Below are 52,961 nucleotides of genomic sequence, written 5' to 3' on the forward strand. Positions count from 1 at the left end.
TATCCATGCCTCACTCCGGCCCAAGGAAGAGGGGCGTATCGCGATCGTCACGAACGCGGGCCGGACGGCGGTGGACGCTGATAACATCGGCGCGAACGGCTTTCGCAGGGCGGGCAACCGTGAGCGAAAGCATCGCGCACACGACCGGTGTGATCGGCGTACGGCAAAATCGTGTGGTCCTGACGCCCGGGGTCTGTGCGTCAAGCGTTGCGGTGATACGGCGGCCCGACCGGGCACACGCATCAGCCATCCGCAAGGCGACGGGGGCAATAGTGCATCGCTCCCCGGGGAGATCACGACATAAGCCGTAAAGCCACTGCGCAGGGAAGGCCGGATGTTTTGGCTTCACCTGTATGCCGCTGTGCAATCTTGTTACGACAATCTCGCACAGTGGACCGCGGGTGCCAGCCGGCACCCGGTCTTCCCTGCGCCCTCTTTCATTCGAGGGTGAGGCGACGAAGCAAAGCTCGGGCGAAATGCGCCGCGAGGATGCGATCCCACGTCAGTTATTCAACAACGGTCTCGTGCCCCGGACGCAGCGCAGCGCCTCTTGGCGGTGCGCTGCAGAGCCGGGGCCCATATTGCAGCGATTGCTGTGGCTTCATGGGTCCCGGCTCTGCGCAGCAGCGTAAGAACGCTGCAGCGCGTCCGGGACACGAGAGCAGCGGACCCTGTTGCGACACGTCCGCTCGCAATGACTATGCCGGACGCGCTCGGCGCCTTCGCACAACTGTCACAGTCTCTAACGCGCACTAACCAACGCCCGACTTTAAACTGTCATAATCGCCGAACGGAACCCGCGCTCGCGCTCTCTTTACACGCCGTTAAGTGCGGCTGCATTGGATGCGGCGGGAAAGTGCGTTGGGGACTGCCATGAGTGCCGTGAAGAAAGTGTCGGGAAAACCGGCCGCCGAAATGTTCGACGACATCCCGGTGCTTCAGCGCAAATGGCGTGCCGCGTTGAAGCCGGGCGAACGGCTGCCGCGCTACGAGGACGTGATGCTCGGCAGCCTGGGACGGCTCGCCGACCACATCGCGCTGCTCAAGGGCGACGGCGCGCTCGAACTGTCGCGCAGCGGACGTTACGTGCAGAAATGGCTCGGCGAAGAGCGTTGGGACATCCCGGTCGCCGCGCTCTCGCCCGATTGCGCCACCGCGCTATCGGAAGCCGCGGCGAGTGCGCTCGCCAACGGGCGGCCGCACCTGGCCAGCGCCCATTGCGTGCGCGACGGCATGGTCAGGACATTTGATGTGCTGGCGCTGCCGACCGCATCGCGCTGGGGCGCGACGCTGGTCGGCGCCTACATCAACGAACGCGGCGCGCAATACAATCTCCTGGACGCGATCTTCGCTTCGACCGACGACGCGGTGGTCTCGCTGGCGACGCTGCGCGACGCGGGTGGCAAGCCGGTCGATCTCCAGATCGTCCACCACAACAAGAGTGCGGGCCTGCTGCTGAAGGCCGAAGGCGCTGACCTGTTGTGGCGCCGGATCGGCGAGGGAGACACGCTGCTGGCCTCGCTTGAGGTGATGGAATTCCTGCTCAGGGCCGTCTCCGGCGGTCGCGGCGAGCAACTCGAGATCGAGAGCGACGGACGGCATCTCCGGCTGAGCGCCACCGCGTTCGCCGACGTGGTCTCGCTGACGATCTCGGATGTCACTGTGTTGAAGCGGCGCGACGCCTCGTTCCGCCTGCTGTTCGGCAACAACCCGATGCCGATGTGGGTGTTCGACGCCGCGAGCAAGAAGTTTCTCAGCGTCAACGACGCCGCGGTCCAGCATTACGGCTACAGCCGCGCCACCTTCCTGCGCATGAAGTTGCATGAGATCTGGCCGCAGGACGAATGGGGCAGCCACGCCGAGGCGCTCGAACGCATCGGCGACGCCTATCACTCCTCGCGCAACTGGCGGCATCTGCGCGCCGACGGTAGCGAGATCGAGGTGCTCACCTTCGGCCGCCGCGTCGCCTTCGACGATCGCGACGGCTATCTGGTCGCGGTGGTCGACATCACCGAACGGCGCAAGGCCGAGGCGCGGATCGCCCATATGGCGCACCATGACGGGCTCACCGATCTGCCGAACCGCGAATATTTCCAGGAGCGCCTGAAGCAGGCGCTCGACCAGGCCGGCGGAAAACGGGTCGGGGTGCTCTACCTCGATCTCGACCTGTTCAAGAACATCAACGATTCCTTCGGCCATCCGGTGGGCGACCGCCTGTTGAAGGAGGTTGCCGCACGTCTGAGCGCCGCGGTCCGCGGCGCCAATCTCGCGGCCCGGCTCGGCGGTGACGAGTTCGTGGTGATCCTGGCGGCCGACGTCTCGCCCAACGAGGCCAGCGCCTGCGCGGGCTTGCTGATCGACATGCTGAAGGCGCCCTATGAGATCGACGGGCAGGAGATGGTGATCGGTGCCAGCATCGGCATCGCGCTGTCGCCCGGCGACGGTACGACGTCGGAAGAGTTGATGCGCAACGCCGACATGGCGCTGTACCGGGCGAAATCGGACGGCGGCGGCGTGCATCATTTCTTCGAGCGCGAGATGGATCTGCAGGCGCAGAAGCGCCGTAACATGGAGCTCGATCTGCGCCGCGCGTTTGCCAATGGCGAGTTCGAGCTGCACTACCAGCCGCTGGTCTCGATCGCCTCCGACCGCATCTCCGGCTTCGAGTCGCTGCTGCGCTGGCATCACCCCGACAAGGGCATGATCTCGCCGGCGGAGTTCATTCCGGTCGCCGAGGACATCGGCCTGATCACCCAGCTCGGTGAGTGGGTGCTGCGCGAAGCCTGCTCCGAGGCGGTGAAATGGCCCGTCGACGTCAAGGTCGCGGTCAATCTGTCGCCGGCGCAGTTCCGCAGCCGCAATCTGGTTCAGGTCGTGATCTCGGCACTGGCGCAGTCCGGCCTGTCGCCGACGCGGCTCGAGCTGGAGATCACGGAGTCGATCTTTCTGGCCGAGACGGACGCCAACCTCGCCATTCTGCATCAGTTGCGCGAGCTCGGCGTCAGCATCTCCATGGATGATTTCGGCACCGGCTATTCCAGCCTCAGCTATCTCCGCAGCTTCCCCTTCGACAAGATCAAGATCGACCGCTCCTTCGTCAAGGATCTGGCAGGGCGGCCCGATTGCGTCGCGATCGTTCGCGCGATCTCGGGGCTTGGCCGCAGCCTCAACATCACCACGACCGCGGAAGGCGTCGAGACTGAGGATCAGCTCGATTGGTTGCGCGCCGAAGGCTGCAACGAAGTGCAGGGATTCTTGTTCAGCGCGGCGCGGCCCGCCGCCGAGATCGCAAAGCTGCTCGCCGATTTCGGCCAGCGTGCTTCACGGGCGGCGTAACTCGGACGGATAACAATCATAGACCAGCGCCTTGAAGGCGGGCGTGATGCGGCCGCGCTCGTTCTGGGTCTGCTGCATCAGCAGGTAGACCATGTCGAGCTTGGGATCGACGCCGAAATAGGTGCCGCTGCCACTGTCCCATTTCAACTCGCCGAGCGAGCCCGGCGGCGGCGGCTTGGCGTTGCCGGGATCGGTCCGCACCGCAAGGCCATAGCCATAGCCGAAGCCGTCGCCCGGAAAATAGAAGTAGTCGCGTCCGACGCCCGAACCCGGCCCGATATGATCGGTCGTCATGGCCTTGAACGCAGCGGGGCTCAGATAGCGCTTGCCCTCGAATTCGCCGCCATTGAGCAGCATCTGCGCGAAGCGCTGATAGTCGGTGATGGTCGAGAGCAGCCCGCCGCCGCCGGACTGCCATTCGGGATGGTCGAGGCGCTCGCGCTCGGCGGCGAGCAGGATGTTGTCGCTCGGCAGCGGCCGAGCCATCCGCGCGAGCTCGTCCTCGGTCGCCAGCGTGAACTTGGTGCTGCTCATGCCGAGCGGATCGAAGATGCGCTGCTTGAGGAATGCGTACAGCGTCTGGCCCGAGATGATCTCGATGACGCTGCCGAGCACGTCGGTGGAATGACCGTAGCGCCACAGCGTTCCCGGTTGCCGCGCGAGCGGCAGCCTTGCGATGCGTTCGGCGAATTCCCTGTTGTTGAACTGACCTTCGAAGATGTTGGCGGCCTTGTAGGCCTGCTCGACCCATTTGCCGCCGATGTAGTCGTAGCTGATGCCGGAGGTGTGCCGCAGCAGATCCTCGATGTTGACGGGACGGACCGGGGCCACGAGATCCAGATGCAACGTGCCGTCGGGATTGGTGACCTCGAGTCCCACCTTGGTGTCGGCAAAGAGGGGAATGTATTTCGACACCGGGTCGGTGAGCGCGAGCTTGCCCTCGTCGATCAGCATCATCGCGCCAAGGCACGTGACCGGCTTGGTCATGGAGTGGATGGCGAAGATCGTATCGGGCGTCATCGCGAGGCCCGTCCTGGTGTCGCGCACGCCGAAAGTCTTCAGATAGACCGGCTTGCCGTGCTGCTGGACCAGCACCACTGCGCCCGGCAGCCGGCCGCTCGTTACCTCGTTGTCGAAATACGCTGTGATGCGGTCGAGTCCGTCGGACGACGGAGCAGGGGTGTCGGCGGCGCGTGCCCGCGCCATCGTGCCGGCCAGCAGCGCGGCTCCGACCAGAAATTCACGACGCTTCATCCGGGCTTCCTCCCTTGCCGGGATCAAAGCCGCAAGACGTCGAAGGCGTCAACACGCCTTCGATTAAAATCGCGTCACGATTTCGGAAAGGACCGGTCGCGGACGATCCTCGCTCGGCTTGGTCGGCTTGCCGATATGGACGAAGCCGGCGAGCTTCTCGTCCGGTTTGAGGCCGAGGCCATCCAGCACGTCGCGATCGAACGAGAACCAGCCGGTCAGCCAGCAGGCGCCGTAGCCGAGCGCGGTCGCGGCCGTGACGATGTTCATGACGCTGGCGCCGGCCGACAATTCCTGCTCGAAGGCCGGCACCTTCGGGTGCGGCTTGGTGAAGCTGACGATGCCGATCACCAGCGGCGCATCCATGAGGCGTTTGCGCTCGGTCTCGACATCGGCCGCCGGCGCGCCGGGATTCTTCCGGGCAAACACCTTCGCGATCACCTCGCCGGCGCGCTGGCGCGCATCGCCCTCGAAGATGATGAAGCGCCAGGGCGCGAGCTTGCCATGGTCGGGCACGCGCGCGCCGATGGTGAGGATGGTCTCGAGCTCGGCCGGGGAGGGGCCGGGTCCGGACATCTCGCGCGGCTTGACCGAGCGGCGGGTCTTCAGGAGTTCAATGGCGTCGGGCACGGGGAATTCCTTGTGAGACTTCTGTCCCTGTCGGAGATAGGCCCGGCCGAAGACGATTGGAAGGCATTTTAGAGGGATTATGAGGACCGGGTCCTGCGCCAGTCGGAGAGTTTTGGTCCCAGCTTGGGACTATGCTAAGATGGCTTGGATGAGGATCATAGCGCTGAGCACGGTCAAGGCGCTTCTCAGCCGGAGCGGCGACGTTTCCGATGCCCGCGAGCCCTTGATGGCGTGGTTCCGGCAGGTAAAGCAGACTGACTGGGCAAGGCCCGCAGATGTCAAAAGGGACGTTCGCAGTGCCAGCATCCTCCGGGATGGCCGCGTCGTCTTTAACGTCGCCGGCAACAAATATCGCGTGGTGGTCTGGATCAACTATCCATACCGTGTGGTCTATATCCGCTTTGTCGGGACGGATCGGCAATACGACGTGATCGATGCGCAAACCGTTTAGAAGGTCGATGATGGAAATTGCGCCAATCAAATCCAACCGGGACTATCGCCGCGTTCTCAAGGAGATCGAGACGTTGATGAGCGCACGGCGCAACACGCCCGAGGGCGATCGACTTGATGTACTCGTGACGCTGGTGGAGGCGTGGGAGCGGAAGCACTATCGCCTGGACCTTCCGGACCCCGTGGAGGCGATCAAGTATCATATGGAGCAGAGTGGCTTGCAGCCGAAGGACTTGATCCCGTTTATCGGCAGCCGGAACCGGGTTCACGAAGTGCTCAACGGCCGGCGCGAATTGACGCTCAGCATGATCAGACGGCTGCATGAGGGCCTCGGCATTCCCGCCGAGTCCCTCATCAAAATCCGTCAAGACCGAGCCGCCTGAACGCCGTCAGACCGCGTCGCGCGCCCGCTTCACATCCGGCGGGGTCGCTTCGTCGACGAGGGCGGCGATGGCCTCCATTGTCGTCGTCACCTGCTGACCGTCACTGCCGAGCCGGCGGATCGAGACCGACTGCGTCTCGGCCTCTTTCTTGCCGACCACGAGCAGAGCCGGAATCTTGGCCAGCGAATGTTCGCGGACCTTGTAGTTGATCTTTTCGTTGCGCAGGTCGATCTCGGCCCGAAGTCCCGCGCGCCGGACCTGCTCCAGCACCTGCTTGGCATACTCGTCGGCTTCCGACGTGATGGTGGTGACCACCACCTGCACCGGCGACAGCCAGAGCGGGAAGTTGCCGGCATAGTGCTCGATCAGGATGCCGATGAAGCGCTCCATCGAACCGCAGATCGCGCGGTGCACCATCACCGGCGGCTTCTTGCTGCTGTCGTGGTCGATGTAGAACGCACCGAACCGTTCCGGCAGGTTGAAGTCGACCTGCGTGGTGCCGCACTGCCAGTCGCGGCCGATGGCGTCGCGCAGCACATATTCGAACTTCGGCCCGTAGAAGGCGCCTTCGCCCGGATTGATCTCGGTCTTGATGTGATTGTTCTGCGACTGGATCTCGCGCAGCACCGTCGCCATCACCCGCTCGGCGTGATCCCACATCGCGTCGGTGCCGACGCGTTTCTCCGGCCGGGTCGACAGCTTCACGGTGAGATCGCCGGTGAAGCCGAAATCGGCGTAGGTCGACAGGATCAGCTCGTTGATCTTCAGGCACTCGTCGGCGAGCTGATCCTCCATGCAGAAGATGTGCGCGTCGTCCTGGGTGAAGCCGCGCACGCGCATCAATCCATGCATCGCGCCGGACGGCTCGTAGCGATGCACCACGCCGAACTCGGCGAGCCGCAGCGGCAGGTCGCGGTAGCTCTTCAGGCCATGCTTGAAGATCTGCACGTGGCCCGGGCAGTTCATCGGCTTGAGCGCGAACCAGCGCTTGTCCTCGGCCTCCTCGCCGGCCGACTGCGCCGCGAACATGTTCTCGCGGTACCAGCCCCAATGGCCGGAGGTCTCCCACAGCGACTTGTCGAGGATCTGCGGGGCGTTGACCTCGCTGTAGTCGCCGGCCAGGCGCCGGCGCATATAGGCGATCAGCTGCTGGAAGATGGTCCAGCCCTTGGCGTGCCAGAACACGACGCCCGGACCTTCCTCCTGGAAGTGGAAGAGGTCGAGCTCGCGCCCGAGCTTGCGATGGTCGCGCTTTTCCGCTTCCTCGATCTGCTTCAGATAAGCGTCGAGGTCCTCCTGCTTGGCGAAGGCCGTGCCGTAGATGCGGGTCAGCATCGGGTTGTTGCTGTCGCCGCGCCAATAGGCGCCCGCCACCTTCATCAGCTTGAAGGCGTTGCCGACCTTGCCGGTCGAGGTCATGTGCGGGCCGCGGCAGAGATCGAACCAGTCGCCCTGGTAATAGATCTTGATCGGCTCGTTGCCGGGAATGGCGTCGACCAGCTCGACCTTGAACGCCTCGCCCTTGTCGCGGAACACCTGTTTGGTCTTTTCGCGATCCCAAACCTCCTTCGTGAAAGGCTTGTCGCGCGCGATGAGCTCGCGCATCTTTTTCTCGATCGCGGCAAAGTCTTCCGGCGTGAACGGCTCGTTGCGGAAGAAATCGTAATAGAAGCCGTTCTCGATCACGGGGCCGATGGTGACCTGCGTGCCCGGCCACAGCGTCTGCACGGCTTCGGCGAGCACGTGGGCGCAGTCATGGCGGATCAGCTCGAGCGCGCGCGGATCGTCGCGGTTGATCAGCTCGATCCTGGCATCGGCTTCGATGGGATCGTCGAGGTCGGAGACCACGCCGTCGAGCGCCATCGCGACCGTGCGCTTGGCCAGCGACGGCGAAATGCCTTTGGCGAGTTCGAGGCCGGTGATGCTCTTGGCGTATTCGCGCCGGGCGCCGTCCGGGAAGGTGAGGGTGATTTTTTCCGGTGGGGTCACGGGTCTCAAATTGCTGAGGCTGTACTGGAAGCCGGATTCGGATTTGGGCTGTTCGGACTTGGATTGGTCCTTGGACTGGTCCTTGGACGGGTCCTTGGGCTGGTCGGTCATGGCATGTCTCCTGAGGCTCACTCCTGCGAACGAGCGCAGGTAAGCGGGAACGAGCGATATATCAGGCGATTCGGCCTGCGCAATCCGGCATTTCCAAGAAACCGGCGCGCAAAAGCGGGGGCGCTGCACGAACTATTCCGGGCAACGCCCTTTAACTGGACGCAGGGCGGTTCTACATGCGTTTGCATGGAAAATGCACGCGCCGGCCGTTTCGCGCCAACCGCCCTGATGCTCGGCAATCTCGTCACCGGCTGCTCGGTCTTGGCACCGGCGGGCATGCTGCCGGAATTGGCGAGCGGGCTCGACGTCAGCATCCATGCGGCCGCACTCCTGATCACCTTCGGGGCTGTTATCCTGTGCATAGGTTCGCCGCTGACGGCCTGGCTCACCAGCCGGATCGAGCGCCGGACGCTGCTCACCACGACGCTGGCGGTGCTCGCCTTTGGCAACCTCGCTTCGGCCTTTGCGCCCGACTATGCAAGCCTCCTCGTTATCCGCCTGGTGATGCTCGCGGTCGGCGCGCTCTACACGCCGCAGGCCGCCGGCACGGCGGCGTTGATCGTGCCGGTGGAGCGTCGCGGCAGCACGATTGCCTACATTTTTCTCGGCTGGTCGCTCGCTGCCGCCGTCGGCCTGCCGCTGATCACCTTCATCGCCAGCCGCTATGGCTGGCGCGCGGCCTATGGCGGGATCGGCGCGCTCGGTTGCGTCAGCTTGCTGCTGTTGCTGATGCGGCTGCCGGGGGGCTTGAAGGGGACGCCGGTGGATCTCAAGACCTGGGGCGCGGTCGGTCGCAACAAGACCATCCTGCTGCTGCTTGCGATCACGATGTTGCAGATGTCCGGGCAGTTCGTGGTGTTCACCTTCATGGGGCCGCTGCTCAACAAGCTGACCGGCGCAGGGCCCGATGCGATCGGCCTGGTGTTCGCACTCTATGGCGTCTGTGGCTTCCTCGGCGTTGTCATCGCGACCCGCATCGTCGACACCTCTGGACCCTATCGCACCTCGCTGGTCTTCACCTGCCTGCTGCTTGCTGGAATCACGGGCTGGGCGCTCGGCGCCGGCACGCTCGTGTTGATGGCGGGTGCGGTCGCGATCTGGGGCCTCGGCTTTGCTTCGACCAATTCGATACAGCAGGTGCGGCTGGTCTCGGCCGCACCGTCGTTGGCATCGGCGACCGTCGCACTCAACACCTCCGTCCTCTATATCGGGCAGGCGGTCGGCTCTGCCGTCGGGGGACTGCTGTTCGCCCGCGAGCTCCTGCATACGCTCGGCTTCGTCGCGGTCGGTTTCGTCGTGCTGGCGCTGATCCTGGTGGTCCTGACCCGGCCCCGGCCGGCAACTGCCGCCCCGGCCTGAACGTAAGCGTGTCCGTATGCGCAAGGTGCTTGGCAAACCGCGCGCCGGAAGGCTAGAAGGCCGGTCATGGGGACCAAAGAGGGTTGACTGAAATGAGGATGATTCTGGCGGTTGCCGCGGTGCTCTATTCAGCCTCCGCGTTTGCGCAAGCCGACAAGCCACCACCGATGGTCGGGGACAAGCCGTTGGTGCAGGTCAAGCCCAAAGGCACCAAGGCGGGGACCAAGGAAGCTGCGGCCAAGCCGGCTGCGGCGCCGAAGGGCAAGCCACAATCGATCGCGGCGCGGCTCCAGGCTTGCCTCGACCTCGATGACGGCACCAAGGACCGGCTCAATTGCTACGACGCCGTGATCCCCCCGGCGCCAAAGCCGAAGCCGGCGAAGGCCAAGGGCTACGCGGATTGCCGTTTCTTCAAGGAAGAGGACGAGCGGCTGGCCTGCTTCAATGGGTTTGCCGAGAGCATTCCGAAGCTGCCAAAAACCTGAGGCCAATGGCTAAGGTCTGGAAGCCGGACGGTTAGTCGCTGATCCGGCTCAGCACGGCCCTGAAGGCAACGCCCGGCAGTTGCAGTGCGGTGCCTTCGAATTCCGCCGTGTCGCCATCCTCCCGTCCCGCGAGCGTCAGCGTGATCCGGTCGAGACCGAACAGTGCCTTGAAGCACGGGTCGTCATTGTGGCGCTCGGTCGAGATCTTGACCCTGATGCTGTCGCCTTCGCCCGTGCAGGTGCCGATGAATGCGAAAGCGGAATTGCCGCCGCGCATCTTGCCCTCGGTCACATAGACGACGCCACAACCCGTCCCGTGAACCGTGTGGAAGTCGACCTTGTAGAGTCCCTGACGCACTGCCTGTCCCCGCAGAATTCCAAATTCAACTTGGCCGGCAAAGTATGATTGTTGCCAGCGGAAGCAATCCGGTCAGCCTCGGGACCGTCGGCCATCAACATCACATTTTGATCAAGGCTCGAGAGAATTGCGGGCCGTGCAGCCAGATGCCGACGGGCGCAATATCGCTACCGGCTCGACGCGGATGGATTGGTGGAGGCTACGCGCGTGAGCGCGAGTGATGGAGTCGCCGACATCTTCACCAGTACGTCCTTGAGCGGGTCCCGCGTCCACGCTCGGGTCACATAGTCACGATGGGTGATGCCGTCCCCGGTTTCGACGAACACCACGCTGCCCGGACGCAAGGGGCCGTCCATGTCTTCGGAGACGGTGATGCCCTTCTGCCGCAGGGTGCTCATCAGCTCGCGGTCGCGCCGCGCGGTGTAGCGGGTGTAGGAGCTGACGAAGAAGCCGGAGCGGTGGCTCTCGATCCATGAGGAGAACTTGTCCATTTCGCCGTAGACGGCGTCGAGCAGCACGACGCCGCGGACACGGTCGCTGATGCCGCCGACCTCGAGGCTCCAGGCCGTCGGCAGGAAGCCGCCGCTGTAGCCGACGATCACGATCGGCATATTGGCGAAGGCGCGGGCGCTGTTGGGATCGCCGGTGAGCCGGGCCAGATGGTTCGCAGATTCGTCCAGGAAGCGCTTGAGGCCGCCGGCCTGCCAGAATTTTCCTGCGCTGGAATCGGCAGCGTCAACCGCCATCTGCGGCGCAAGCAGGATGGCGTTGGCGCCGGAATCGGTGATCTGTTGCGGCACCAGCTGGCGGTCGCGCACGTCGCGCTCGAGTGTTGCGCCATTGCCGTGGAAGAACACCACGATCACGCCGGGCTTCCGCACGTCGAAATGTTCGGGCACGTGCATCAGGACGCGGTTATCGTTGTAAGTCTCGTCCTGCCAGAACACGCGCCCGGAATAGCTGCGGTGGCCGCGGCGGTCGCCTTTGGAGATGTTGAGGAACGGCGCGTCGGAGGCGGGGTTGTTGCCGAAATAGGGGAAGGCTGACGACTTCATGCTGACGAGCGTCGTCAGGTCCTCGCGTGGCGGACGCTGGTAGGGGGCCTGCGGCGCGAGCGAAGCGACCTTGTAAGGCGCCTGCTCCGGCTGCTGCTGCACGGCGCGTTTGGGTGAGAAGTCCGACATCTGCCGTTGCAGAAAACCCTCGCTCGCGGATGGGAAGCGCTCCCTGAACTGGGGGGCCGGGAAGCGATCCTCGAACGTGTCGCTGGTTGCTAGCTGGTTTTTCTTCGCAACGACCTGAACGTTGGCTTGGGCGTTGTTGCCTTGGGCGTTGGCCTGCGAGTTTGCCGCGAGCGCTGCCGGATTGGGCGCCTTGCCGCATTGAACCAGGGTCAGCGACAACGGCACCAAGGCTGAGATCAGAGCGACCCGAAGCGCACGACCGCGTGCGCCGGACGTGGTCCGGTCGGCGCGGATGTCAGCTCTCGGTTTCGGAACGGCCCCGACCATTCACCCATGACCCCAAGTCATGACCACAAGTCCATCGGCAATCATTAAGGCAATTGAGCCGATGGGCGTTTAGGCGACGTTAAGTGTCCGGAGAAACTTCCCCACATCCGGAACGCTCAAAAGGACCACGCAATCGTGTCGTGATTGTGGGGAAGGGAAACGTGATGTGCCGGTGTTTGGGAAGGTTTATTGGTCCAGACCTCGCACTAATGGTGCTGCAGTACCGATTTGGCCCGCCTCATTTAACCCTTGTTAACCCTGCTTGAATTGACTGGACCGAACTGCACGATGCTTCCCACGAGGCGTGACGCCTGAGGTTGAGGACGGCGATGACGGCATCAGATGCGGGTACTGCACCCTGGACCAGCCGGCTGACCGGAAGCGGGTCGGGGGTCTCCGTTCTGGTCGCAACCGCCATCGTCGTGGCCGACATGATTGGGGTCGGCGTCTTCACCAGCCTCGGCTTCCAGGTCAAGGACATTCCCTCGGGCTTCTCGATCCTCTTGCTGTGGTCCGTCGGCGGCATCGTCGCGCTGTGCGGCGTGTTCTCCTACAGCGAGCTCGGCGCCATGTTTCCGCGCTCGAGCGGCGAATACAATTTCCTTGGCCGCGCCTATCATCCCGCCTTCGGCTTTCTCGCCGGCTGGGTGTCGGCGACGGTTGGTTTTGCAGCACCCGTCGCGCTCGCCGCGATGGCCTTCGGCGAATACGCCAAATCGGTCGTGCCCGGTGCGCCGCCGATCCCGCTTGCCATCGCCGTGGTGTGGCTGGTCTCGCTCGTGCAATTGACCGGCGTCAGGCACTCCTCGACCTTCCAATTGATCTCGACCATTCTGAAGGTCGTGCTGATCGTCGCCTTTCTGGTCGCCGGCTTCGTCGTCGGCGTGCCGCAGCCGATCGCCTTCACGCCGCAGGCGGGCGATCTCGCGCATATCGTCAGCGCGCCTTTCGCGATCGGGCTCGTATTCGTGATGTATTCGTTCTCGGGCTGGAATGCCGCAACCTACATCATCGGCGAGATGAACATGCCGCAGCGGGACCTGCCGCGTGCGCTGCTCGCGGGCACGCTGATCGTGCTCGTGCTGTACGTCGCGCTGAATGCGGTGTTTCTCCATTCGACGCCGGTCGGCGCGCTCGCGGGTCAGCTCGACGTCGCCAGCGTCGCCGGCAGCGCGATTTTCGGCAATCTCGGCGGCCGGATCGTCGGCGCGATGATCTGTTTCGGCCTGATCTCCTCGATCAGCGCGATGATGTGGATCGGCCCGCGCGTGATGATGACGATGGGGGAGGATATTCCGGCGCTGCGCGTGTTCTCGCAGAGATCGGTGCGCGGCGCGCCGGCCTATGCCATCCTGTTTCAGCTCGCTGTCGCCAATCTGCTGCTGTTCACCCGCAGTTTCGAGGCCGTGCTCGACTTCATCCAGTTCGCGCTGCTGTTCTGCTCGTTCTTCACGGTCGCCGGCGTGATCAAGCTGCGCATCACGGATCCCGATTTGCCGCGGCCCTATCGTGCCTGGGGATACCCGTTCACGCCGCTCGTTTTCCTGCTCGTGACCGCCTTCATGATGTACTATTTGTTGACCGAGCGGCTCGTGCAATCGCTGTCGGGGATGCTCGTCATGTTCTCGGGCCTTTTGATTTATGCTGTTTTCCGCAGGCGGCCGGTCGCCGCTGGCACTTCATCACATCGCGAATAGACATGTTTCGACCCATGAGAATTGCGGCCGTCGCTCTCGCCTTGCTGGCTGCGGCCGTCTCGTCCGCACGTGCCGCCGAGGCAACCTTCGATGACACCGCGCGCTTCCTCGCGGGCATGCAGCCTTCTGCGAATTCGCCGCTGGTGCCGCTGACAAGGGACGCGGGATGGCAGCGCCATGCGCGATTCTTCGACGGCGCGTTCGCTCAGCTCGAGGAGCGCCAGCTCTCGAAGATCCGCAACTGGGCCGACGTCAATCTGGCCGCGCCCAGGCCGACCATGTTTTATTTGTTCAGCGGCCCCGATTTCCTCTACGCCAACGCCTTCTATCCCAAGGCCAGCACTTACGTGCTCGGCGCGCTGGAGCCGGTCGGTGCGGTGGCGGACCTGACGCGACTGCCGCGCGGTTCGGTCGGCGCCGCGCTCTACAATGTCGAGCGCTCGCTCGGCTCGATCCTGAGTTTTTCCTTCTTCATCACCAAGCAAATGAAGGTCGACCTGCACACCAACCAGGTCAACGGCACCTTGCCGATCCTCTATGTCTTCCTCGTCCGCTCCGGCAAGACCATCCGCAATGTCGAGATGGTCGCACTCGACGACAAAGGCGGCGTGCATGTCGGCAACGACAATCCCGGACCGAACGCGACGCGCGGCGCCCGCATCACCTTCGCCGGCCCCGACGGCGAGGCGCGCACGCTGTATTATTTCTCGACCGATCTTTCCAATTCAGGTGCACGCGCAGCCGGCTTCCTGAAGTTCTGCGAGACGGTCGGCCCCGGCAACAGCCTGATCAAGAGTGCGTCTTATCTGCTGCACTCCGGCAATTTCACCGTGGCGCGCGACTGGTTGCTCGCCAACAGCGCGACCATCGTCCAGGACGATTCCGGCATTCCGCTTTCGAACTACAATTCGCGGCAATGGCGCTTCTTCCCGTTCGGCCGCTATCTCGGACCCATCAGCGAATTTCCCGGCCGCTACCAGGAACGTTACGCGGCGCTGTTCACGCGCGCCCAGCCGATCGATTTCGGCGTCGGCTACCGCTGGCGTACGCACGAATCGAACCTGCTGCTGGCGGTGAAGGTGCCGGGAAGCGAGACGGCGCCCGGCGCGGAGACCACCTCGTCCGCCGAGCCGTCGCCGAAACCGCCGCGTCCGAAGCGGCCACGTCCGCCCGAGCCGGTCCCGCCGCCACCCGGGCGCTTTTTCTGGTCCCGTTGATTACCAGTGCACGCTCTGGCTCGGCACGATGAACGCCGTCGTACTGGGCGGCGTGGCCGTGCTCGCCGCCAGATACCAGCCGGAGCCGACGACGAGCATCAGCAGAGCGATAATGGCGATCATGTCGAGGGTTCGGGGATCGTGGCCTCGCGAACCACCCCGCGAATCCGGTCCAGACCTGACGTGAAAATGAGGGCTGATTTTCCAGCGCATTGTTGTTTCCTCCCGCGGGAGCATCGACTCAACGCGAGGGAAGAATTTCGGTTCCAGTCAAGGGTGCGACGCGTGAGGCGCCGCGTGGTGCTTAGGACGCGTTGACACCGCGCCAGCGGGCGTATCGCCAAGGCAGATACCATCGCGCTCCTTCGGGCGCCGTGAGGGGCACGTTGTCGATGCCCGAGGTGCCGAAGGGGTTGCAACGGAGCAGGCGCGCGAGCGTCATCCAGCCGCCGGCCCACAGCCCGAACCGTTCGATCGCCTCATCGCCATAGGCGGAGCAGGTCGGCAGGTGCCGGCAATTGTAGCCAACCAGCGGCGAGAGCGTGTGGCGGTAGAGCCAGATGAGCGCGCGGCCGAATCTGCGTGGAAGCCGGAGCACGCCCGCGACGGAATTGGAACAGTGCTCGCAGGCTGATTGCTTCATGGGCGCTTTGCCTAGATCGTGCGCGACGTTTTGCGCGGTTCCGGCGCAGGGAACTATAAGCTGTTGTTTGTACGTCATATTTTGCATGCTTTTTGGGAGCAGTGCAGCAAGTGCGTATGGACGAGCTGTATTCCCCCGGATACCATTTTTGTGACGTTCATGTGAGACTCATTGGAACGTCAGAAACGGGCTTGGCTGAGTCGGCTCGCCGTGGGGCTTGGGCTAAGGCTTGGGACTTGGGGAAGGGACCAGTTTGAAACTTCTGAAGGCGCTCAAACTTCGCGGCTGGTTGCTGGTGGGAACCGCTGCTTGTGGAGTCGTGCTGGCTGGCGCCGTCGCGACGCTCGGGTCGTCAGCCCGGGCCGGTGCTGCCCTCGAAGAGCGCAAGCTGCCGATGAAGTTCGGCTGGGTCGCCTGCGAGCCGAATTGCCGCGGCTGGGTCAGTGCGGTCGGCATCATCACCGCCGATACGCCTAGAGACTTCGAAGAGTTTTCCCGCGGACGCCAGCTCGGCGGCGCCACCGTGGTGCTCGATTCCAGTGGCGGTTCCGTCAACGACGCGATCACGCTCGGCCGGCGCTTTCGCAATCTCGGACTTTTGACCACGGTCGGTATCAGCGTTCAGAGCCGCGGCGGGCAGACGGTTCGTCCGGCGGTCGCGCCTGAGGCTTATTGCGAATCCATGTGCGTGTTCCTGCTGCTGGCGGGCAAGAAGCGCTACGTGCCGGAAGATGCCCATGTGCGGGTCCACCAGATCTGGATGGGCGATCGCGCCGACGATGCCAAGGCCGCGAGCTACAGCGCACAGGACCTGATGATCGTGGAGCGCGATATCGGCCGGCTCGCCAAATACACGTTCGACATGGGCGGTGCCGGCGATCTGCTGTCGCTCGCGCTCAGCGTCCCGCCGTGGGAAGATCTGCACGAGCTCGATGCAGGCGAGCTCAAGCTCACCAATCTCGTGACGACGAATCTCGCGGCCGACGTGCTGCCGCATGTCGACATCTCCGCGCCGGCAATGGCGGAGCTTGCACCGAAGAGCCAGGCCAGGTTCGGTGCGGAACCGGAGCAGTCTGCAAAGTCGACCAAGACGGCGGAAGCCCTGGTTCCGACGGGCGGCGTGGCCACGCCGGTTGCGGCGTCGCAGAAGTAAGCCTCGAAATCTGATCCCATTTGCGGGCCGAGCGACGAGCCCGGATCAGCCTCCGTAATCAGCCTTGCGCCGCAGCCGGCTGCTTCGCCTTCGCCTCGATCTGGCCGATTGCATCGACCACGGCATCGAAGGTCAGGAGCGTCGAGGCGTGGCGTGCCTTGTAGTCGCGGACCGGCTCGAGGAACTTGATCTCTGCCCATTTGCCTTCAGGAGGCGCGCCGTTCTCCTTCAGCATCTTGCGAACAGTTTCGCGTAACTCACGGAGTTCGCTCGCAGTCGATCCGACGATCTGACTTGCCATGATGGATGAAGAAGCCTGTCCCAGCGCGCAGGCCTTCACGTCGTGGGCGAAGTCGGTGACCTTGTCACCCTCCATCTTGAGGTCGATCTTGACGGTCGAGCCGCACAGCTTGGAGTGGGCGGTGGCGGTGGCATCGGGATCCGGCAACCGTCCGAGCCGCGGAATATTCCCGGCCAGTTCGATGATCCGCTTGTTATAAATGTCGTTCAGCATGTGATGGAGTCCAGCAGGATCGGCCTTGGCGTGCGCCGTCCACGGCCTTATATAGGGTCGGAACTGGCGGAAAAACAGCCCGGCGCTGCAGCACTGGTGTGATCCAGACCCGTACTGCCGGCGTTATAATTTGCAGACCTTTTCGCCAAAACTGTTCTCTCAGGCGTCCGGCGGTTCGCCGCCCCGTCTGCCGGTGACACTCCGGCCGCAAGGCCGTCGAACGGAGTCGACATGGACGCTACCATCAAATCCATCCGCCCCAGCAAGCCCTCCGATCGGCAGCCCGAGAGCCGTCCGGCGGAGCTTGATCCTTCCGAATTCCTTGCGGCTGCCGTCCGCGCCGACCAGCCGCGCCCGGCGCGCGCCGAGGCCGAGCAGGCGGTGAAGACACTGCTCGCCTATATCGGCGAGAACACCAACCGCGAGGGCTTGCTCGACACGCCGCGCCGCGTGGTCGAGGCTTTCGACGAACTCTATCAGGGCTACCATCAGTGCCCGGCCGAGGTGCTCGATCGCACCTTCGGCGAGACCGCCGGCTATGATGATTTCGTCCTTGTGCGCGACATCGAGTTCACCTCGCAATGCGAGCATCACATGATGCCGTTCTACGGCAAGGCGCACATCGCCTATACGCCGGTGGAACGCGTGGTCGGCCTGTCGAAGCTTGCGCGCCTCACCGACATATTCGCCCGCCGGCTCCAGACCCAGGAGCACATGACCGCGCAGATCGCGGCGGCGATCGACGAGATCCTCAAGCCGCGCGGCGTTGCCGTGCTGATCGAGGCCGAGCATACCTGCATGTCGGTGCGCGGCGTCGCCAAGCATGGCGCCTCCACCTTCACCAGCCGCTTCACCGGCATGTTCCGCGATAATCCGGCGGAACAGGCTCGTTTTCTGTCCCTGGTGCGAGGCCTGCAGCGCTGACCTCGCGAACAGACCGGCGAGGGCGTTGTGTCCGCTCACTCCCATGAAACCGAGGAAGGTCTCGCCTTCCTTCCCAGGTTCGACGCGGCCGGCCTCGTGACGGTCGTCGCGACGGACGTTGCCACCGGCGACGTGCTGATGGTCGCGCACATGAATGACGAGGCGCTGCGCAAGACCATCGCGACCGGCGAGGCCTGGTACTTCAGCCGCTCGCGCAATGCCTTGTGGCGAAAAGGTGAGACCTCAGGTCAGACTCAGCGCGTGGTCGAGATCCGCACCGATTGCGATCAGGATGCGGTCTGGATCCGCGTCGAGCAGATCGGCGCGGCGTGTCACACCGGCCGCCGCTCCTGCTTCTACCGCAAGGTCGAGGCCGACGACGGCGGCGCCAGGCTCGTCTTTGTCGATGCGGACAGGCTGTTCGATCCGGACGCGGTGTACAAGAAATAGTCCTTCCGTCCTGCGGAGGTGCCGGCCCGAATTAACCCCGCATTAACCATGCCTGTCCCACGGTGAGACGACAGGGCGCCGAATTGCCGGCGCCGCTCAACGCCGCACGGGCCGGGCACTTCATCATGTCGGTCGACAATTCCAGTGTCTCACAGCCGGCGGTTCTCGATCCGTCGCGGGCACGCGTCGCCGGCGCGATCAATCAGGTCTCCAACCGGACCGGCGTCAGCTTCCAATACATGCTGACCACCGCCAAGATGGAATCGGATTTCGATCCCACGGCGGGGGCGACTACGTCATCCGCACACGGGCTCTACCAGTTCATCGACCAGACTTGGCTCGGCACCGTGAAGGAAGCCGGCACCCAGCTCGGCTATGGCAACTATTCCGATGCCATCACCAGGACCTCGTCGGGCACCTACACCGTCGATGATCCCGCAATGAAGCGGTCGATCATGAAGCTGCGCGACGATCCGGAGGCCGCCTCCAGCATGGCGGCTGCGCTGACGCAGTCGAACAGCTTCAAGCTCACTGGCCTGCTCGGCCGCAGGCCGTCCGACAGCGAACTCTACATGGCGCATTTCATGGGCGTCGGCGGCGCCGCGAAACTGATCGCCAATGCCGAGGACAATCCGCAAGCGGTCGGCGCGCGGTTGTTTCCTAACGCTGCGTCCGCCAATCGCTCGATCTTCTACGCCAGGGACGGCCGCGCGCGCAGCGTTTCCGAGGTCTATTCGGTGCTGGATGCACGCTACGCCAGCGCGGCAAATTCGAAAACCACCCGCAGCGCGATGGCGATGTATGGCGGCACGCCGTCGACCACGCAGGTCGCGAGCGCCAACGGCGTACAGCCTGCCGCGCCGCTGATCGACAATGCCGCGTATCTCCAGACCTTTCCGAACACACGCGCGGTGACGCCGGTCAGCGCGACGGCGCCAACGACGGTCGCGGACAATGCACCGATCAGGCCGGTGTTTCGCTCGATCTATCAGCCCGGCGACACTACTCAGCCGGTCTCGACGACCGTGCAGAAATTGTGGGGCAACAATGCCTCGCTCACCTCGGTCGCACCCGCGACCTCGGTCGCACCCGCGACCTCGGTCGCACCAGCGACCTCGGCCGCATCGGCGACGCCCGACGTCCGGCCGCCCCAGCCTCTTGATCTCTTCAGCGATCGCAGCGGCACGTTCTCAAGCTAATTCGCGTGCCCGTGTCTCGGATACGTCGCAGCGTGAACGCTGCGCGCAGGTCCCGGCGCGTGCAACAGGCCGCCTTTGTTCCCTTAACAAAACGTCAATAAAACCAGCCAGTTATGGTGAACGCTTTGTTAAGCGTCGTGGTTTATTTTGTGTTGCAGGTGACAAGCCGTCACCGCTTCGTCTTCGTTGCGTAAGCCGGAAGCACCATGATCGTTCGGCAGTTCATCAATTGGATCAGGACGGCGCCCGCTGGCGAGCGGGCCGAGGCAACGCGGGCGCTGGCCCGGGCCTGGCTGATCTCAGACCTTTCCCATGACGACCGTATTGCCGCCGAAGGCGCGCTTCTGATGCTGCTCGACGATCCCTCGCCGCTGGTGCGGCAGGCGATGGCCGAGGCGTTTGCGCGCAGTACCGAGGCGCCGGCGTCGATCGTGCGGGCGCTGTCGGCGGACCAGCCGACCGTCGCGTTGCCCGTGCTCGAACATTCTCCGCTGCTGATCGACGCCGATCTGGTCGACATCGTCGCGACCGGCAACGACGAGGTGCAGTGCGCGGTCGCCCGCCGCATCGCGCTGCCGGTATCGGTCTGCGCCGCCATTGCCGAAGTCGGCTGCGCGGCTGCAGCGCTCGAGCTGATCGAAAATCCTCATGCCGAGCTTGCGCCGTTCTCCTGGGATCGCATCGTCGAACGTCACGGCCATCTCGCCGCGATCCGCGAGGCGATGCTGGTGCTGGAGGATCTGCCGTCCGCAACGCGCGCCGCGCTGGTGGCAAAACTCTCGGAGACGCTGGCTCAATTCGTCGTGGCCCGGAACTGGCTGACTGCCGACCGCGCCGAGCGCATCGCGACCGAGGCGCGCGACCGCTCCACCATGAACATCGCGGCGCGCTCCCGCGGCGAAGACATGGAAGGTCTTGTTCGGCACCTGCGCATGACCGGCCAGCTCACCGCGAGTCTCATTCTGCGCGCGCTGCTGTCGAGCAATCTCGACCTGTTCGATGCGGCGCTGGCTGAGCTTGCCGAACTGCCGCAGGCGCGCGTGTCCGCGCTGCTGCACGATCGCGGCGGCAACAGCCTGCACGCGCTGCTTCTCCGCGCCGGGCTTCCCGAGGCGACGTTTGCAGCCTTCCAGGTCGCGCTCGATGCCTGCCACGAGCAGGGCTTCGTCGACAGCGACGACAATGCGGCGCGGCTGCGCCGCCGCATGGTCGAGCGCGTGCTCACCCATTGCGAGACCGACCGCGGCGCGACCGAGCCGCTGATGGTCCTGCTGCGCCGTTTCGCCACCGAATCCGCGCGCGAAGAGGCAAGGCTGTTCTGCGACGAGTTGGTCGCGGAGGAGGCGGTTGATCCGGTCTACGACGATCTGATTGCGGCGTAGTTCAAGGCCGACCCCACACTCCGTCATTGCGAGCGCAGCGAAGCAATCCAGAATCCCACCGCGGGGACAGTCTGGATTGCTTCGCTGCGCTCGCAATGACGAAAGGAAAGAGCTACCCGGCCGGCGCGATGCTCGGCGCCAGGATCACCTCGAGATGCTCAGGTCGATCGCGGTTGGCGTCGGCGAGATAATCGTCGGCGACCTTGCGCAGGCGCCGGCTGAGCTCGGCGGAGACGCTGATGCTGTCGAGTTTGGTGTTCTCGTGCACGATGGCGAGGATGGCGTTGATGTGGTGCGTGAACAGCTCGGCCGGCACCTTTTCGAGATCGGGCGCGTGCTCGATGACGCGGCACAGGCTCTCGGCTACGCCCGCCGCCGCCGGATAGCCGAAAGTCGCGGCATCGCCCTTGATGTCGTGCGCGGCGCGAAACAACTCGTCGCGCCTGTCCTTGGTGAAGCCATCGTGCCGGATGGCGACGTAGGCCGCTGACAGCCGGTTGATCTCGGTCGCCATCCAGTCCTTGAACTCGCCGGCGAGGCCGGCGAGCGCCTGTTCGGCGCGGCCGACCGGATCGTCCATGTCCTTCTCTTCGACGCGGCGCAGGACCGCCCGCAGCGGGTTGGGCTGCGTGATGATTTGATGCGTGGCGAAGGCCGTGATCTCGATGTCTCTTGCGCTGTTCTTCGCCATGGTATCGGCCTCGATCGTGAGAGACGTTGCGCTAGATGGAGGAGCGGGCCTTGTCGAGCAGCGAGGGCTGCTGCAGCACCTCGTGCTTTTCGCCGACGCGGCGCTCGGGGCCCATATAGGCGGAGTTGATGTTGCGGCGCCGGTCCGGGCCGAAATAGGTCTTGGTCTTGATGAAGGGGCGGGGACTGGCGACCACGTTGAGGATGCGCTGGTAGAGCCCCTTGGCCGAGATAGGCTTGGCCAGGAATTCGGTGACGCCGGCATCGCGCGCCACCGTGACGCGGCGCTTCTCGGAATGGCCGGTCAGCATGATGATCGGCGCGTAAGGATTGCCCTTGGATTCCGGCTGCCGGATCATCTGCGCCAGCTCGAGCCCGTCGAAGATCGGCATGGCCCAGTCTGTGATGACGATGTCGGGCACGTAATGGCTGTACATTTCCAGCGCCGTGGCGCCGTCCTCGGCCTCGTAGACTTCGCGCGCGCCAAAGGAATGCAGCAGCGTCCGCAGGATGCGGCGCATGTGCGGATTGTCGTCGCAGACGAGGAAACGCAGCTTGTTGAAATCGATGCGGAACATGGAGCCCGGGCCGGAGCGGTCAACTTTCGTTAACCATATCTCGCCGGGGGTTAATGAAGGGTTGCGATCGGCAGTCCGGCGAGGCGGCTCAGGAGCCGAACTGCTCGCGCAGAATGCGCTCTTCCAGGCTGTGACCGGGGTCGAACAGCATGCGCATCGAGATGGTCTTGTCGGACAGCACCTCGACGCGGCGAACATCGCGCACCTCGTCGTGGTCGGCGACCGCCGCCACGGGGCGTTTGTCGCCCTCCAGCACCTCAATCACGACATAAGCCGTGTTCGGCAGCAGCGCGCCGCGCCAGCGTCGTGGACGGAAGGCGCTGATCGGCGTTAGCGCGAGGAGCGCGGCGTTGATCGGCAGGATCGGTCCCTGGGCGGACAGATTGTAGGCGGTCGAGCCGGCCGGCGTTGCCACCATGATGCCGTCGGCGATCAGCTCGGACATGCGCTCGCGCTCGTCGATCAGGATCCGCAGGCGCGCGGCCTGGTAGGTCTGCCGGAACAGGGCGACCTCGTTGATGGCGTGATGCAGGTGGACGCGGTCGTTGGCGTCGGTCGCGCGCATCAGGAGGGGGTGGATTTCGGATTCCTGCGCTGCCTCGAGACGGGCTCGAAGATCGACGGTCGAGTACTCGTTCATCAGGAAGCCGACGGTGCCGCGGTGCATGCCGTAGATCGGCTTGCCCGTATGCATGTGCTGATGCAGCGTCTGGAGCATGAGACCGTCGCCGCCGAGTGCGACCACGATGTCGGCCTCCTTCGGATCGCAATTGCCGAATTCGCTGGTGAGCTGGCCGAAGGCGGCTTGCGCCTCGCTGCTCGGGCTGGCGACGAAGGCGATCCGGTCGTATCGCGCTGGCTTGGTCATGGCTTCCGGGCAGGGCCGCTGGCTGGAGAAAGTTCCGCCGGGCTCGTCTAACGATGTCGACCTCGATTGTCGAGGATGACCGCCCTTCAAACGAGACCGGCAACTGCCCATTCCGATTTGAGGACGAAACCGGCTCGATTTGTGCCCAACCGGGCTCTTCGGGCACCACCGGAGCCATGATCCCCCAAACCGTCGCAATTCCGCGCTAGCCTTACAGTCCGCGCCGGTGGTCGTCGCCGGGCAGGGAGAACGATCATGGCCACGAATATGCCGGCGCTCCGCCGTGCGACCCTAGTGCTGGCGGTGTCGGCATTCGCGCTCGCCGGATTTGCGCGTGCCGACGATCCGCCGCAGCCGCGCGCCGAGGCGGCGGCGCCAGCCGGACAGAAGGGCGGACGCGGCGGCGCACAAAGCGCTTCGCAGAGTTCATCGTCATCCGCCGAGCCGCACCGTCTTCCGTCGGATTCGACCACCAAGCAGACGCTCGATCTTCCCGGCCGCACCCTCAATTTCGCAGCGACCGCTGGATCGATCCGCGTGTTCGACGGCAAGGGCGAGCCGCTGGCCGACATCGCCTATACATCCTATGAACTCGACGGCGCCGACCGTGCGACGCGCCCCGTCACGTTCCTGTTCAACGGCGGGCCCGGCGCGTCCTCGGCATGGCTCCAGTTTGGCGCGGCGGGGCCGTGGCGGCTGCCGCTCGATGGCGAAGCTCTGTCTCCGTCCGCCTCGCCCGAGGTGAAGCCGAACGCGGAGACCTGGCTCGATTTCACCGATCTCGTCTTCATCGACCCCGTCAGCACCGGCTACAGCCGGTTCGTCGCGACCGGCGATGACGCGCGCAAATCGTTCTACTCCGTCGACGGCGACGTCAATTCGATCGCGTTGGTGATCCGCCGCTGGCTCGAGAAACACGACCGGCTGACCTCGCCCAAATACGTTGCCGGAGAAAGCTATGGCGGCATTCGCGGGCCGAAGGTGGTGCGCCAGTTGCAGCTCCAGCACGGCGTCGGCGTCAGGGGATTGATCCTGGTGTCGCCGCTCCTGGACTTCCGCGAGTTCACCGGCACCAGCCTCCTGCAATATGTCGCGACGCTGCCGAGCTATGTGGCGGTCGCGCGTGAGGCGAAAGGCCCGGTCAAGCGCGCCGATCTCGCCGAGGTCGAGGCTTACGCGCGCGGTGAATTCCTGGCCGACCTCGTCAAGGGCGAGGCGGACAAGGAGGCGACCAATCGTCTTGCCGACAAGGTCGCCGAGCTCACCGGCATCGAGCAGGCGGTGAGCCGCCGGCTTGCCGGCCGCTTCGACGTCGGCGAATTCCGGCGCGAATTCGACCGCAAGAGCGGCAAGGTGACGGGGCGCTACGATGCCTCGGTGCGCGGCTTCGATCCCTATCCGGATTCGAGCAGCTCGCGGTTCGGTGATCCCTCCGGCGATGCGCTGCAGGCGCCGCTGACGAGTGCTGCGGTTGACCTGTTGACACACAAGCTCAACTGGCGGCCCGATGGCTCCTACGAGGTGTTGAACGGCGCCGTCGAGGGGCACTGGGATTTCGGCCGCGGCATCAACCCGCCGCAGTCGGTCTCCGAGCTGCGCCAGATCCTCGCCACGGATGCGAAGCTGAACGTGCTGGTCGCGCACGGCCTGTTCGATCTCGCCACGCCCTATTTCGGGTCGAAGCGGGTGCTCGACCAGTTGCCGGCCTTCGCAACACAGCGGGTCAAGTTCGTGGTCTATCCCGGCGGCCACATGTTCTATTCGCGCGACGGCTCGCGGCAGGCGCTTCGGAGCGAGGTCGAGACACTCATTCGGGAGTAGGCCGGCGCTTGCGCGGCTTGTATCGCCGCGCGATCTCGCGGGCTATGACGGCCGCAGGCTTGATGTTGGCGCCCGCGATCCAGACGCCGCTGACCTTGCCGCGCTTGTCGCGGACGCGGCGGACCGGCTCGCCGTGGCTGGAGTAACCGGCGGCCCAGGCGAGCTTGCCGGTGTCGCGGCCGGTGACCTCGATCTCGGCGGCATCCATGAACGGGTTGTTGAACTGGGGATTGGCGACCAGCACGCGGTTGCCCGCGGGTACCAGATCGGTCGCGCCCCAGATCGTCCACCAGCGGCCAGTCCAGTCCCGCACGCGGCGGTCGGGTGCGCCACGGGTCTGGAAGACGCGCAGGATCTGCATCGCGCCATCCATCCAGAACGGCGCCGCGCCGTCGATGGAGTTGCTGATGATGCTGATCGCGAGCTCGCAAGCGGGGATGGAGCAGGTCCGGGAGATGTAACCTTGAAAGCCGCCGCCATGGCCGAACCAATCCCAGCCGTCGGTTTTGCCGGCGTTGACGCCGAGGCCGTAATAGGCCTCGAAGCTTTGCGGCACGCGCCAATGGTTTCGCGTCATCTCGCGTCGGCTCGCGACCGATAGCACGCTCTTCTTCGCATTGGGCGCGAGCTGCGCGTAGAAGCGGGCGGTATCGGCGGCGGTCGCGATGAAGCCGGCGGCGGAGGCCATCGCGTGCGCGGGATTGTCGCCGGGGATCACGCATCGCTCCCCGTATGGCAGCTTGCGGGTGTGGCCGCGCGCGAACGGCGCACCCTTGGGAAGCGGCGCGTCCGGCTCGGTCTCGCGCAGGCCCGCGGGTTCGATGATCTCGCGCTTCATCCAGGCGCGGTAAGGCTCCTTCGTCACGGCCTCGATGACGAGACCGATCAGCCCAAAGCCGTGATTGGAATATTTGAAGCGTGTGCCCGGCTCGATTACGGTCGGCAGCTTCAATTCCGCGAGCAGCTCGCTCGCGTCGAGATAGGGACGGCTGTCGATGAACTGGCCGGAATCGGCGCCGTCGCGCGTCAGTCCCGCGCTGTGCGAGAGCACTTGCGCAATCGTCGTTTCCGCGACGCGCGGATGCAGGCCGGCGACATATTGACCAATGGGATCGTCGAGCCGGAGCTTGCGCTGCTCGCGCAGCTTCATGATGCCGGCCGAGGTAAAGCTCTTCGAGTGCGAGGCGATGCGGAAGCGGTGGCGCGGGGTGAGCTTCTCGCCGGTGTCGAGATTGGCGAGGCCGAATGCGTGCTCGGCGACGATTTCGCCGCGATGGGCGAATGCGATGACGACGCCAGGCTGCTGGATTGTGGTGTGCTGGAATTCGATCCAGGAGCCGATGTAGTCGATCGCGGATCGCAGCCACTTGTCCATTGCGCACCGATTAGCGAGGAGAGGATTTGATCGAGAGGCTAGCCGAGAAAGCAGAACGGGCACAACCCTGAGGTTGTGCCCGTTCGTCTCATTCGGAGATGCGATGTTCTTAATAAACGAGGGTTGCCCCGGTCGGCTTGTCGAGCGCGGCGGCGAGCGAGCGATATTCGGAGCTGTCGGTGCCGGCGAGCGAGGCGAGCTTGTTGAGGTGATACTGCGCCTGCTCGCGGTTGCCCTGCTCGAGCTGCCAGAGGCCATAATACTGCCAGGTGCGGACGTGGTTCGGATCGTCCTTCAGCGCCAGCTCGTAATAGACCTTCGACGACCGATAGTCGCCGAGCTTGCGATAGGAGTAGCCGATCAGATTGGCGACATCGGCGACGTCGTCGCGCTTGAGCGACTTCAGCTGGCCGATCGCGCCGGTGTAGTCGTGATTGTCGTAGATCGTGGTGTAGGCGGTGCGATAGGCAGCAAGGAATTTCGGATCGCTGACGGAGGAGCTCTTCTTCTTGCCCTTTTTGGTCGAGGTGTCCGACGCCGGCGGCGGCGAGGGGGAGTCGCCACCTGCGGCATAGGCGCTGGTCAGAGCCGGCCCGGCCGCCAATGTCATGGCGACAAGTCCCGGCACAAGAAGCGTTGAGAGTTTGCGCATCGAAGTTCTCCGGTATGGAACGTGGCGATCCTACACGATTGCCCAAAGACCGGAACACCCGTCAGGCAAAAACATTCCCGGCATCCTGGCCTATTCGCCCTGCGGGCGGATGACAAACTTGTCATCCAGATGAACGGGAGCCTGCGGCGGGCTTCAGATTGGGTTCAGTGCGTGCCCCCTAGGCTCCAACCTACGATCAAAGGGTTGGCGAGAGGGCGCCCGCCTCAAGATCCTTCCAAGAGGAGACCAACCATGTTGAAGACTATTTCCGCAGCCTTGCTCGCAGCGTCCGTGATCGCAGCCCCGGCCTTCGCGGCCGAGGCCGGCAAGACCACCACGACCACGCCGGTGATCAAGGCGGACCAGAGCCAGACCAAGGTGTCGACCACCGCCGCGAAACCCGACGCCGGCCTCAAGGCCGATGCCAAGACTTCGGACGTCAAGGCTTCGGACGTCAAGGCCGACGCCAAGGTGGACGCGAAGTCGAAGGCGATGAACGCCAACGCCGCAGTCACACCGGACGCGCACAAGACCGTGCGCACGCATCGCCACCACCACAAGCATTTGTCGGCGAAGAAGTCGCTGACGACGCAGCCGGACGTGACCAAGCCGGCGACGATGGACAAGCGCAGCTAACCACTGATCCTGCGCGGCGGCGTCCTAGCATTGCCCCAGCCGCCGCGTGAGGAATTCAGACCCGGCCCGTTCGTCACGCCTTGCGCGAAAGCTCGAGGTGCTGGCGGCGGGCCGGTACGACCATGCTGAAGCCCGCGAGCAACCTCCCAGGTTTGGCGGCCGCAAACAAAACCTCGAAAACAACCCCATGCACAGTAGCGGGTCGTAGATAAATCAATGGTTTGACGGGTGGCTCATCTGCGGATTTTACGAAGTCGTTTGACTCGTCGGGCAAAACACCTGTAGACATGCATCATTGCAACCTTGGGGCTGGAACGTCTCCGAGACTGATCGAGCGGAGCGTAAGTGGTGCGGCGACGAGCGGAACGCGCAGTGAGCTTGGCGTTGATGCTGGCACTGCCGCTGGCGCTCACCGGATGTTTCGGCAGCGATGGTGACCGTCCAACCCTGATGGACGGGACTCAGGCCGGAGGTCCACAACCGTTCCCGGATAATTTCCGTGGCGACACACTGGCCTTGATGCGCAGCTATCTGAATAACCCCGTCGGCGTGCGTGACGCCAGCATGGCCGAGCCGGTGCAACGCGAGGTCGGCGGCCGGCAGTTCTACGTTAGCTGCCTGCACTTCACCCCACGCGAGACCGACGGCAGCTACAAGGCCATGAGGGAGCGCGCCGTGATCTTCGTCAACGGCCGGGCGGACCGCGTCGCCGATCGCGCCAGCGAGCTGTGCGCGGGCGCGGTTTACGTACCCTTTCCGGAACTTGAAAAGATGACGCGGTAGCGCAAAGCCCACCTTCATCGCTTGGTGATAGGACAAAGCCCGCCGGAGCTGCCGGATCACATTTCGGGGAGCTTTGAACGGAGTGGTTTTGCGTTGCGACTAATCGTTACGGCAGGTTTTGTCCCCGACGAAAAAAAACCGTCGGCACGAGCCTGCGGGACGGAACAAAATCGCGTTGTTGCCGCTCCGTCACAGTCACGAACGATCAACGTTCCGGCATCGCCGCGAAGCAACCCAATTCACGCCACGTTGTTTCCTGAGTGTCGCAATTGAAAGAACGGGGATGATCATGAAGAGGATTTTGCTGGGTGCAGTTGCCCTGCTTGCGCTGGCCGCGCCGGCTGCCGCAGCCGACATGCAGGCGCGCACCTACACCAAGGCTCCGGCCTACACGCCGCCGCAGGTGATCTACAACTGGACCGGCTTCTACATCGGCGGCCATGTCGGCGGCGCCTTTGCCGGCGACAGCAGCTTCCAGTCGAGCGACGCGCGCTTCCTCGGCGGTGTCCAGGGCGGCTTCGATTACCAGTTCGCGCCCAATTGGGTCATGGGTGTCGAGGCCCAGTATTCCTGGCTGCCGACCAACAATGGCGGTGCCACGTTCCCGCTGGGCACGCAGGTGACCTCCAATACCGACCAGCTCGGCTCGGTGACCGGTCGCATCGGCTACACCTGGGGACCGGCGCTGCTTTACGCCAAGGGCGGTTATGCCTGGCGCAATGGCGGCCTTGGCGTCAATGTCGCCGGCGTCCCGCAGCCCTTCACGGCCACCGGCAACAGCAAGGACGGCTATACCGTTGGCGCTGGCCTCGAATACATGTTCGCGCCGAATTGGTCGGCCAAGGCCGAGTACCAGTATTACAACTTCGGCAGCACGACGATCACCTCCGGTCCGGTCGACGTTGTCGGCGTTCGCGGCCGGGAGGATGAGCATACCGTCAAGGTCGGTGTGAACTACCGCTTCGGCTGGGGCGGTCCGGCAGCCTCGCGCTACTGACGCGCCACCAGCGACCACGATCTGACAAAGGCCGGCACCCGCCGGCCTTTCGTTTGCCGGGCTCCGGTTGCCAGCCTTCTGTTGTTTGCATTGCGTCAACCATCTGGCGCGTCATTTGCAAGCAAACGTTTTGGCGCCCGCTTTCTCACGCGCGTCATGGAGCTCGGGTAAAGCAAAAATAATTTTTGCAGCTTAGGGAACTCGCGCGCCGGAACGCGTTATATGACAATACCGGGCTGGTGGGACGACGGACATGCGTATCTTGGTGTCGGCAGTGCTGCTCTCGTGCTTCGTCAGTTTGCCGTGCGCTGCCCAAACAATCCTCAAATCCGAGCCTCTGATGCTGGCACCCTATGAGGTGGCCTTCGTCAAGGACGCCTCGTGCTCCTCCGGCAAGGTGCTCAAGGTCACCGGGGCGATCCGTGGGCTGCATCGCCGGAAGGCCTGTGTGGCTCTGGCGGGCGAGCAGGCCTCGCTCGCGACCGCGACGCCCTGAGCTTTTCCTGAGCTCTTGTTCCCAGCTTCGATCCGTCTTTAGGAATTCAGCTCGAGCTCCATCCTCGCTTGGCGATCGGCCTCCGCCTTGTTCCGGGCCGGGTCCTCGCCCTGTGCGGCCCGGCACGGCTTGATCTCGTAATCGTTGTCGAGCACCCGGCGCGGTCCGGGGCGGTTGTCATCCGCGGATACGTCCACGACGAGGCCGCTTCGCTGCGCGAGCCTCCAGACGTCGGACTCGTCAGGATAGGCCTTGCTGATCTGGGCATCGTTGCAGAACAGGGCGTAGGGCATTCTTCCCGCTCCCGGAAAGCGCATTAACGATTTTGCGGGGGAGGGGTTCCGGTCGCAGGTCGATCACGCGGCCGTGATCGGGGGGCGCCGGGCCCTGAGTCCTTAACGAGTCCTGAATCCCGAAAAAAAGAATCCCCGGGACTCATTTGGCGGAATCAGCGGATGTTTTCGGCCATGACGACGGACCTGAAAACCTCTTGCGGGCACATGCTGCTGCCCCTCACGCTGGCCCTGTTCGGCGCCTGCGCGGCCAATCTCTGGCTGGTGTGGTCCTGGCTTTAGGCAAGCGACGGGAGATCCGGCTTTACTTGTCGGCCGGTGGACGGGAGGAGGGGTCGCGGATGGCGGCGCGCAGTTTGGTCAAAGTGGCCGCGCAATATTCCTCGCGCTCGCGCTCGAACCGCTCCTGATGCTTGCGGAAATTGGCGATGCGGGCCTGCATCTCGGTGCGGACGTCGTGGCTCGCCACCCGCGGCGGCGGGAGAGGTAAGGGTTGCGGCGGAGCGGCCTGAAGTGGCTCGGTCTCGACAACGGTGTTGGCGGGGACGATCTGCACCGACGCGGCCACTGTCGCCATCGGGATCTCCGGTGGATGCAAGTCATCCCTTTTGCCGGTTACCGATTGGACGAAAGCCATTGTCTGCGCGATCAGCGCGTCGCGTTCCGTGATCCACTTCATGGTGCACCCTTGTTGGGGGTATTCCAGCAAAGCTGGCCGGCCGAATCAAGAAGGTGTTGGGTGGGGATTGCATATTTTTCCCGACCGCCCGACAGTGGGGGAATGGATGCCAAAGCAGACCATTCAGCCGAAGCCGAGGGCTTGAGGCTCGTCCGCGCGTTCCTGTCGCTGCCGCCCGACAAACGGGCGGAGGTGATCGCGTTCGTTGAGGAGTTGGCCCGCGCCAAACGCCGTCCCGAGGAGGGCGCCGACGTCTCGCCGGGGTGAGCGCTAACGCTCCCGCGGATTGAGGTTGGGCTCGAACGGGGCCCCGACCACCCGAACCGGCGTCGGAGCGGTCACGTCGATCACTGCCCGCTGGGCCTGCTGCTTTGCCGGAGCCGGTTCGAACAGCGCCATTGCTCCAGCCAAGGCGCTACAGCACAGCGTCACCGTCGCCAGCAGAAACATGTTTCGGTTTTCTTCCCTGATCCGCATGGGCCGACAACGGACGACGCTGGCGACTGGTTCCGGTGCGCACTCATCGCGCCAGCAGAAATCCCATGGCGAATGCGAACAGCACGGCCGTCATGACGACGGCCGCCGCCGCGCCGGCGGCGATCCTGGCCTTCTCTTTGATGGTGGGGCGCATCGGTGCTGCAATCTACCTCATGTTGAACTCTGATCCAATCCATGATCAGTAGCCGCGCCCGCGACAAGCGCGGCCAACATGCATTCCCGAAGGTCGACCCATGAACGAGGATGTCAGCGACGGCTGGGCCGCGTCCGCGGCCGCTTGGATCGTCGAGCAGGGCGAGGACGGCGACTATGGCCGCCGCTTCGTGCTGGACGCGCCGATGCGGGCGCGGATCGAAGGGCGAGGCTTCCGCAATGCCCTCGACGTCGGCTGCGGGGAGGGACGCTTCTGTCGGATCATGCAGCGCGCCGGCATCCGTACCACTGGCGTCGATCCGACCGAAGCGCTGCTCGCGCGTGCCATGGAGTTGGACCCGCACGGCGACTACCGGCTCGGCCGAGCCGAGACAATGGAGGTGGATGCCTCCTATGACCTCGTCGTGAGCTATCTCAGCCTGATCGACATGCCCGATCTGGCTGGAGCTATCGTGAAGATGGTGGCAGCGCTGCGGCCGGGTGGTACGCTGCTGATCGCGAACCTCACCAGCTTCAACACGGCCGGTCCGCCCGACGGCTGGACGCGTGACGCTGATGGCGCCCTGCGCTTCACCATCGATCATTACATGGACGAGCGGACGACCTGGGTGACTTGGCGCGGCATCCGAGTTCAGAACTGGCATCGTCCGCTCAGCACCTACGTGACGCTGCTGCTCGATCACGGACTCCAATTGCGCCTGTTCGCTGAGCCGCAGCCTACGGGCGGTGATCCCGACAGAATTGCCCGTCATCGCCGGGTGCCATTTTTCCACATCATGGAGTGGCAGAAGCCGGCTTGAGGGACGAGGCCGGCGATTTCGAACGCGCAGCTGAACTGCTAGTGTGTTCGCGACGGATTCTTGATTTGAGGTCCACCCGATGACCGCCCATCGTCCACCCGTGCTCGCCCATGAGCGGTTCGCCGCCGACCGCAACAATTTCGCGGGCCTCGACCTCGCCGCGCGGTTCGCGCGGATCGAGCGGACAAACCTGTGGGGCGCGGCCAGTTCGGTGTCGGGCCTCGGCTCGGAGGATCCCGCGACCGCTGCGGTCCGCGAGATGCTTCCTCCACTGCTGCAACGGCTTGGCGCGCACTCGCTGCTCGATGCGCCCTGCGGCGATGCGGGCTGGATCGGCCGCATCAAGCTGGATCTCGACTACACCGGCATCGACATCGTGCCGTCGCTGATCGCGGCCAATCGCCAGCGCGTGGCTGGCGGCGAGTTGTCAGGCCGGTTTCTCGTTGCCGACATCACGCGCGATGCACTGCCGCGCGCGGATGTCGTTCTGTGCCGGGACTGCCTGGTGCATTTGAGTTTCCGTAATATCGTCCGCGCCGTCGCGAACTTTCGCGCCAGCGGCGCGCATTTCCTGCTGGTCACGACATTTCCCGAATGGGACGGCAATCGCGATTGCGAGGACGGCGACTGGCGGGCGTTGAACATGGAGAAGGCGCCGTTCGACTGGCCGGCACCGCGCGCGCTGATCAACGAGCGTTGCGAGGAGGGCGGTGGCGGCTGGCGCGACAAGAGCCTCGGGCTGTGGGCGCTGGATGAACTGCCCGATCGTGTCCTCACTGCCCCTGGGATATGACGGACGCGAGCGGAACGTCCGTTGCGTCAGTGATTGCCGTCGCGCTATACTTTTGGTTGCACGATGCCGTCTCGCATTGCGGTGACGATGCCGGAGCACGCCATGAGACCGAGTGTCGTGGTCGTCGCCTTCCTGGTCTGGTGCTGCGCGCCCGCGCTGGCGCAGCAGGACGGCGCTGCGCTCTACGCAAGCCACTGCGCGCAATGTCACGATGGCGGCGATGGCCGGAGCCGTGTGCCGAGCCGCGGAGCCATGCTGGGGATGTCGTTAGATCATGTGCTGGGAACGCTGACTTCCGGCAGCATGGCGGTGATTGCGAAGGACCGCAGCGAATCGGAACGGCGCGCGATTGCTGCCTTCGTCACCGGCAAGGCCGCGGTGGGGGACCATGCAGTCGATGCGGAGGGACGCTGCACGCAGCAGCTCAACTTCTTCCCGCAGCCGCTCGATGGTCCGCGCTGGAATGGGTGGGGTGTCGACGCTGGCAACAGCCGCTTCCAGCCGGCCGACATGGCCGGCCTGACCGCGGAAGAGGTGCCGCGCCTGCGGCTGAAATGGGCTTATGCCTTTCCCGGCGCCTCGGTGTCGTTTGCGCCACCGACGATCGTGGGCGGTCTGCTGTTTATCGGCGGCACTGACCGCAAGGTGCACGCGCTCGATGCGCGAAGCGGCTGCACGATGTGGACGCTGCCGACCGATGCCGCGGTGCGCGCGGCGATCAGCTTCGGGCCGCTTCCCGGCACCGATCAGTTCGCAATCTTTTTCGGTGACCTGCGCGCCAATGCCTATGCGGTGAACGCACTGACCGGGGCGCTGATCTGGAAGACGAAGATCGAGGAGCATCCGGCAGCGCGCATCACCGGAGCGCCGACGCTGTATTCCGGTGTACTCTACGTCCCGGTCTCCTCGCTCGAGGAGGCCGCCGGTTCGCAGGCCAGTTACGAATGCTGTACGTTCCGCGGCAGCGTGGTCGCGCTCGAGGCTGTGACCGGCAAGCCGGTGTGGCAGGCCTACACGATCCCCGAGGTGCCGCATCCGACCGGCAAGAATGCAAGAGGCACGCAGCTGTTCGGCCCGTCCGGCGCGGCGGTGTGGTCGGCACCCACGATCGATGCGAAACGCAACGCCGTCTACGTCGCGACCAGCAATTCCTATTCGAATCCGCCGGCCGCAACCGCCGATGCGGTCCTCGCTTTCGAGCTTGCGACCGGTAAGCTGCTCTGGAAGCAGCAGGCGACCCCGAGCGACGCCTTCATTGTCGCGTGCTTCGGCGCGGACAAGACCAATTGTCCTGAAGATCACGGACCCGACCACGATTTTGGCCAGTCGCCGATTCTCGTGACCTTGCGCGATGGCAGGCGCGTTCTCGCCATCGCGCAGAAGTCCGGCGTCGTGCACGCGCTTGATCCTGATGACGGCGGCAAGATTCTGTGGCAGACGCGGATCGGAAAGGGCGGTGCGCTCGGCGGCAGCGAGTGGGGCTCGGCCGCCGATCAGGATCGCATCTATGTCGCTAACTCCGACGTGCGGTTCCTGCGCGATGGTACGCGGCGGCTCGATTCCACCCAAGGCGGAGGTCTGTTCGGCCTCGACCTCGCCAGTGGAAAAATTGCAATGGAAGTATCTCCCGTCGCCTGTGGCGATCGCCTCCAATGCAGCCCTGCGCTGTCGGCTGCCGTGAGCCTGATCCCCGGCGTCGTGTTTTCCGGCGGCGTCAGCGGCTTCCTGCGCGCCTACGCGACAGCCGACGGAAAGCTGTTGTGGGAATACGACACGGCGCGAGACTATACGACGGTGAACGGCGCGGCTGCTCATGGCGGCGCGATCGACGGCCCCGGGCCGATCATCGCTGGCGGAATGCTGTACACCAATTCCGGCTACGGGCAGTGGGGCGGCGTCGCCGGCAACGCACTGCTGGCGTTCGAGGTTGCGAAGGAGTGAGGGTCCGTCCTGGATCGCCCGCGCTCCAGCCGAGCGACAGAACCCGTCAGCCAACTGAGGAGGAAGGAGTTTCGATGATCGGCGCGAGATGTCGTTGCGGCGCTCTGGCGCTGTCGCTTCCCGGACCTTCCAGCCTCGTCGTTGCCTGTCATTGCGTCGACTGCCAGCGTCGAACCGGCGCGCCGTTCGGGGTCGGTGCGTTCTATCCGGCGGAGGCGGTCACGATTTCGGGGACGCCGAAGGAGTACGTCCGGACAGCCGCAAGCGGCGGCAAGGTTCGCAGCTATTTTTGCGCCGAGTGCGGTTCGACGGTCTATTGGAAGGCGGACAATCTGCCTGCGATGATCGGCGTTGCCGTGGGCGCGATCGCGGTTCCGAACTACCCGGCGCCCATCCGCTCGGTTTTCGAACAGTCGAAACATGCCTGGGTGGAAATATCAGAGGCTGAGCACTTCCAGCAAAGCAGCGCACCGAAGCATTCGAAGTGAGCGTTGCGCGTCAAATTTCGCGCCAAGGCTTCGCGGCGAGACGAATGACGCCGTTCCCGTGTGGTTCCGCCGAGGGTTGGAATTTGCGGCAGTCCCTTCGCTTCGCGTGAGACAATAGCTAGCGGTCCCGGTTGGAACGAACGTGACAAAAACTCGTTTGCCGACCGGAGCTAACGATGAATAACGCGGAAATTTTCGAACCTTTCTTGAAGCGGTTGCGGGTCAGCACCGAAATTGACGAAGAGGATGAGGTCGCCATCCGCAATCTGCCAATCACGGTGAAGCGGATGGCTGGCGGTCAACCGGTCGTTTCTCTCGGAGATCGGCCTTCGGCATGCTGCCTTGTCGTTGATGGCTTTATCCTGAGATCAAAGATCGTCGGCAATGGCCACCGCCAAATCATGGCTTTTCACCAGCCCGGCGACATTCCCGATCTGCAGGGTCTCTTTCTCCATGTGATGGACCATGACGTCAGCACGCTTGGCGATAGCGTTCTCGGCTTCATTCCCCATGCAGCGGTGCGCTCACTGACAAGAAAGCGGCCCAACGTGGCTCAAGCGCTTTGGCGCGATACACTGACCGACGCCGCGATCTTCCGCGAGTGGATCTGCAACGTTGGTCAGCGCGAAGCCGCAAGCCGCGTGGCGCACCTCGTGCTCGAGCTTTACACCAGATTGAAGGCGATCGGCCGAGCGGACGGCCTGTCCTTCGATTTTCCGGCCTCTCAGGCACTGCTCGCCGACGCCGTCGGCACCAGTGTGGTTCACATGAATCGCGTCGTTCAGCAGCTGCGTGCTCAGCGCGTGTTGGACCTGGAGCGGGGAAGAATATCGATCCTTGATGAAGCCAGGCTGCGTCAAATTGCAGACTTCGACGTGCTTTACCTTCATCTCAATCCGTCGCTCTGAGCCATGAAGTTCTACTTCGACATCAAGGACGACTTTTTCGCTGCGGTCGACGAGGATGGGGTGGATTTGCCCGGCCCGGAAGCCGCCGAAAGAGAGGCGATCGCCATGGCGACCTCGATTGCCAGAGACGTCGCGTCGGCGAAGGGGGCGCAGGTCCTCATTACAGTCAGGAACGAGAAGCACCCGATGCTCGAGTTGAGTGTAACGGTCGCTCGGAAAGCTCTGACGTGATTGCGTCGGAAATCGATTCTCGCCGTCGTTAGCGTCCTGAAGACGTTCAAGAGACCTTGGCCGTCCGGGGGAGGAGTGCCCCGATCTATCAGGCCGCGGTGTCGGCTAAATCGATGGTGCCGGCTGAGGGGATTGAACCCCCGACCTTCGGTTTACAAAACCGCTGCTCTACCGCTGAGCTAAGCCGGCACGCTTGGAGAAGCGGGGCAGGGCCAGCGTACGCCGGAGCCCTCCGCCCGTGCGCGCCGCAATACCAGACTTGACCGGAAAGTGCCAGAACCCGCGATCCCCGATGCAGACATGAATCAGGCGGCCCCGAGGGCCGCCTGATCTGTCGCGTTCGGTTCAAACCGCGTTACTGGCAGATGTGCGGGCGCCCGTCTTGGCCCTTGAACCAGGTGCCGGGCGTGCAGACGAAGCCGTTGCGCTGGGCGTAGGTGCGGGTGTCCCAGCCGCGGTTGTCCCAAGAATTATTCCACGAATTATCCCAACCATTGTCGTAGGCGTAGGCGTCGTTCGTGGCACGGAACGGGGCGGTTGCGATTGCGCCCGCAGTCCCGATGGCTGCGCCGGCTACGCCAGCGGCTGCTCCGACCGCGCCAGCGGCGACGTCGGTCGGCCAGAAGCCGGTGCGGCTCCTGTTCCAGTCGTTATTCCAATCGCCGTTGTTGGTGTGGCGGTAGGACACGCGACGATGCCGATAGCCGCTGTCGGTGTACGGATTTCCCGGTCCGACGTTCTGGCAGTTGGCGTTGGGGAATTGCGCGGCGCAACGGCCGGGGTTGGTGATCGCGGTCTGCGCCATGGCAGAGCCTGCCACCAGGGTCGCCGCAATCGCCGTGGCTCCGAGAAGTTTGACGTTCATGATTGTTTGGCTCCCGTTTTGTTGACGGGGGCTAAACGCCGAAGACGCCGGACGTTCCGCTGAAACCGGTGGATTTTCGTCGGCGATGGTCAAACGGAAGTGAGCACGGGCCATGGTTCCCACTGCAGGGTCCGGCGGCGTTAATGCTTCGCTAGTTCGCTTTGGCGCATTTGAGGGGCGCGCAATCCTTACACATTAGGCTTACCGGCAATTGGTGAGAGGCCCTTAACCCTCTCTGCGCCGCCATCGGGTAGGTTGTCGCCGGATAAATGGGATCCCCTCATGCGCGCATCTGCGCTCGCCGCCTTTCTGATCGGACTGCCCGCGACGGCGTTTGCCGGCGGCGGCTTCGATATCGTCGTCCCCGGCCGTCCGGGCGTGCCCATCATCATCAACAACATCGACGCGTCCTATGCCGTGATCGAGGGGACCTGGGGCCTGGGGAAGAACGTTCAGGTGCAGCCCACGATCTATGGCGGCCGCTATGTCGCCGAGCGCCAGCCCACGGACGTCGGCCATTACTACCCGACGCTGGGCCTGCGGCCCGGCTATGGCCGGCTCGAGGTCGAGCCGCCCGCGAACCGCAAATTGCCCAAGCCCGCCGAGAGCCATTACCAAAGCTGGGGCGCGCAATCGGCGCCGCTGCCGGCGCAGATGGACGTGCCCGTCAATCCGCCGCCGGTGATCCTCGCGCCTGAGATCAACGACTATCCGCCGCGTCCTCGGCCGCGGCCGCGTGCAGAGACACCCGGCAGGCCGCCGGGTTAAGAAACGATAAAATCCAAAAAACGGAAATCAACAGGAGAGAGTAATGCGTCAGATGATTTCGGGACTGGTCGCGGCGGCTGCCGCGATGTTCGTCGCTACCGCGCCCGCCGCGGCCTGCGGCTTCGATCCGTGCCAGCCGGTCGCGCCGGTGTATTCCGGCTGCAACACCGGCTGCGGCGGTTATGGGGCCGGCTACGGCTACGGCGCCTATGAGCGTCTCGCCGAGCCCACCACTCAGTATTATCACGTCAATCAGGGCCCGACCTATACCGGCCCGGGCGCCTTCGCGCCGTATCCGACCTATCGTGAAGACGCGGTGGTTGCGCCCGCCAATTACGGCTACGGCCGTGGCTATGGTTACGGCAACGGTTATGGCTATCGCGCCGCCGCGGTCGAAGCCCCGGCCGCCTATCCCTACCGCCGCCCGTATTACCGTCCGTATCGCTATGGCTATGGCCCGCGCGCCGGCTATCTGCCGCGCACGCATTACGGCTACGGTCCGCGCTACGGCTACGCTCCGCGCCACGCGCCGTACTATGGCGGCCACCGCGTGCTGCGCCGCTATTACTGATCGCTTGATCGGTTGAAACAACGAAACGCCCGTCCGCGATGCGGACGGGCGTTTTCTTTTGTGTTGTTACCGCTTCATCAGCCCGAGACGGCTCGCGCCGACATAGAGCGAGAGCACGGCGGCATTCGAGACGTTGAGGCTCTTGATCTCGCCGGGCATGTCGAGCCGCGCCACAACGCTGCAGGTCTCGCGTGTCAATTGCCGCAGGCCTTTGCCTTCAGCGCCCAGCACCAGCGCGAGCGGCTCGCGCAGCGTGACGTCCGAGAGATCCGCGCTGCCTTCACTGTCCAGCCCGACAGTCTGGAAGCCGAGCTCGTTCAGCGTGGTCAGTGCGCGGGCGAGGTTTTGCACCGTCACCATCGGGACGAGCTCCAGCGCGCCGGAGGCGGCCTTGGCCAGCACGCCGGTCGCTTCCGGACTGTGGCGCGCCGTGGTGACGATCGCCTTCACCGCAAACGCCGCCGCCGAGCGCAGGATCGCGCCGACATTGTGCGGATCGGTGATCTGGTCGAGCACCAGCACGATGCCGTCCTGCTCCAGATCCTCGATGTCTGGCGAGGGCAGGGGATCGGCCTCGGCGAGCAGGCCCTGGTGCACGGCGTCGGGCGACAGCAGCCGGTCGATCTCCTGGGGCCGGACGATCTCGGGCGTGACCGGGATCGCGATGTTCTCGTCCGCCAGACGCCTTGCGGCGTTCTCGGTCAGCGTCAGCTTGCGGATCTGCCGCTGGGGGTTGGCGAGCGCCATGGTGACGGTGTGCCAGCCATAAAGGATGACAGGCCCGTCGGTGTCCGAATCGCGATCGCGCCGGACCGGGCGCCCGGCCGATTTTCCGGGCCTGTTGAAGGGCTTAGACCCACCGCGGGGGCCCCTCGGGTTGAATTTTCGATCCTTCATGGGCTCGCTTGTGTCACGGGTCCCGGAATATGGCAATTTGGGTAGCTTCGGGGGCGATTTTAGCTGTTCGCCTCGGTTGACTTTACCCCATCGCTTCGCCGATAACCGCGCCCGGTCGCGCCCCCATCCGGGCTGTCGCGGCCTTCACGTTCCATGGCCGTCTTCGGTCGCCGGCAAGGTCCGGCCCGATTGTGCTGCCGTCGAGCGGGGGAGTGTCCCGAGTGGCAAAGGGAGCTGACTGTAAATCAGCCGCCTCATGGCTTCGCAGGTTCGAGTCCTGCCTCCCCCACCAGCCTTCGCTCGCTTCGCGAGCTACGGCTCGGCAAGCCGGCACCGATGGTCATGGCGCGAAGTGAGCGAAGGCTGTCGCGCCGTAGCCCGGAGGGCGCAGGCGGACTGGCTCAGAGCGCAAGTCACCCCATCATCTCCCGCACCATCGGCACCACCTTCCCCCCGTAGAGCTCGATGCTCTTCATCAGCTTCGCGTGCGGCAGCGGGCCCGCCGAATACTTCAGTTGAAAGCGCGAAATGCCAAGCGCCTTTGCCGTCCTGGCGATCTTGCGCGCGACCGTCTCCGGCGAGCCGACATAGAGCGAACCGTGCTCGGCCTCGTTCACGAACTCGTCGCGGCCCATCGGCGGCCAGCCGCGTTCCTTGCCGATGCGGTCGCGCATCGCCTTGTAGTCGGGCCACAGTTCCTCGCGCGCCTGTTCGTCGGTCTCGGCGACATAGCCGGGCGAGTGCACGCCGATCGGCTGTGCCGGCCGGCCGAACTCCCTGAACGCGCGGCGATAGAGATCGACGAAGGGCGCGAAGCGCGAGGGATCGCCGCCGATGATCGCGAGCATCAAGGGCAGGTCGTAATGCGCCGCGCGCACCACCGATTGCGGACTGCCGCCGACGCCGATCCAGGTCTTGAGCGTGCCGTTCTCGACCGGGGGATAGACCAGCTGCCCCTTCAGTGGCGGACGCAGCTTGCCTTCCCAGGTCACCGGCTCCTGCGACAGCAGCGCTGCGAACAGATCGAGCTTCTCCTCGAACAGCGCCTCATAAGCCCGCAGGTCGAAACCGAACAGTGGAAAGGACTCCGTGAACGAGCCGCGGCCGAGGATCACCTCGGCGCGCCCGTTCGAGAGCGCGTCCAGCGTGGCAAAGCGCTGGAAGACGCGGATCGGATCGTCCGAGCTCAGCACCGTCACGGCCGAGCCGAGATGAATGCGCCTGGTCCGCGACGCGATGGCGGCCAGCACGGTCTCAGGGGAGGAGATCGCGAAGTCGGCGCGGTGATGCTCGCCGAGGCCGATGAAGTCGAGGCCGAGGTCGTCGGCAAGCACCGCCTCGTCGACGACGTTGCGGATCACCTGTGCGTGCGGAAGCATCGCGCCGGAGGCGTCCCTGGTGACGTCGCCAAAGGTGTCCAGTCCGAATTCGAGCGGTGCGGTCATTGATGAGATCTCTGCGGGAGGATCGACCGCATTTAAGGGACCGCAGCCGCGCGACAAGGTGACTTTCGGAAATGCTCGGTTTCCGTTTGTCGGCCTACCGCCACATCCCGCGCATCCGCGCGCCGATGTCGACCTTTGGCCCTTGCGCGGCAGTGCGCGCTGAGCTTGCGCCGGCCTTTGGCCAGGCTGTGCGCTCGAACAGATAGACGAGCGGCTCCGGGATGAAGCGGGTGCGCGAGGCGTAGACGTGGCGGTCACCCTTGGCGACCTGGCCGTGGACAAAGAAGCGCTGCGGCACCACGAGGTGCAGATCGTCCTTGGCGCGCGTCATCGCGACATAGAGCAGGCGGCGTTCCTCCTCGAGCTCGGCGCTGGTGCCGGCGCCGAGATCCGACGGCATGCAGCCGTCGACGACATTGAGCACGAACACCGATTTCCACTCCTGGCCCTTGGCGGAGTGGATGGTGGAGAGGATCAGATAGTCCTCGTCGCGCAAGGGTGGTCCGGATTTGTCGCTGGTCGCATCCGGCGGATCGAGCGTGAGCTCGGTCAGGAATTTCTCGCGCGAGGCATAGCCGCTCGCGATCTGCTCGAGCTGCATCAGATCGGCGCGGCGCGTCTCAGAATCCTCGTGGAGGCGATCGAGATGCGGTTCGTACCAGAGCCGCACGCGTTCGAGATCGGCCGGCCATTCCGAATAGCGCAAATTTTCGATCGTGCGGACGAAGTCGGTCCAGTCCGCGCCGGTGCGCGGCGGCACCGGGAGCTGGCCGAGCACAGCCAGCGGATCGGAGCTCTCCGCCATCTGGTCGAGCACGCGCTGCGCCGTCGCAGGTCCGATGCCGGGCAAGAGATGCAGAATGCGAAATCCCGCGACGCGGTCGCGTGGGTTTTCGGCAAAGCGCAGCAGCGCCAGCACGTCCTTGACGTGCGCGGCATCGAGGAATTTCAGCCCGCCGAATTTCACGAACGGGATGTTGCGGCGGGTCAGCTCGATCTCGAGAGGACCGGAATGCGAGGACGTCCGGAACAGCACCGCCTGGTGCTTCAAGAGCGCGCCTTGCTCGCGATTGGCCAGCACCTCCTCGACGATGTAGCGGGCCTGGTCGGTCTCATCATGCACGGTGACGAGTTGTGGCTTTTGCGTGGAGCTGCGGTCGGTCCAGAGGTTTTTTGTGAAGCGCTCGCGCGCCAGGCCGATGACGCCGTTGGCAGCCGCCAGCAAGGGTTGCGTCGAGCGGTAATTGCGGTCGAGCGTGATCATCTCGGCGCGCGGCGAGAAGCTCTGCGGAAAATCGAGGATGTTGCGGACAGTGGCGGCGCGGAACGAATAGATCGACTGCGCGTCGTCGCCGACGACGGTGAGGCCGCGACCGTCCGGCTTCAGCGCCAGCAGGATCGAGGATTGCAGACGGTTGGTGTCCTGATATTCGTCGACCAAGACGTGATCGAAGCGGCCGCCGATTTCTTCCGCGATCAGCGCATCGCTCATCATCTGCGACCAGTAGAGCAGGAGGTCGTCGTAATCGAGCACGTGCTGGGCCTGCTTGGCCTCGACATAGGCTGCGAACAGGCTCTTCAGCTCGGCCGCCCAGCCTGCGCACCAGGGGTAATGCGCCCCCAACACCTTCTCGATCTCCATCTCGGCATTGACGCAGCGCGAGTAGATCGACAGGCATGTGCCCTTGGCGGGAAAGCGGCTCTCCGTCTTCGACAATCCGCGCTCGTGCCGGACCAGGTTCATCAGGTCGGCGGAATCCTCGCGGTCGTGGATGGTGAAGGCAGGATCGACGCCGATCCGCTCGGCATATTCGCGCAGCAACCGTGCGCCGATGCCGTGGAACGTGCCGGCCCAGCTGAGCGCGTCGCGCATGATCGCGGCGTTGTTCTCGCCAAGCACTTTTCGGGCGATGCGCTCGACCCGGCCGGCCATCTCGGCCGCTGCGCGGCGCGAAAACGTCATCAGGAGGATGCGGCGCGGATCGCTCCCCGCGACGATCAAATGCGCGACGCGATGGGCCAGCGTATTGGTCTTGCCGGAGCCCGCACCGGCGATGACGAGCAGGGGCGCGCCCACGGTCGCGCCATCGGCCACGCCATGCTCCACGGCGCGGCGCTGCTCCGCATTGAGCGTGTCCAGATATGTCGCCACGAATCGCCCCGGTGAAACAGCCAGAGTCGGCGATCCCGCCCCGAATCGCAATGCGTCTGGACGGGACCGATGTTAAGACCTAGGGACGAGACGGCCCAAGGTTCCATTCCCAAAAAAGCGCCCCCCGGCATGACCGAGCTCAAATCCGACCAGTTCGAGATGCGGCGGCTGGAATCGCTCAGCAACACCATCTTTGGCGTCGCCATGACGCTGCTCGCCTACGATCTGCCCAGGGCCGCGGTGTTCAGCAGCGCGCCGGACTGGAACGATCTCGCCCGGGTCTATTCCGGCAAGCTCGCGGGTCTTGCGCTCAGCTTCATCATCGCCGGCGTGTTCTGGATCAGCCATCACCGGCGGCTGGCGCGCCAGCCCGTCGGCAGCCGCGGCGCGGTGATCCTCAATCTGTTCTTCCTGCTCTCGATCGTGCTGCTGCCGGTGACCAACGGCCTCTACACCAACTACCCCGTGAGCAGTGCGGTCGCCGTGCTCTACGGCCTGCACCTGACCGCGATCGCCGGCCTCAATGCCTGGCTGTGGTGGAGGATCCTGGGCGGCTGGCGCCATGAGATCATGGCCTCGCTGTTTCCGCTGCTGGTGTTCATCCCGGGCACGGTCGTTGCGGCGTTCGCGCCGCAGGTCGCGCCGTTCGTATGGTTCATCGCCTTCGGCGGGCTGCTGATCCAGCGCTTCTATGTCGGGCCGACCGGGCCGAACAATTAGGCCTGCCGCTCATTCGCCGGAGGGCGTCGCGCCAAACCCGTCGGCCGGCACGTAAAGCTTGACCGGGCGGATTTCGTAGACCGCTGACGGATTGACCTGGCGCAGGGTCCGCGCGGCCGCGATCGCCTCCTCGTCCGTGTCGTATTCGACGAGGTGGAAGCCCAGGAGCTGCTCCTTGGTCTCGGCAAACGGGCCGTCCAGCACGACGCCCGCGCCGGGGCCACGCAAGGTGCGGGCCTTTCGGGTCTCGTCCAGGCGGGCGGCCGGGCCGAAATGCCCGCTTGCCCGGAGGGGCGCCTGAACCTCGATGACTTTGGCCACGACCGCGGCGTCCTTCTCGGGCGTCCAGGACAAGATCTCGTCTTCCACGTGATAGGCCAGGATGGCGTAAAGCATTCGTCACCTCGTTGATTCTCGCTGCGCGCGTCCGAAGGACGTATCACCACCGTCGCAGCCGACAACGGGGTCGGGGAAAATATTGCGTCGCCGGGTGGGGCGACGAAACCTTCCCGAAACCCGATTGCGGCCGAAAGGTGTGAACGCCGCCCGAAATCGACGCGACTGATTGCCACCAAGAACACTTCGGAGGCGGCCATGTCGACCATCAAGATCATCTGCAAGATCATCTGCGACGCGCGTCGGGCGGGAAGGTCGGAGCTTGCGGATCTGCACGACCAGAGCGGCCACCATCGCTATTACGGCAGCTCGGCCGAGAGCGGCGGCGAGCGCATCGTCGAGAGCCGGCGCGGCAAGCGCCCGCGTGCAATGAGCGTTTGCGGCTTCTAAGCCCGACGCTTGCAAAACAGCCTGCGACCATGAACGTCGTGCAGATATCGATCGCCGCGATGCCGTTCCTGCTTTCGCTCGCGAGCAGGTCCGGCAAGGCGATCGCGCCATGCCTGCTTGCGGGCATCTTCACCGTGCTTCTCGGCAGCGAGCCGCCGCGGGCGGCCATGGCCTGGTGCGTCGGGCTGTTGATCGCGGCGGTTGCGGTGCGGGAGCGGACTCGCGCGAACTGACCGCGTGTCACATCCCGCTCAGCACCTGCTTGATCAGCGTTTCCCGCAACCGGGCAAGTTCGCCGCTCGCCTCCATCTGCTCGATCATCCTTCCGACCTTCGGCACGAGATCGCGATGCCGCTCATGCAGATGGTGGTAGATGCTGATGCGCTCGAGGGGCGGTGAGAGCGGGTGGATCCTGGCCTGGAGATTGAGTTTCCTCACCGCGGCCAACCCGCTGAAGAGGTCGGTGACCATCACGTCGAAGCGGTCGGCATCGAGCATCTTGACCATGTTGTCGAGGCTTGTGGTCGCCGTGACCCGGGTCATGCCGCGCGTACCGGCTTCCGACGAGCCGACGCCGCGTACGATGCCGATGCTGTAGTCCCTGATTGAATTCCAGCCGGCGACGTCGAACTGCAGTTTCGTGGTGAAGACAGCGGGCTCGATGTAATTGATCGCGGGTGTCACCTGGATCAGCGTCGGGTAGTCGCGAGAGAGCGTTCCGATCCGCTGGACCTCGCCGTCGACCTGGCCGGTGCTCGACAGCGCGAGCGCGCGCTTGCCCGGGACATCCTCGAATTCGAGCTTGATGTTCAGCCTGGCATAGACGGCGCGGAGCATCTCGCCGCCGACATATTGATCGGGGATATCGGCGATGCGTGCCAGCCGGATGACCTCTTGCGCCTGCGACGGGCCTGCCGCGAGCAGCAACAGGCAGACCACGACTATCCGCCTCATGAGGCATCTCCCTGGCCATGCCCCTTGGGCGTGCCCTGCTACCATCGGATTCCGGTGCTGCGCGATCTACCGGAGATGGCAGCTGCGCCGGTCCGCAACGTCGACAGCGCGTTCGCGCTGTGCCGGCGGCTCCGGACTTTCACCGATGTCATTCTAGCACGCGAGGTGGTAGTTTGCCGGGGAATCCTGCTGCTGGGCGCAAGATATGACCCCGTCGAACTCAGGCCGCCCAAGGGCCGACAGGATCAAGGGCCGACAGGATCGCCACGCGTATCGCCTCTGAGGCAGCGCCTCACCGTACACTTTGCTCGCGGCTGCGACCGGTAGGCTGAGCAGGCGCCGCCATTTTCGGGGACGTGGTGCATGGGCAACGCAGGTGACGATGATATCAAGCGCGCCCGCGCCATTACGCCGGTGGCTGCGAAGCAGGATTTGACCGGCATTGGTGCAGCGCTCGCGCCTCCGATGTTCGGGGCACTCCTGGCGCGGATCTTCAACTGGTCGCGCAGCGGCGTCGGGCCCCGGCTGCTTGCCGCCGTGCTGCTGTTCTCATCGGTCGTGACGCTGACCCTGACCGCGCTCCAGCTCTATCTGGATTACAATCGTGAGGTCGGACTGATCGAGACGCGGCTGGACGAGATCGGCCGCAGCACCACGGGCAGCCTCGGAGAGAGCCTGTGGAATCTCGACCAGAACCAGCTCAAGCTCCAGCTCGATGGCATTCTGCGGCTGCCTGACATCCGCGCGGCCGAGGTCCGCGAGATCGCCGATCGGCCCAATCCGATCCGCGTCGAAGTCGGCGAGCGAAACACCCGTTCGATCATGACCCGGGAATTTCCGCTGAGCACCATGGTGCAGGGGACCTCGCGCGCCATCGGCACGCTCCGGGTCGAGGCGACGCTGACCGACGTCTATCAGCAATTGCTGAACAGGGCCCTCGTCATCCTGGCGAGCCAGGCGGCAAAGACGTTCCTCGTCTCCTTGTTCATCATCTACATGTTTCATCTGCTGGTGACGCGGCATCTCGGCTCCATCGCCGAGTACGTCGGCAAATATAGCCTCGGACGGCCGCCGCCGCCGCTGCGCCTGGAGCGCCGGCCGCCTGACGAGGCCGACGAGCTGGACAAGGTGGTCGTTGCCTTCAACGCGATGTGCGCCAACCTCGAACATGCCTATGGCGAGTTGCGCGAGGCCAATGGGAATCTCGAGCGTGACCTGAAGATCCGGCGGCACGCCGAGGAGAACGCCCGCGCGAGCGAGCAGCGCTTCCGTGATTATGCCGAGACCGCATCCGACTGGTTCTGGGAGACCGGCCCGGATCACGTGTTCACCTACATTTCAGATCGGGCCGATGCTTTCGGCATGGACCCCAAGGCGCTGATCGGGAGGCGCCGTTCAGACGCCGCCTTCGACCGCGATGCCGAGCCGCAGAAATGGCGCGGTCACCTGGCGACGCTGGATCGCCACGAGCCGTTCCGGAAGTTCGAGTATCGCGGCCGCGATGCGACTGGGCGCGCGCGTCATTTCAGCGTCAACGGCCAGCCGGTGTTCGGCGCCGACGGACGCTTCATGGGATATCGTGGTTCGGCCACCGATCTGACCGAGCAGCACGAGACGGAGGAGCGGCTTCGCCAATCGCAGAAGATGGATGCGATCGGCCAGCTCACCGGTGGCGTCGCGCATGATTTCAACAACGTGCTCACTGTCATCACCGGCACCATCGAGATCATCCGGGAGGGGCTGGCGGACAAGCCCGACCTCGCCGCGATCGCGCAGCTGATCGACGATGCGGCGACGCGAGGCGCGGAGATCACCTCGCAGCTCTTGACCTTTGCGCGTCGCCAGCCGCTGGAGCCGCGCGAGATCGACGTCAACGGCCTCGTACTCGAGACGGCGAAGCTGTTGAAGCCGATCCTGGGCGGAAACATCGAAATCGTGACCCGCCTCGCGGACGACGCCTGGCCGGCGATGGCCGATCCGTCGCAGCTGTCGTCGGCAATCATCAATCTCGCCGTCAACGCGCGCGATGCGATGCCTCGCGGCGGCACGCTGACGCTCGAGACCGCAAACCGCGAATTCGACGGCGCGGATGGTGCTGGTGACGGCGACGCCACGCGCGGCGCCTTCATCATGGTCGCGGTGGCCGACACCGGCCATGGCATCCCCGCCGACATCCGCGACCGCGTGTTCGAGCCGTTCTTCACCACCAAAGGGGTCGGTCGCGGTACCGGGCTCGGCCTCAGCATGGTCTACGGCTTCGCCAAGCAGAGCGGCGGCAGCGTTGCGATCGAGAGTGAGGAAGGCCACGGCGCCGTGATTCGGTTGTTTCTGCCGCGATCAGCTGGCGGAGCGCAGGCGAGGACCGGGGCGCTGCAGGCGCCCGCGGCGGCACGCGGGCACGAGACGATTCTCGTCGTCGAGGACGATCCGCTGGTGCAGGGCTACGTCATCGCCCAGCTCGGCAGCCTCGGCTATCGCACCCTCGCAGCCGGCGACGGCGCAACGGCGCTTGCGCTGGTGCAGCAGGGCGCCCAATTCGATCTGCTGTTCACCGACATCATCATGCCCGGCGGCATGAACGGACAGGAGCTGGCCGAGGCCGTGCGGCGCCTCCGCCCGGGGATGAGGGTGCTCTATACGTCGGGCTATACCGACCACGCCCTCGACCACGAGGGTCATCTCGGTTCCGGCGTTGCGTTGCTGAGGAAGCCGTACCGGAAGGCGGACCTGTCACTGAGGGTCCGCGAGGTGCTCGCCGACGAAACGCCCCCTGAGCAGCAGGCGTGATACCAACGAAAAAGGCGCGGCGGGGAGGCCCCGTCGCGCCCGATTTCTTGCTCGCTGGTCCAGGGCTGAGAGCGCCCCGATGCCAAGCCTTTATTCAAAGCTTAGCGGGCGATCCCAGCGAGGTGACAGCGCTTGGTAAAAGACACTGGATCACCTCCTTTCGTTGGTTGCGGAAGACATCAATATAGGCGGCAATTCCGGTGTTGTTAAGGGGAGGCGGGGCGGGAGGAACTGGCGGCTGTTCGTAAGGTCGGGAAGGCGCTGGAAAGCCGTCTCTTGGGCAGTTGATCCTGTCTCGGGCCGTTGATCCTGGGCAGTTGAGACCGCCGCCCGGCCGTGTTAGGGAGCCCCTGTCGCGGGTGTAGCTCAATGGTAGAGCAGCAGCCTTCCAAGCTGAATACGAGGGTTCGATTCCCTTCACCCGCTCCAATGCTTTCAATGTCTGTCCGGCCCGAAGACATGGGTGCTGTGGGTCGAAAACGGCTGTGAGCACGGTAGGTCCGAGATGCATTGGCTAAATGCTCGGCGCGAGGTCCTTGCAGCTGCGATCGGAGGTGTCGCTCGTGTGTCGAATACCGCGAGCGGTGAGTTGAAGGCCGAGGCGAGCGCTCCCCGGAAAAAGCGGCGAGCTGCCTGGCCCAACGCCTCTTGGCCGTAGCGTCCGGCGGCGAGCGAAGGCAACCACGAGCTCAATTGGTTCGGTCGCTGGACCTGGCCTTCTTAGGTGAAGCTACACCTCGCTCCCGGTGGGACTTCGCAGGACCTTCAGGCTCGATCCCGTTCTGCTGGTCGAACTTCCTGATCCATGACTGAACGTAGCCCGGATCGTCCGGACAAAGCTGCTCAAGTAAACGAAGGTTCTGCGCTCTGAATTCCACTAGGGTTTTCGGCAATTGTGCCTCCTCAAAACCCTGCCCATATCTAGGCTGCTGCATCGGGAAAAAGTGGTCAAGCCAAAAGGGCGCTTGAAAAGTTCGGTGCGTTGATGCAGCGCCGACAGCGAAAACCCGGCCTGGGGGAAGCGGGGCTTTCTGAAAGGGGTGAAGCTTAGGGACGCTTCGACTGTATGACGCGCGATCGGCGAAAAGGCTCAAAGCTAAAAAGCGAACCACGCCAATACTGCAATGATCGGGATGATTGCCACGCCCACAAGCACCAAGGGTGCAGGTTCATTGCCCGTCCTGTCGCTCATGCTGATCTCCTCAAAAAGTTCCGGGTTAGCGGCGGTGCCAAGGGGCTCTTAGGGGTTCAAACGTCACGTTTTCGGACTTGGCTGCGGCGCAGGTGTGGCTTGAGGAGAAGGTGTCGGATTGCTCGGCTGCTGAGGCGCTGCGGCCTCGCCGCCTGCGTGAGGAACGCACGTACCGATGTTGCTGAGCAGCCGTTTGGCCTGGAGGTCGCGCACCTTTGAGTATTCGCGTCGTCGTTCGATATTGGCCGCGGCCCATCGGTCCCAGGCCTCGAAAGCGTCCGTATAGTGCTTTCGCATCTGCTCCTCGGCGGCAAGGCAATCGGCAAACTTGTCGAACACCAGGTCGGTATTGACCGGGGTCATGCCTCCTACCAGGACAACGAGCATCCATTTCATCGTGCCGATCGCCTTTCGCGCCGGGCGAATTCTCCGCTAACGCGAAGAATTCCGTTCGCGGTGGTTAGATGGCCCGGCGGCTGCGACCGGCCACAAAACCGTAGACGAGAAGCACGATGACGGCGCCTACCACTGCCCCCACCAGCCCCGCGCCTTCTCCGGGCCGATACCAGCCCAGAGATTGGCCAAGATAAGTCGCAACGAACGCACCCACTATCCCCAGGATCGTGGTGAGGATGAAACCCGAGGGCTCGTTGTCGCCGGGCATGATGAACTTCGCGATGACGCCTGCGATGAAACCGATGATGATCGTCCAGATAATGCTCATGTCTCTCCCTCGAGGCTTGCGATAGTGTTATCCCGCCGATTGCGCCGGGAGACGTCCGTCAGGCGTGTACTTGTCCACGGCCGTCGGAAGTTCGCGAGACAAGCGGTTGAGGATCTCCTGCTGCGACAGGCCGGTCTGCTGCTCCAGCTTTTGAAGAACGTCCGGACCGATAGCCTGCTGGAGTTCGGGCGGGGTGACTTCGCGGTTTGGCCCCTGATTGATCCAGGATTGAGCCGCATCGCCTTGTCCGTTCTGCTTGAAGTGCTCGAGCAACTCGCCGATCCCGCCATTCAGCAGCGAACCCACGCCACCGCCTCCCACAAGGCCGCCAAGATTGCCGAGCATGCCGCTCAGGGAATCCTTGGCACCCGCCGGCTGACCGGAGGTCGCATTGCGAAACATGTCGGCGAGCTTGTCCCGATTTTGATAACCGGCGATCGCGAGCATACCCAAGAGGGCGGTCATCGATGGCATTCCGCGACTCATTTCCGGCTCCTGAGTTCGATGATGGGCAATCGTGCGCAAGAAATCGCGGCCCGCCTTGTCCTGGCCGCCGCATCATTCATCGCCCACAACATACGTGGGCCTGGGAAGTTCCACGTTTCCCCAGAACCACGTTTCCCCAGAACGGTCAGTCATTGCCAGTCCCGAACAAGTTGATGCATCTCGCTGGACCGACTTCGCACGTTGATTTGCTGAGGCAAGCTCAGCTCGCACCCATCGTTCCTGTCGAGGCGGCAGCTTTGTGGAGGCTCTTTATTCCCTGTGATCGTCGATCTCGGGGGCGACCTGTCCGTAGTTCAGCAAGGCCACGAGGGTCGTTCCGCCCAGAATATTGCCGAGGAGCGTCGGTACGAAGAAATCCGAGGCATATTGTGAGAGCGACGCCCGGCCGCTCTGCACCAGGAAGGCGCACTCGACCGAGCCCGCGATGATGTGCGCGAACTGGCCGAGCGCGACCACATAGGTCATCACGATAATGATGTGCGCGCGCGATCCCTTGGTGGCCGGAAGAAGCCACGCCATCAAGGCGATCAGCCAGCCGGCAAAGATCGCCCGGACGAGGGTTGTCGAGAACGTGCCCTCGATGGTGTGGCGGCTGAGATCGACGAAGGCGTCCACGATGCGCGGTTCGAAGATGCTGGTGTGAGCGAGCACGGATCCGACGGCCCAGGTTCCCAAAATGTTGGAGGCGAGGACCAGGCCCCACAGTTTGATCACGCTTCCGAGCGTGCCGAGATCTCTGTTGTGCAACAGCGGCAGGATCGGTGTCAGCGTGTTCTCGGTGAAGAGCTGCTGCCGTCCCAGCACGACGACCAGGAAACCGACCGTGTAGCCGAGCGGCGCCACCAGGCGCCGGGTGGCCTCGTCGGAGATCAGCCCGTGAAACTCGCCCTGGACGATCAGGGACAATCCCATCGAAAGGCCGGCGGCGAGGCCGGACAGCACGATGGCCCACCACCGCCGCTCCAGTTCCTGCGCACCCTCGGCGCGGATCGTCTCGTGGATGAGTGCGGCGTTCGGCCGGCTTTGAGATTCGATCTGTTTCGTCTGCCGCCGCGAGACGCCGTCGAGCTTCGAGGCTGGATTGAAGGAGGCGCCGTCGCCAGGCTGGTCCACTCCGCGCTCTCCTGAAGGACAGGTTCATCTCAAGGCCCGGATCAAGGCCCGGAGCGGCAAGGGGTTCCTCGTGAGTGCTTCGACGCCGCAGCGCTGGAGGCACAGCGGCGCCGTGGTCGACCATCAGGAACCTTCGTGGAAAGCGGGTGTTTTCCACCGGGGAGGGGCGGCGATCTGACAAGAGGCCAATCGTGCAACAAGACGTGCGCGTGCGCTCGACCGCACAAATCGCGGGCCATCCGATTCATCCGATGCTGGTGCCGATACCGATCGCTTGCTTCATCGGGGCGCTGCTGACCGACATCGCCTATGTCGTCAGTACCGAGATCATGTGGGCGGATTTTTCCGCCTGGCTTTTGGTCGTCGGCGTCATCTTCGGCGTACTGGCCGCCATTGCCGGCCTGACCGATTTTCTCGGCAACCGCCTGGTGCGGACGCAGCCGCCGGCCTGGCCACATCTGATCGGCAACGCGCTGGCGCTGGTCCTGGCGATCGTCAATGCGTTGATCCACACGCGCGATGCCTGGACCTCGGTGTGGCCGACCGGGCTCATTCTTTCAGCCATCACCGTCTTGATCCTGCCGGTCACCGGCTGGCTCGGCTGGGCGATGGTGTACCGCCACGGTGTAGGAGTTGCGCGATGAACTCCGCAATCGCTCGGGCGCTGTTGTGTGCTTCGCTGCTGTGTCTGGCCGGCTGCAACGACGGCAGCGGCGATCCGAAGGCGCAAACCGGCGCCAACCCGACGCTTCCCGACA

Annotated in this window: 59 protein-coding genes and 3 tRNA genes (1 of these 62 running past the window's edge); 35 read left to right on the plus strand and 27 right to left on the minus strand. The window is 64.4% G+C overall.

Going from position 1 to position 52,961, the window contains the following annotated elements:
- Window positions 1-873 precede the first annotated feature (873 nt).
- Window positions 874-3,336 (plus strand): putative bifunctional diguanylate cyclase/phosphodiesterase, encoded by a 2,463-nt coding sequence (locus AC0L2F_RS30745; protein ID WP_473250954.1) that lies wholly within the window; start codon window positions 874-876, stop codon window positions 3,334-3,336.
- On the opposite strand, the gene AC0L2F_RS30750 is transcribed toward AC0L2F_RS30745, so the two are convergent.
- Together AC0L2F_RS30750 and AC0L2F_RS30755 are read right to left on the minus strand one after the other, a co-directional pair.
- The gene (locus AC0L2F_RS30750) at window positions 3,322-4,590 is read right to left on the minus strand and encodes a serine hydrolase domain-containing protein (RefSeq protein ID WP_473250955.1); all 1,269 of its coding nucleotides are present in this window, start codon (window positions 4,588-4,590) and stop codon (window positions 3,322-3,324) included. The genes AC0L2F_RS30745 and AC0L2F_RS30750 overlap by 15 nt on opposite strands.
- Before the next feature lie 63 nt (window positions 4,591-4,653).
- Entirely contained in the window at window positions 4,654-5,217 is a 564-nt protein-coding gene (locus AC0L2F_RS30755) for a nitroreductase family protein (protein ID WP_007611770.1), read from the minus strand.
- 148 nt (window positions 5,218-5,365) lie between these two features.
- Between AC0L2F_RS30755 and AC0L2F_RS30760 the strand changes: the two genes are divergently transcribed.
- A complete protein-coding gene (locus AC0L2F_RS30760) occupies window positions 5,366-5,668 on the plus strand; it encodes a type II toxin-antitoxin system HigB family toxin (RefSeq protein ID WP_473250957.1) in 303 nt (100 codons plus the stop codon).
- 10 nt (window positions 5,669-5,678) lie between these two features.
- Window positions 5,679-6,050 (plus strand): helix-turn-helix domain-containing protein, encoded by a 372-nt coding sequence (locus tag AC0L2F_RS30765; protein WP_007611768.1) that lies wholly within the window; start codon window positions 5,679-5,681, stop codon window positions 6,048-6,050.
- 6 nt (window positions 6,051-6,056) lie between these two features.
- Here the strand turns inward: AC0L2F_RS30765 and thrS are convergent, their stop codons facing one another.
- Window positions 6,057-8,150: a threonine--tRNA ligase gene (thrS, locus tag AC0L2F_RS30770; protein WP_473250958.1), complete on the minus strand. Its 2,094-nt coding sequence runs from the start codon at window positions 8,148-8,150 to the stop codon at window positions 6,057-6,059.
- A 186-nt stretch (window positions 8,151-8,336) separates the two neighbouring features.
- Here thrS and AC0L2F_RS30775 point away from each other — a divergent pair, with 186 nt between their 5' ends.
- On the plus strand, window positions 8,337-9,509 hold the full coding sequence (locus tag AC0L2F_RS30775) for an MFS transporter (protein WP_473250959.1): 1,173 nt from the start codon (window positions 8,337-8,339) through the stop codon (window positions 9,507-9,509).
- Window positions 9,510-9,601: 92 nt separating this feature from the next.
- Window positions 9,602-9,994 (plus strand): hypothetical protein, encoded by a 393-nt coding sequence (locus tag AC0L2F_RS30780; RefSeq protein WP_007611764.1) that lies wholly within the window; start codon window positions 9,602-9,604, stop codon window positions 9,992-9,994.
- 31 nt (window positions 9,995-10,025) lie between these two features.
- Here AC0L2F_RS30780 and AC0L2F_RS30785 read toward each other — a convergent pair whose 3' ends face one another.
- Together AC0L2F_RS30785 and AC0L2F_RS30790 are read right to left on the minus strand one after the other, a co-directional pair.
- The gene (locus AC0L2F_RS30785; protein ID WP_007611762.1) at window positions 10,026-10,352 is read right to left on the minus strand and encodes a GrlR family regulatory protein; all 327 of its coding nucleotides are present in this window, start codon (window positions 10,350-10,352) and stop codon (window positions 10,026-10,028) included.
- Between the two features lie 167 nt (window positions 10,353-10,519).
- Window positions 10,520-11,863 carry an alpha/beta hydrolase gene (locus AC0L2F_RS30790; protein ID WP_473250960.1) on the minus strand — a complete coding sequence of 448 codons (1,344 nt, stop codon included), beginning with the start codon at window positions 11,861-11,863 and terminating at the stop codon, window positions 10,520-10,522.
- Between the two features lie 329 nt (window positions 11,864-12,192).
- On the opposite strand from AC0L2F_RS30790, the gene AC0L2F_RS30795 reads away from it, so the two are divergent.
- On the plus strand, window positions 12,193-13,560 hold the full coding sequence (locus AC0L2F_RS30795) for an APC family permease (RefSeq protein WP_473250961.1): 1,368 nt from the start codon (window positions 12,193-12,195) through the stop codon (window positions 13,558-13,560).
- A gap of 2 nt (window positions 13,561-13,562) precedes the next feature.
- Window positions 13,563-14,777: a hypothetical protein gene (locus AC0L2F_RS30800; RefSeq protein ID WP_473250962.1), complete on the plus strand. Its 1,215-nt coding sequence runs from the start codon at window positions 13,563-13,565 to the stop codon at window positions 14,775-14,777.
- On the opposite strand, the gene AC0L2F_RS30805 is transcribed toward AC0L2F_RS30800, so the two are convergent.
- Both AC0L2F_RS30805 and yidD read right to left on the minus strand, forming a co-directional pair.
- Window positions 14,778-14,990 (minus strand): hypothetical protein, encoded by a 213-nt coding sequence (locus AC0L2F_RS30805; protein ID WP_007611754.1) that lies wholly within the window; start codon window positions 14,988-14,990, stop codon window positions 14,778-14,780.
- 91 nt (window positions 14,991-15,081) lie between these two features.
- The gene (gene yidD, locus AC0L2F_RS30810; RefSeq protein ID WP_473250963.1) at window positions 15,082-15,420 is read right to left on the minus strand and encodes a membrane protein insertion efficiency factor YidD; all 339 of its coding nucleotides are present in this window, start codon (window positions 15,418-15,420) and stop codon (window positions 15,082-15,084) included.
- A 253-nt stretch (window positions 15,421-15,673) separates the two neighbouring features.
- On the opposite strand from yidD, the gene AC0L2F_RS30815 reads away from it, so the two are divergent.
- A complete protein-coding gene (locus AC0L2F_RS30815) occupies window positions 15,674-16,573 on the plus strand; it encodes a COG3904 family protein (protein WP_473250964.1) in 900 nt (299 codons plus the stop codon).
- A 58-nt stretch (window positions 16,574-16,631) separates the two neighbouring features.
- Here the strand turns inward: AC0L2F_RS30815 and AC0L2F_RS30820 are convergent, their stop codons facing one another.
- The gene (locus AC0L2F_RS30820) at window positions 16,632-17,087 is read right to left on the minus strand and encodes an iron-sulfur cluster assembly scaffold protein (RefSeq protein WP_063995876.1); all 456 of its coding nucleotides are present in this window, start codon (window positions 17,085-17,087) and stop codon (window positions 16,632-16,634) included.
- 231 nt (window positions 17,088-17,318) lie between these two features.
- Between AC0L2F_RS30820 and folE the strand changes: the two genes are divergently transcribed.
- The 4 genes from folE to AC0L2F_RS30840 all read left to right on the plus strand — a co-directional run bounded on the left by folE (window position 17,319) and on the right by AC0L2F_RS30840 (window position 21,042).
- Entirely contained in the window at window positions 17,319-18,011 is a 693-nt protein-coding gene (gene folE, locus AC0L2F_RS30825) for a GTP cyclohydrolase I FolE (protein ID WP_473250965.1), read from the plus strand.
- 27 nt (window positions 18,012-18,038) lie between these two features.
- Entirely contained in the window at window positions 18,039-18,461 is a 423-nt protein-coding gene (hisI, locus tag AC0L2F_RS30830) for a phosphoribosyl-AMP cyclohydrolase (RefSeq protein WP_473250966.1), read from the plus strand.
- Window positions 18,462-18,544: 83 nt separating this feature from the next.
- Window positions 18,545-19,660 (plus strand): lytic transglycosylase domain-containing protein, encoded by a 1,116-nt coding sequence (locus tag AC0L2F_RS30835; protein WP_473250996.1) that lies wholly within the window; start codon window positions 18,545-18,547, stop codon window positions 19,658-19,660.
- Window positions 19,661-19,866: 206 nt separating this feature from the next.
- Window positions 19,867-21,042, plus strand: a complete 1,176-nt coding sequence (locus AC0L2F_RS30840; RefSeq protein ID WP_473250967.1) for a DUF2336 domain-containing protein — start codon at window positions 19,867-19,869, stop codon at window positions 21,040-21,042.
- Window positions 21,043-21,154: 112 nt separating this feature from the next.
- Here AC0L2F_RS30840 and AC0L2F_RS30845 read toward each other — a convergent pair whose 3' ends face one another.
- The 3 genes from AC0L2F_RS30845 to AC0L2F_RS30855 all read right to left on the minus strand — a co-directional run bounded on the left by AC0L2F_RS30845 (window position 21,155) and on the right by AC0L2F_RS30855 (window position 23,178).
- Window positions 21,155-21,733, minus strand: coding sequence for an Hpt domain-containing protein (locus AC0L2F_RS30845; protein ID WP_063995879.1), 579 nt, complete (start codon window positions 21,731-21,733; stop codon window positions 21,155-21,157).
- A gap of 31 nt (window positions 21,734-21,764) precedes the next feature.
- Window positions 21,765-22,310 (minus strand): response regulator, encoded by a 546-nt coding sequence (locus AC0L2F_RS30850; RefSeq protein ID WP_007611745.1) that lies wholly within the window; start codon window positions 22,308-22,310, stop codon window positions 21,765-21,767.
- Between the two features lie 88 nt (window positions 22,311-22,398).
- Complete coding sequence (locus AC0L2F_RS30855; protein WP_007611744.1) at window positions 22,399-23,178, minus strand: NAD kinase; 780 nt, start codon at window positions 23,176-23,178, stop codon at window positions 22,399-22,401.
- 255 nt (window positions 23,179-23,433) lie between these two features.
- On the opposite strand from AC0L2F_RS30855, the gene AC0L2F_RS30860 reads away from it, so the two are divergent.
- Window positions 23,434-24,999, plus strand: a complete 1,566-nt coding sequence (locus AC0L2F_RS30860; protein ID WP_063995880.1) for a S10 family peptidase — start codon at window positions 23,434-23,436, stop codon at window positions 24,997-24,999.
- On the opposite strand, the gene AC0L2F_RS30865 is transcribed toward AC0L2F_RS30860, so the two are convergent.
- Together AC0L2F_RS30865 and AC0L2F_RS30870 are read right to left on the minus strand one after the other, a co-directional pair.
- Window positions 24,986-26,374 carry a serine hydrolase domain-containing protein gene (locus AC0L2F_RS30865; RefSeq protein ID WP_473250968.1) on the minus strand — a complete coding sequence of 463 codons (1,389 nt, stop codon included), beginning with the start codon at window positions 26,372-26,374 and terminating at the stop codon, window positions 24,986-24,988. The two genes, AC0L2F_RS30860 and AC0L2F_RS30865, sit on opposite strands and share 14 nt — an antisense overlap.
- A 109-nt stretch (window positions 26,375-26,483) precedes the next feature.
- Complete coding sequence (locus AC0L2F_RS30870) at window positions 26,484-27,026, minus strand: tetratricopeptide repeat protein (RefSeq protein ID WP_473250969.1); 543 nt, start codon at window positions 27,024-27,026, stop codon at window positions 26,484-26,486.
- 252 nt (window positions 27,027-27,278) lie between these two features.
- Between AC0L2F_RS30870 and AC0L2F_RS30875 the strand changes: the two genes are divergently transcribed.
- From AC0L2F_RS30875 to AC0L2F_RS30890, 4 genes are all read left to right on the plus strand, one after another.
- Window positions 27,279-27,662, plus strand: coding sequence for a His-rich protein BRANT (locus tag AC0L2F_RS30875; RefSeq protein WP_473250970.1), 384 nt, complete (start codon window positions 27,279-27,281; stop codon window positions 27,660-27,662).
- A gap of 387 nt (window positions 27,663-28,049) precedes the next feature.
- The gene (locus AC0L2F_RS30880; protein ID WP_473250997.1) at window positions 28,050-28,445 is read left to right on the plus strand and encodes a hypothetical protein; all 396 of its coding nucleotides are present in this window, start codon (window positions 28,050-28,052) and stop codon (window positions 28,443-28,445) included.
- A 289-nt stretch (window positions 28,446-28,734) separates the two neighbouring features.
- A complete protein-coding gene (locus tag AC0L2F_RS30885) occupies window positions 28,735-29,442 on the plus strand; it encodes an outer membrane protein (protein ID WP_063996919.1) in 708 nt (235 codons plus the stop codon).
- A 253-nt stretch (window positions 29,443-29,695) separates the two neighbouring features.
- Window positions 29,696-29,938, plus strand: a complete 243-nt coding sequence (locus tag AC0L2F_RS30890) for a hypothetical protein (protein WP_007611734.1) — start codon at window positions 29,696-29,698, stop codon at window positions 29,936-29,938.
- Between the two features lie 38 nt (window positions 29,939-29,976).
- Here AC0L2F_RS30890 and AC0L2F_RS30895 read toward each other — a convergent pair whose 3' ends face one another.
- Together AC0L2F_RS30895 and AC0L2F_RS30900 are read right to left on the minus strand one after the other, a co-directional pair.
- Window positions 29,977-30,231 carry a hypothetical protein gene (locus AC0L2F_RS30895; protein WP_007602660.1) on the minus strand — a complete coding sequence of 85 codons (255 nt, stop codon included), beginning with the start codon at window positions 30,229-30,231 and terminating at the stop codon, window positions 29,977-29,979.
- Window positions 30,232-30,535: 304 nt separating this feature from the next.
- Window positions 30,536-30,910: a hypothetical protein gene (locus AC0L2F_RS30900; RefSeq protein WP_473250998.1), complete on the minus strand. Its 375-nt coding sequence runs from the start codon at window positions 30,908-30,910 to the stop codon at window positions 30,536-30,538.
- Here AC0L2F_RS30900 and AC0L2F_RS30905 point away from each other — a divergent pair.
- Window positions 30,824-31,177, plus strand: a complete 354-nt coding sequence (locus tag AC0L2F_RS30905; protein ID WP_473251000.1) for a hypothetical protein — start codon at window positions 30,824-30,826, stop codon at window positions 31,175-31,177. The two genes, AC0L2F_RS30900 and AC0L2F_RS30905, sit on opposite strands and share 87 nt — an antisense overlap.
- A 3-nt stretch (window positions 31,178-31,180) precedes the next feature.
- On the opposite strand, the gene AC0L2F_RS30910 is transcribed toward AC0L2F_RS30905, so the two are convergent.
- Window positions 31,181-31,360, minus strand: a complete 180-nt coding sequence (locus AC0L2F_RS30910) for a hypothetical protein (protein WP_156527113.1) — start codon at window positions 31,358-31,360, stop codon at window positions 31,181-31,183.
- 281 nt (window positions 31,361-31,641) lie between these two features.
- On the opposite strand from AC0L2F_RS30910, the gene AC0L2F_RS30915 reads away from it, so the two are divergent.
- The 6 genes from AC0L2F_RS30915 (at window position 31,642) to AC0L2F_RS30940 (ending at window position 36,722) form a co-directional block, all read left to right on the plus strand.
- Window positions 31,642-32,361 carry a class I SAM-dependent methyltransferase gene (locus tag AC0L2F_RS30915; protein ID WP_473250971.1) on the plus strand — a complete coding sequence of 240 codons (720 nt, stop codon included), beginning with the start codon at window positions 31,642-31,644 and terminating at the stop codon, window positions 32,359-32,361.
- A gap of 79 nt (window positions 32,362-32,440) precedes the next feature.
- Window positions 32,441-33,154 (plus strand): class I SAM-dependent methyltransferase, encoded by a 714-nt coding sequence (locus AC0L2F_RS30920; protein WP_473250972.1) that lies wholly within the window; start codon window positions 32,441-32,443, stop codon window positions 33,152-33,154.
- A 102-nt stretch (window positions 33,155-33,256) separates the two neighbouring features.
- The gene (locus AC0L2F_RS30925) at window positions 33,257-35,095 is read left to right on the plus strand and encodes an outer membrane protein assembly factor BamB family protein (protein ID WP_473250973.1); all 1,839 of its coding nucleotides are present in this window, start codon (window positions 33,257-33,259) and stop codon (window positions 35,093-35,095) included.
- Between the two features lie 74 nt (window positions 35,096-35,169).
- Complete coding sequence (locus AC0L2F_RS30930) at window positions 35,170-35,583, plus strand: GFA family protein (protein WP_473250974.1); 414 nt, start codon at window positions 35,170-35,172, stop codon at window positions 35,581-35,583.
- Window positions 35,584-35,759: 176 nt separating this feature from the next.
- Window positions 35,760-36,491: a Crp/Fnr family transcriptional regulator gene (locus AC0L2F_RS30935; RefSeq protein ID WP_473250975.1), complete on the plus strand. Its 732-nt coding sequence runs from the start codon at window positions 35,760-35,762 to the stop codon at window positions 36,489-36,491.
- Window positions 36,492-36,494: 3 nt separating this feature from the next.
- Window positions 36,495-36,722: a DUF6894 family protein gene (locus tag AC0L2F_RS30940; protein WP_473250976.1), complete on the plus strand. Its 228-nt coding sequence runs from the start codon at window positions 36,495-36,497 to the stop codon at window positions 36,720-36,722.
- Window positions 36,723-36,836: 114 nt separating this feature from the next.
- On the opposite strand, the gene AC0L2F_RS30945 is transcribed toward AC0L2F_RS30940, so the two are convergent.
- Both AC0L2F_RS30945 and AC0L2F_RS30950 read right to left on the minus strand, forming a co-directional pair.
- Window positions 36,837-36,911: transfer RNA gene (locus AC0L2F_RS30945), tRNA-Thr, on the minus strand.
- 166 nt (window positions 36,912-37,077) lie between these two features.
- The gene (locus tag AC0L2F_RS30950) at window positions 37,078-37,587 is read right to left on the minus strand and encodes a hypothetical protein (RefSeq protein WP_007611717.1); all 510 of its coding nucleotides are present in this window, start codon (window positions 37,585-37,587) and stop codon (window positions 37,078-37,080) included.
- Between the two features lie 282 nt (window positions 37,588-37,869).
- Between AC0L2F_RS30950 and AC0L2F_RS30955 the strand changes: the two genes are divergently transcribed.
- Window positions 37,870-38,355 carry a hypothetical protein gene (locus AC0L2F_RS30955; RefSeq protein ID WP_473250977.1) on the plus strand — a complete coding sequence of 162 codons (486 nt, stop codon included), beginning with the start codon at window positions 37,870-37,872 and terminating at the stop codon, window positions 38,353-38,355.
- 43 nt (window positions 38,356-38,398) lie between these two features.
- Complete coding sequence (locus AC0L2F_RS30960; RefSeq protein WP_473250978.1) at window positions 38,399-38,926, plus strand: hypothetical protein; 528 nt, start codon at window positions 38,399-38,401, stop codon at window positions 38,924-38,926.
- Between the two features lie 66 nt (window positions 38,927-38,992).
- Here AC0L2F_RS30960 and rlmB read toward each other — a convergent pair whose 3' ends face one another.
- Entirely contained in the window at window positions 38,993-39,823 is an 831-nt protein-coding gene (gene rlmB / locus AC0L2F_RS30965) for a 23S rRNA (guanosine(2251)-2'-O)-methyltransferase RlmB (protein ID WP_063995892.1), read from the minus strand.
- A 206-nt stretch (window positions 39,824-40,029) separates the two neighbouring features.
- Here rlmB and AC0L2F_RS30970 point away from each other — a divergent pair.
- Window positions 40,030-40,115 (plus strand) — tRNA-Tyr (locus AC0L2F_RS30970).
- A 121-nt stretch (window positions 40,116-40,236) separates the two neighbouring features.
- Here the strand turns inward: AC0L2F_RS30970 and AC0L2F_RS30975 are convergent.
- Window positions 40,237-41,268 (minus strand): LLM class flavin-dependent oxidoreductase, encoded by a 1,032-nt coding sequence (locus AC0L2F_RS30975; RefSeq protein ID WP_473250979.1) that lies wholly within the window; start codon window positions 41,266-41,268, stop codon window positions 40,237-40,239.
- A 94-nt stretch (window positions 41,269-41,362) separates the two neighbouring features.
- The gene (locus AC0L2F_RS30980; RefSeq protein WP_473250980.1) at window positions 41,363-43,420 is read right to left on the minus strand and encodes an ATP-dependent helicase; all 2,058 of its coding nucleotides are present in this window, start codon (window positions 43,418-43,420) and stop codon (window positions 41,363-41,365) included.
- Window positions 43,421-43,549: 129 nt separating this feature from the next.
- On the opposite strand from AC0L2F_RS30980, the gene AC0L2F_RS30985 reads away from it, so the two are divergent.
- Entirely contained in the window at window positions 43,550-44,140 is a 591-nt protein-coding gene (locus AC0L2F_RS30985; protein WP_007611704.1) for a TMEM175 family protein, read from the plus strand.
- A 9-nt stretch (window positions 44,141-44,149) separates the two neighbouring features.
- Here AC0L2F_RS30985 and AC0L2F_RS30990 read toward each other — a convergent pair whose 3' ends face one another.
- Window positions 44,150-44,536 carry a YciI family protein gene (locus AC0L2F_RS30990; RefSeq protein WP_007611703.1) on the minus strand — a complete coding sequence of 129 codons (387 nt, stop codon included), beginning with the start codon at window positions 44,534-44,536 and terminating at the stop codon, window positions 44,150-44,152.
- Window positions 44,537-44,734: 198 nt separating this feature from the next.
- Here AC0L2F_RS30990 and AC0L2F_RS30995 point away from each other — a divergent pair, with 198 nt between their 5' ends.
- Together AC0L2F_RS30995 and AC0L2F_RS31000 are read left to right on the plus strand one after the other, a co-directional pair.
- Window positions 44,735-44,926 (plus strand): hypothetical protein, encoded by a 192-nt coding sequence (locus tag AC0L2F_RS30995; protein ID WP_063995896.1) that lies wholly within the window; start codon window positions 44,735-44,737, stop codon window positions 44,924-44,926.
- 29 nt (window positions 44,927-44,955) lie between these two features.
- A complete protein-coding gene (locus tag AC0L2F_RS31000; protein ID WP_473250981.1) occupies window positions 44,956-45,159 on the plus strand; it encodes a hypothetical protein in 204 nt (67 codons plus the stop codon).
- Window positions 45,160-45,166: 7 nt separating this feature from the next.
- Here AC0L2F_RS31000 and AC0L2F_RS31005 read toward each other — a convergent pair whose 3' ends face one another.
- On the minus strand, window positions 45,167-45,880 hold the full coding sequence (locus tag AC0L2F_RS31005) for a substrate-binding periplasmic protein (RefSeq protein WP_473250982.1): 714 nt from the start codon (window positions 45,878-45,880) through the stop codon (window positions 45,167-45,169).
- A 363-nt stretch (window positions 45,881-46,243) separates the two neighbouring features.
- Between AC0L2F_RS31005 and AC0L2F_RS31010 the strand changes: the two genes are divergently transcribed.
- From AC0L2F_RS31010 to AC0L2F_RS31020, 3 genes are all read left to right on the plus strand, one after another.
- A complete protein-coding gene (locus tag AC0L2F_RS31010; RefSeq protein ID WP_473250983.1) occupies window positions 46,244-48,667 on the plus strand; it encodes an ATP-binding protein in 2,424 nt (807 codons plus the stop codon).
- Window positions 48,668-49,022: 355 nt separating this feature from the next.
- Window positions 49,023-49,096 (plus strand) — tRNA-Gly (locus tag AC0L2F_RS31015).
- Window positions 49,097-49,130: 34 nt separating this feature from the next.
- On the plus strand, window positions 49,131-49,325 hold the full coding sequence (locus tag AC0L2F_RS31020) for a DUF2934 domain-containing protein (RefSeq protein ID WP_473250984.1): 195 nt from the start codon (window positions 49,131-49,133) through the stop codon (window positions 49,323-49,325).
- Between the two features lie 597 nt (window positions 49,326-49,922).
- Here AC0L2F_RS31020 and AC0L2F_RS31025 read toward each other — a convergent pair.
- From AC0L2F_RS31025 to AC0L2F_RS31040, 4 genes are all read right to left on the minus strand, one after another.
- The gene (locus tag AC0L2F_RS31025) at window positions 49,923-50,255 is read right to left on the minus strand and encodes a hypothetical protein (protein WP_473250985.1); all 333 of its coding nucleotides are present in this window, start codon (window positions 50,253-50,255) and stop codon (window positions 49,923-49,925) included.
- A gap of 64 nt (window positions 50,256-50,319) precedes the next feature.
- On the minus strand, window positions 50,320-50,583 hold the full coding sequence (locus AC0L2F_RS31030; protein WP_473250986.1) for a GlsB/YeaQ/YmgE family stress response membrane protein: 264 nt from the start codon (window positions 50,581-50,583) through the stop codon (window positions 50,320-50,322).
- Between the two features lie 27 nt (window positions 50,584-50,610).
- A complete protein-coding gene (locus AC0L2F_RS31035; protein ID WP_007611687.1) occupies window positions 50,611-51,069 on the minus strand; it encodes a YidB family protein in 459 nt (152 codons plus the stop codon).
- A 270-nt stretch (window positions 51,070-51,339) separates the two neighbouring features.
- Window positions 51,340-52,203, minus strand: coding sequence for a formate/nitrite transporter family protein (locus tag AC0L2F_RS31040; RefSeq protein ID WP_473250987.1), 864 nt, complete (start codon window positions 52,201-52,203; stop codon window positions 51,340-51,342).
- A gap of 191 nt (window positions 52,204-52,394) precedes the next feature.
- Between AC0L2F_RS31040 and AC0L2F_RS31045 the strand changes: the two genes are divergently transcribed.
- Window positions 52,395-52,847 (plus strand): DUF2231 domain-containing protein, encoded by a 453-nt coding sequence (locus AC0L2F_RS31045; RefSeq protein ID WP_007611685.1) that lies wholly within the window; start codon window positions 52,395-52,397, stop codon window positions 52,845-52,847.
- On the plus strand, window positions 52,844-52,961 hold the beginning of the coding sequence (locus AC0L2F_RS31050; protein ID WP_473250988.1) for a PQQ-dependent sugar dehydrogenase. It continues 1,217 nt past the right edge of the window; only the first 118 of its 1,335 coding nucleotides appear in the window; its start codon is at window positions 52,844-52,846; its stop codon lies beyond the right edge, outside the window. The genes AC0L2F_RS31045 and AC0L2F_RS31050 overlap by 4 nt, the downstream gene beginning before the upstream one ends.

It is taken from the genome of Bradyrhizobium sp. Ken64 (assembly GCF_055807555.1).

What these genes read in the sequence shown, in the direction of transcription:
- AC0L2F_RS31010 (WP_473250983.1), top strand. Translation starts at nt 46,244, where the DNA reads ATGGGCAACGCAGGTGACGATGATATCAAGCGCGCCCGCGCCATTACG.
- AC0L2F_RS30900 (WP_473250998.1), bottom strand. Translation starts at nt 30,910, where the DNA reads ATGAAGTGGATCACGGAACGCGACGCGCTGATCGCGCAGACAATGGCT.
- yidD (WP_473250963.1), bottom strand. Translation starts at nt 15,420, where the DNA reads ATGAAGCAATCAGCCTGCGAGCACTGTTCCAATTCCGTCGCGGGCGTG.
- AC0L2F_RS31025 (WP_473250985.1), bottom strand. Translation starts at nt 50,255, where the DNA reads ATGAAATGGATGCTCGTTGTCCTGGTAGGAGGCATGACCCCGGTCAAT.
- AC0L2F_RS30840 (WP_473250967.1), top strand. Translation starts at nt 19,867, where the DNA reads ATGATCGTTCGGCAGTTCATCAATTGGATCAGGACGGCGCCCGCTGGC.
- AC0L2F_RS30935 (WP_473250975.1), top strand. Translation starts at nt 35,760, where the DNA reads ATGAATAACGCGGAAATTTTCGAACCTTTCTTGAAGCGGTTGCGGGTC.
- AC0L2F_RS30880 (WP_473250997.1), top strand. Translation starts at nt 28,050, where the DNA reads ATGCTGGCACTGCCGCTGGCGCTCACCGGATGTTTCGGCAGCGATGGT.
- AC0L2F_RS30820 (WP_063995876.1), bottom strand. Translation starts at nt 17,087, where the DNA reads ATGCTGAACGACATTTATAACAAGCGGATCATCGAACTGGCCGGGAAT.
- AC0L2F_RS30845 (WP_063995879.1), bottom strand. Translation starts at nt 21,733, where the DNA reads ATGGCGAAGAACAGCGCAAGAGACATCGAGATCACGGCCTTCGCCACG.
- AC0L2F_RS30800 (WP_473250962.1), top strand. Translation starts at nt 13,563, where the DNA reads ATGTTTCGACCCATGAGAATTGCGGCCGTCGCTCTCGCCTTGCTGGCT.
- AC0L2F_RS30910 (WP_156527113.1), bottom strand. Translation starts at nt 31,360, where the DNA reads ATGTTTCTGCTGGCGACGGTGACGCTGTGCTGTAGCGCCTTGGCTGGA.
- AC0L2F_RS30745 (WP_473250954.1), top strand. Translation starts at nt 874, where the DNA reads ATGAGTGCCGTGAAGAAAGTGTCGGGAAAACCGGCCGCCGAAATGTTC.
- AC0L2F_RS30855 (WP_007611744.1), bottom strand. Translation starts at nt 23,178, where the DNA reads ATGACCAAGCCAGCGCGATACGACCGGATCGCCTTCGTCGCCAGCCCG.
- AC0L2F_RS30775 (WP_473250959.1), top strand. Translation starts at nt 8,337, where the DNA reads ATGGAAAATGCACGCGCCGGCCGTTTCGCGCCAACCGCCCTGATGCTC.
- AC0L2F_RS30760 (WP_473250957.1), top strand. Translation starts at nt 5,366, where the DNA reads ATGAGGATCATAGCGCTGAGCACGGTCAAGGCGCTTCTCAGCCGGAGC.
- AC0L2F_RS30765 (WP_007611768.1), top strand. Translation starts at nt 5,679, where the DNA reads ATGGAAATTGCGCCAATCAAATCCAACCGGGACTATCGCCGCGTTCTC.
- AC0L2F_RS30955 (WP_473250977.1), top strand. Translation starts at nt 37,870, where the DNA reads ATGCGCGCATCTGCGCTCGCCGCCTTTCTGATCGGACTGCCCGCGACG.
- AC0L2F_RS30805 (WP_007611754.1), bottom strand. Translation starts at nt 14,990, where the DNA reads ATGCGCTGGAAAATCAGCCCTCATTTTCACGTCAGGTCTGGACCGGAT.
- AC0L2F_RS30915 (WP_473250971.1), top strand. Translation starts at nt 31,642, where the DNA reads ATGAACGAGGATGTCAGCGACGGCTGGGCCGCGTCCGCGGCCGCTTGG.
- AC0L2F_RS30960 (WP_473250978.1), top strand. Translation starts at nt 38,399, where the DNA reads ATGCGTCAGATGATTTCGGGACTGGTCGCGGCGGCTGCCGCGATGTTC.
- AC0L2F_RS30975 (WP_473250979.1), bottom strand. Translation starts at nt 41,268, where the DNA reads ATGACCGCACCGCTCGAATTCGGACTGGACACCTTTGGCGACGTCACC.
- AC0L2F_RS30850 (WP_007611745.1), bottom strand. Translation starts at nt 22,310, where the DNA reads ATGTTCCGCATCGATTTCAACAAGCTGCGTTTCCTCGTCTGCGACGAC.
- AC0L2F_RS30885 (WP_063996919.1), top strand. Translation starts at nt 28,735, where the DNA reads ATGAAGAGGATTTTGCTGGGTGCAGTTGCCCTGCTTGCGCTGGCCGCG.
- AC0L2F_RS30890 (WP_007611734.1), top strand. Translation starts at nt 29,696, where the DNA reads ATGCGTATCTTGGTGTCGGCAGTGCTGCTCTCGTGCTTCGTCAGTTTG.
- AC0L2F_RS30875 (WP_473250970.1), top strand. Translation starts at nt 27,279, where the DNA reads ATGTTGAAGACTATTTCCGCAGCCTTGCTCGCAGCGTCCGTGATCGCA.
- AC0L2F_RS31000 (WP_473250981.1), top strand. Translation starts at nt 44,956, where the DNA reads ATGAACGTCGTGCAGATATCGATCGCCGCGATGCCGTTCCTGCTTTCG.
- AC0L2F_RS30895 (WP_007602660.1), bottom strand. Translation starts at nt 30,231, where the DNA reads ATGCCCTACGCCCTGTTCTGCAACGATGCCCAGATCAGCAAGGCCTAT.
- AC0L2F_RS30990 (WP_007611703.1), bottom strand. Translation starts at nt 44,536, where the DNA reads ATGCTTTACGCCATCCTGGCCTATCACGTGGAAGACGAGATCTTGTCC.
- AC0L2F_RS30780 (WP_007611764.1), top strand. Translation starts at nt 9,602, where the DNA reads ATGAGGATGATTCTGGCGGTTGCCGCGGTGCTCTATTCAGCCTCCGCG.
- thrS (WP_473250958.1), bottom strand. Translation starts at nt 8,150, where the DNA reads ATGACCGACCAGCCCAAGGACCCGTCCAAGGACCAGTCCAAGGACCAA.
- AC0L2F_RS30920 (WP_473250972.1), top strand. Translation starts at nt 32,441, where the DNA reads ATGACCGCCCATCGTCCACCCGTGCTCGCCCATGAGCGGTTCGCCGCC.
- AC0L2F_RS30865 (WP_473250968.1), bottom strand. Translation starts at nt 26,374, where the DNA reads ATGGACAAGTGGCTGCGATCCGCGATCGACTACATCGGCTCCTGGATC.
- AC0L2F_RS30790 (WP_473250960.1), bottom strand. Translation starts at nt 11,863, where the DNA reads ATGGTCGGGGCCGTTCCGAAACCGAGAGCTGACATCCGCGCCGACCGG.
- AC0L2F_RS30950 (WP_007611717.1), bottom strand. Translation starts at nt 37,587, where the DNA reads ATGAACGTCAAACTTCTCGGAGCCACGGCGATTGCGGCGACCCTGGTG.
- AC0L2F_RS30995 (WP_063995896.1), top strand. Translation starts at nt 44,735, where the DNA reads ATGTCGACCATCAAGATCATCTGCAAGATCATCTGCGACGCGCGTCGG.
- AC0L2F_RS31030 (WP_473250986.1), bottom strand. Translation starts at nt 50,583, where the DNA reads ATGAGCATTATCTGGACGATCATCATCGGTTTCATCGCAGGCGTCATC.
- folE (WP_473250965.1), top strand. Translation starts at nt 17,319, where the DNA reads ATGGACGCTACCATCAAATCCATCCGCCCCAGCAAGCCCTCCGATCGG.
- AC0L2F_RS30870 (WP_473250969.1), bottom strand. Translation starts at nt 27,026, where the DNA reads ATGCGCAAACTCTCAACGCTTCTTGTGCCGGGACTTGTCGCCATGACA.
- AC0L2F_RS30985 (WP_007611704.1), top strand. Translation starts at nt 43,550, where the DNA reads ATGACCGAGCTCAAATCCGACCAGTTCGAGATGCGGCGGCTGGAATCG.
- AC0L2F_RS30860 (WP_063995880.1), top strand. Translation starts at nt 23,434, where the DNA reads ATGGCCACGAATATGCCGGCGCTCCGCCGTGCGACCCTAGTGCTGGCG.
- AC0L2F_RS30925 (WP_473250973.1), top strand. Translation starts at nt 33,257, where the DNA reads ATGAGACCGAGTGTCGTGGTCGTCGCCTTCCTGGTCTGGTGCTGCGCG.
- rlmB (WP_063995892.1), bottom strand. Translation starts at nt 39,823, where the DNA reads ATGAAGGATCGAAAATTCAACCCGAGGGGCCCCCGCGGTGGGTCTAAG.
- AC0L2F_RS30750 (WP_473250955.1), bottom strand. Translation starts at nt 4,590, where the DNA reads ATGAAGCGTCGTGAATTTCTGGTCGGAGCCGCGCTGCTGGCCGGCACG.
- AC0L2F_RS31005 (WP_473250982.1), bottom strand. Translation starts at nt 45,880, where the DNA reads ATGAGGCGGATAGTCGTGGTCTGCCTGTTGCTGCTCGCGGCAGGCCCG.
- AC0L2F_RS30905 (WP_473251000.1), top strand. Translation starts at nt 30,824, where the DNA reads ATGCAAGTCATCCCTTTTGCCGGTTACCGATTGGACGAAAGCCATTGT.
- AC0L2F_RS30930 (WP_473250974.1), top strand. Translation starts at nt 35,170, where the DNA reads ATGATCGGCGCGAGATGTCGTTGCGGCGCTCTGGCGCTGTCGCTTCCC.
- AC0L2F_RS30795 (WP_473250961.1), top strand. Translation starts at nt 12,193, where the DNA reads ATGACGGCATCAGATGCGGGTACTGCACCCTGGACCAGCCGGCTGACC.
- AC0L2F_RS31035 (WP_007611687.1), bottom strand. Translation starts at nt 51,069, where the DNA reads ATGAGTCGCGGAATGCCATCGATGACCGCCCTCTTGGGTATGCTCGCG.
- AC0L2F_RS30940 (WP_473250976.1), top strand. Translation starts at nt 36,495, where the DNA reads ATGAAGTTCTACTTCGACATCAAGGACGACTTTTTCGCTGCGGTCGAC.